Annotated in this window: 52 protein-coding genes (1 of these 52 running past the window's edge); 24 read left to right on the top strand and 28 right to left on the bottom strand. The window is 59.6% G+C overall.

Annotation, left to right across the window (positions count from 1 at the left end; translation table 11 throughout):
- Nucleotides 1-601 carry the 5' portion of a class I fructose-bisphosphate aldolase gene (locus tag OP496_RS11225; protein ID WP_280563721.1) on the bottom strand. The gene continues 452 nt to the left of window position 1, outside the view, so the window shows 601 of its 1,053 coding nt (coding positions 1-601); the start codon lies at nt 599-601; the stop codon falls past the left edge of the window.
- Nucleotides 602-797: 196 nt separating this feature from the next.
- Here OP496_RS11225 and OP496_RS11220 point away from each other — a divergent pair, with 196 nt between their 5' ends.
- The 5 genes from OP496_RS11220 to fba all read left to right on the top strand — a co-directional run bounded on the left by OP496_RS11220 (nt 798) and on the right by fba (nt 5,464).
- A complete protein-coding gene (locus OP496_RS11220; RefSeq protein ID WP_280563720.1) occupies nt 798-1,163 on the top strand; it encodes a CidA/LrgA family protein in 366 nt (121 codons plus the stop codon).
- Nucleotides 1,156-1,884: an LrgB family protein gene (locus OP496_RS11215; protein WP_280563719.1), complete on the top strand. Its 729-nt coding sequence runs from the start codon at nt 1,156-1,158 to the stop codon at nt 1,882-1,884. Before OP496_RS11220 ends, OP496_RS11215 begins: the two co-directional genes overlap by 8 nt.
- Before the next feature lie 138 nt (nt 1,885-2,022).
- Nucleotides 2,023-3,114, top strand: a complete 1,092-nt coding sequence (locus OP496_RS11210) for a glyceraldehyde 3-phosphate dehydrogenase NAD-binding domain-containing protein (RefSeq protein WP_280563718.1) — start codon at nt 2,023-2,025, stop codon at nt 3,112-3,114.
- 11 nt (nt 3,115-3,125) lie between these two features.
- On the top strand, nt 3,126-4,289 hold the full coding sequence (locus OP496_RS11205) for a phosphoglycerate kinase (protein WP_280563717.1): 1,164 nt from the start codon (nt 3,126-3,128) through the stop codon (nt 4,287-4,289).
- Nucleotides 4,290-4,399: 110 nt separating this feature from the next.
- Nucleotides 4,400-5,464 (top strand): class II fructose-bisphosphate aldolase, encoded by a 1,065-nt coding sequence (gene fba / locus OP496_RS11200; RefSeq protein ID WP_280563716.1) that lies wholly within the window; start codon nt 4,400-4,402, stop codon nt 5,462-5,464.
- Between the two features lie 64 nt (nt 5,465-5,528).
- Here fba and OP496_RS11195 read toward each other — a convergent pair whose 3' ends face one another.
- From OP496_RS11195 to OP496_RS11165, 7 genes are all read right to left on the bottom strand, one after another.
- Nucleotides 5,529-6,479 carry a D-ribose ABC transporter substrate-binding protein gene (locus OP496_RS11195; protein ID WP_280563715.1) on the bottom strand — a complete coding sequence of 317 codons (951 nt, stop codon included), beginning with the start codon at nt 6,477-6,479 and terminating at the stop codon, nt 5,529-5,531.
- Between the two features lie 24 nt (nt 6,480-6,503).
- Nucleotides 6,504-7,655 (bottom strand): ABC transporter permease, encoded by a 1,152-nt coding sequence (locus tag OP496_RS11190; protein WP_280563714.1) that lies wholly within the window; start codon nt 7,653-7,655, stop codon nt 6,504-6,506.
- A 25-nt stretch (nt 7,656-7,680) separates the two neighbouring features.
- Nucleotides 7,681-9,228, bottom strand: a complete 1,548-nt coding sequence (locus tag OP496_RS11185; protein ID WP_280563713.1) for a sugar ABC transporter ATP-binding protein — start codon at nt 9,226-9,228, stop codon at nt 7,681-7,683.
- A 17-nt stretch (nt 9,229-9,245) separates the two neighbouring features.
- Nucleotides 9,246-9,896, bottom strand: a complete 651-nt coding sequence (locus OP496_RS11180; protein ID WP_280563712.1) for a DUF2291 domain-containing protein — start codon at nt 9,894-9,896, stop codon at nt 9,246-9,248.
- Between the two features lie 88 nt (nt 9,897-9,984).
- The gene (locus OP496_RS11175) at nt 9,985-11,085 is read right to left on the bottom strand and encodes an alcohol dehydrogenase catalytic domain-containing protein (RefSeq protein WP_280563711.1); all 1,101 of its coding nucleotides are present in this window, start codon (nt 11,083-11,085) and stop codon (nt 9,985-9,987) included.
- A 285-nt stretch (nt 11,086-11,370) separates the two neighbouring features.
- The gene (locus OP496_RS11170; RefSeq protein ID WP_280563710.1) at nt 11,371-12,351 is read right to left on the bottom strand and encodes a sugar-binding transcriptional regulator; all 981 of its coding nucleotides are present in this window, start codon (nt 12,349-12,351) and stop codon (nt 11,371-11,373) included.
- A gap of 84 nt (nt 12,352-12,435) precedes the next feature.
- Nucleotides 12,436-12,930, bottom strand: a complete 495-nt coding sequence (locus OP496_RS11165) for an RpiB/LacA/LacB family sugar-phosphate isomerase (protein ID WP_280563709.1) — start codon at nt 12,928-12,930, stop codon at nt 12,436-12,438.
- Nucleotides 12,931-13,323: 393 nt separating this feature from the next.
- Between OP496_RS11165 and OP496_RS11160 the strand changes: the two genes are divergently transcribed.
- From OP496_RS11160 to tkt, 4 genes are all read left to right on the top strand, one after another.
- The gene (locus OP496_RS11160; protein WP_280563708.1) at nt 13,324-14,316 is read left to right on the top strand and encodes a dihydroxyacetone kinase subunit DhaK; all 993 of its coding nucleotides are present in this window, start codon (nt 13,324-13,326) and stop codon (nt 14,314-14,316) included.
- A gap of 27 nt (nt 14,317-14,343) precedes the next feature.
- On the top strand, nt 14,344-14,997 hold the full coding sequence (dhaL, locus tag OP496_RS11155) for a dihydroxyacetone kinase subunit DhaL (RefSeq protein ID WP_280563707.1): 654 nt from the start codon (nt 14,344-14,346) through the stop codon (nt 14,995-14,997).
- A 101-nt stretch (nt 14,998-15,098) separates the two neighbouring features.
- Nucleotides 15,099-16,055, top strand: a complete 957-nt coding sequence (gene tal / locus OP496_RS11150) for a transaldolase (RefSeq protein ID WP_280563706.1) — start codon at nt 15,099-15,101, stop codon at nt 16,053-16,055.
- A 25-nt stretch (nt 16,056-16,080) separates the two neighbouring features.
- Nucleotides 16,081-18,072, top strand: coding sequence for a transketolase (gene tkt, locus OP496_RS11145; protein WP_280563705.1), 1,992 nt, complete (start codon nt 16,081-16,083; stop codon nt 18,070-18,072).
- A 211-nt stretch (nt 18,073-18,283) separates the two neighbouring features.
- On the opposite strand, the gene OP496_RS11140 is transcribed toward tkt, so the two are convergent.
- Nucleotides 18,284-19,543 carry an OprD family porin gene (locus tag OP496_RS11140; protein ID WP_280563704.1) on the bottom strand — a complete coding sequence of 420 codons (1,260 nt, stop codon included), beginning with the start codon at nt 19,541-19,543 and terminating at the stop codon, nt 18,284-18,286.
- A gap of 734 nt (nt 19,544-20,277) precedes the next feature.
- On the opposite strand from OP496_RS11140, the gene OP496_RS11135 reads away from it, so the two are divergent.
- Nucleotides 20,278-21,657: an NAD-dependent succinate-semialdehyde dehydrogenase gene (locus OP496_RS11135; RefSeq protein WP_280563703.1), complete on the top strand. Its 1,380-nt coding sequence runs from the start codon at nt 20,278-20,280 to the stop codon at nt 21,655-21,657.
- Between the two features lie 86 nt (nt 21,658-21,743).
- On the opposite strand, the gene OP496_RS11130 is transcribed toward OP496_RS11135, so the two are convergent.
- On the bottom strand, nt 21,744-22,514 hold the full coding sequence (locus OP496_RS11130) for a MipA/OmpV family protein (protein WP_280563702.1): 771 nt from the start codon (nt 22,512-22,514) through the stop codon (nt 21,744-21,746).
- Nucleotides 22,515-22,697: 183 nt separating this feature from the next.
- Here OP496_RS11130 and OP496_RS11125 point away from each other — a divergent pair, with 183 nt between their 5' ends.
- Complete coding sequence (locus tag OP496_RS11125) at nt 22,698-23,798, top strand: NADH:flavin oxidoreductase/NADH oxidase (RefSeq protein ID WP_280563701.1); 1,101 nt, start codon at nt 22,698-22,700, stop codon at nt 23,796-23,798.
- Nucleotides 23,799-23,912: 114 nt separating this feature from the next.
- Here OP496_RS11125 and pobA read toward each other — a convergent pair whose 3' ends face one another.
- Nucleotides 23,913-25,100 carry a 4-hydroxybenzoate 3-monooxygenase gene (gene pobA / locus OP496_RS11120; protein WP_280563700.1) on the bottom strand — a complete coding sequence of 396 codons (1,188 nt, stop codon included), beginning with the start codon at nt 25,098-25,100 and terminating at the stop codon, nt 23,913-23,915.
- 167 nt (nt 25,101-25,267) lie between these two features.
- On the opposite strand from pobA, the gene OP496_RS11115 reads away from it, so the two are divergent.
- The 3 genes from OP496_RS11115 (at nt 25,268) to OP496_RS11105 (ending at nt 28,140) form a co-directional block, all read left to right on the top strand.
- Nucleotides 25,268-26,152 (top strand): helix-turn-helix domain-containing protein, encoded by an 885-nt coding sequence (locus tag OP496_RS11115; protein ID WP_280563699.1) that lies wholly within the window; start codon nt 25,268-25,270, stop codon nt 26,150-26,152.
- A gap of 155 nt (nt 26,153-26,307) precedes the next feature.
- Entirely contained in the window at nt 26,308-27,474 is a 1,167-nt protein-coding gene (locus tag OP496_RS11110) for an MFS transporter (protein WP_280563698.1), read from the top strand.
- Between the two features lie 117 nt (nt 27,475-27,591).
- The gene (locus OP496_RS11105; protein ID WP_280563697.1) at nt 27,592-28,140 is read left to right on the top strand and encodes a thioredoxin family protein; all 549 of its coding nucleotides are present in this window, start codon (nt 27,592-27,594) and stop codon (nt 28,138-28,140) included.
- A gap of 118 nt (nt 28,141-28,258) precedes the next feature.
- On the opposite strand, the gene pcaG is transcribed toward OP496_RS11105, so the two are convergent.
- The 11 genes from pcaG to OP496_RS11050 form a co-directional block, all read right to left on the bottom strand.
- Nucleotides 28,259-28,891 (bottom strand): protocatechuate 3,4-dioxygenase subunit alpha, encoded by a 633-nt coding sequence (pcaG, locus tag OP496_RS11100; RefSeq protein ID WP_280563696.1) that lies wholly within the window; start codon nt 28,889-28,891, stop codon nt 28,259-28,261.
- A gap of 3 nt (nt 28,892-28,894) precedes the next feature.
- Entirely contained in the window at nt 28,895-29,641 is a 747-nt protein-coding gene (pcaH, locus tag OP496_RS11095; protein WP_280563695.1) for a protocatechuate 3,4-dioxygenase subunit beta, read from the bottom strand.
- Nucleotides 29,642-29,811: 170 nt separating this feature from the next.
- The gene (gene pcaQ / locus OP496_RS11090) at nt 29,812-30,738 is read right to left on the bottom strand and encodes a pca operon transcription factor PcaQ (RefSeq protein WP_280563694.1); all 927 of its coding nucleotides are present in this window, start codon (nt 30,736-30,738) and stop codon (nt 29,812-29,814) included.
- Nucleotides 30,739-30,916: 178 nt separating this feature from the next.
- Nucleotides 30,917-32,203, bottom strand: a complete 1,287-nt coding sequence (locus OP496_RS11085; RefSeq protein ID WP_280563693.1) for a TRAP transporter large permease — start codon at nt 32,201-32,203, stop codon at nt 30,917-30,919.
- Nucleotides 32,196-32,720, bottom strand: coding sequence for a TRAP transporter small permease subunit (locus OP496_RS11080; protein ID WP_280563692.1), 525 nt, complete (start codon nt 32,718-32,720; stop codon nt 32,196-32,198). Before OP496_RS11080 ends, OP496_RS11085 begins: the two co-directional genes overlap by 8 nt.
- 17 nt (nt 32,721-32,737) lie before the next feature.
- Nucleotides 32,738-33,763, bottom strand: a complete 1,026-nt coding sequence (locus OP496_RS11075; protein WP_280563691.1) for a TRAP transporter substrate-binding protein — start codon at nt 33,761-33,763, stop codon at nt 32,738-32,740.
- A 95-nt stretch (nt 33,764-33,858) separates the two neighbouring features.
- On the bottom strand, nt 33,859-35,028 hold the full coding sequence (locus tag OP496_RS11070) for an alpha/beta fold hydrolase (protein ID WP_280563690.1): 1,170 nt from the start codon (nt 35,026-35,028) through the stop codon (nt 33,859-33,861).
- A gap of 10 nt (nt 35,029-35,038) precedes the next feature.
- Nucleotides 35,039-36,256, bottom strand: coding sequence for a 3-oxoadipyl-CoA thiolase (gene pcaF, locus OP496_RS11065; protein WP_280563689.1), 1,218 nt, complete (start codon nt 36,254-36,256; stop codon nt 35,039-35,041).
- Nucleotides 36,253-37,032, bottom strand: a complete 780-nt coding sequence (locus tag OP496_RS11060) for a CoA-transferase subunit beta (RefSeq protein ID WP_280563688.1) — start codon at nt 37,030-37,032, stop codon at nt 36,253-36,255. The genes pcaF and OP496_RS11060 overlap by 4 nt, the downstream gene beginning before the upstream one ends.
- Entirely contained in the window at nt 37,029-37,850 is an 822-nt protein-coding gene (locus OP496_RS11055) for a CoA-transferase (protein ID WP_280563687.1), read from the bottom strand. The genes OP496_RS11060 and OP496_RS11055 overlap by 4 nt, the downstream gene beginning before the upstream one ends.
- A gap of 152 nt (nt 37,851-38,002) precedes the next feature.
- Nucleotides 38,003-39,343, bottom strand: a complete 1,341-nt coding sequence (locus OP496_RS11050) for an adenylosuccinate lyase family protein (protein ID WP_280563686.1) — start codon at nt 39,341-39,343, stop codon at nt 38,003-38,005.
- A gap of 134 nt (nt 39,344-39,477) precedes the next feature.
- Between OP496_RS11050 and OP496_RS11045 the strand changes: the two genes are divergently transcribed.
- The 4 genes from OP496_RS11045 to OP496_RS11030 all read left to right on the top strand — a co-directional run bounded on the left by OP496_RS11045 (nt 39,478) and on the right by OP496_RS11030 (nt 44,433).
- The gene (locus OP496_RS11045; protein ID WP_280563685.1) at nt 39,478-40,269 is read left to right on the top strand and encodes an IclR family transcriptional regulator C-terminal domain-containing protein; all 792 of its coding nucleotides are present in this window, start codon (nt 39,478-39,480) and stop codon (nt 40,267-40,269) included.
- Between the two features lie 41 nt (nt 40,270-40,310).
- On the top strand, nt 40,311-40,763 hold the full coding sequence (locus tag OP496_RS11040; protein ID WP_280563684.1) for a helix-turn-helix domain-containing protein: 453 nt from the start codon (nt 40,311-40,313) through the stop codon (nt 40,761-40,763).
- A 25-nt stretch (nt 40,764-40,788) separates the two neighbouring features.
- Nucleotides 40,789-41,739: an AEC family transporter gene (locus OP496_RS11035; RefSeq protein ID WP_280563683.1), complete on the top strand. Its 951-nt coding sequence runs from the start codon at nt 40,789-40,791 to the stop codon at nt 41,737-41,739.
- Between the two features lie 264 nt (nt 41,740-42,003).
- Nucleotides 42,004-44,433 carry a membrane-bound PQQ-dependent dehydrogenase, glucose/quinate/shikimate family gene (locus tag OP496_RS11030; protein WP_280563682.1) on the top strand — a complete coding sequence of 810 codons (2,430 nt, stop codon included), beginning with the start codon at nt 42,004-42,006 and terminating at the stop codon, nt 44,431-44,433.
- Nucleotides 44,434-44,664: 231 nt separating this feature from the next.
- Here OP496_RS11030 and OP496_RS11025 read toward each other — a convergent pair whose 3' ends face one another.
- The 6 genes from OP496_RS11025 to OP496_RS11000 all read right to left on the bottom strand — a co-directional run bounded on the left by OP496_RS11025 (nt 44,665) and on the right by OP496_RS11000 (nt 51,188).
- On the bottom strand, nt 44,665-45,939 hold the full coding sequence (locus OP496_RS11025) for a TRAP transporter large permease (RefSeq protein ID WP_280563681.1): 1,275 nt from the start codon (nt 45,937-45,939) through the stop codon (nt 44,665-44,667).
- Between the two features lies 1 nt (nt 45,940).
- On the bottom strand, nt 45,941-46,495 hold the full coding sequence (locus OP496_RS11020) for a TRAP transporter small permease (protein WP_280563680.1): 555 nt from the start codon (nt 46,493-46,495) through the stop codon (nt 45,941-45,943).
- Nucleotides 46,496-46,558: 63 nt separating this feature from the next.
- Complete coding sequence (locus OP496_RS11015; RefSeq protein WP_280563679.1) at nt 46,559-47,587, bottom strand: DctP family TRAP transporter solute-binding subunit; 1,029 nt, start codon at nt 47,585-47,587, stop codon at nt 46,559-46,561.
- A 390-nt stretch (nt 47,588-47,977) separates the two neighbouring features.
- On the bottom strand, nt 47,978-48,418 hold the full coding sequence (aroQ, locus tag OP496_RS11010; protein WP_280563678.1) for a type II 3-dehydroquinate dehydratase: 441 nt from the start codon (nt 48,416-48,418) through the stop codon (nt 47,978-47,980).
- Entirely contained in the window at nt 48,415-49,281 is an 867-nt protein-coding gene (locus OP496_RS11005; protein ID WP_280563677.1) for a shikimate dehydrogenase, read from the bottom strand. The genes aroQ and OP496_RS11005 overlap by 4 nt, the downstream gene beginning before the upstream one ends.
- Nucleotides 49,282-49,343: 62 nt before the next feature.
- Complete coding sequence (locus OP496_RS11000; protein ID WP_280563676.1) at nt 49,344-51,188, bottom strand: sugar phosphate isomerase/epimerase and 4-hydroxyphenylpyruvate domain-containing protein; 1,845 nt, start codon at nt 51,186-51,188, stop codon at nt 49,344-49,346.
- A 385-nt stretch (nt 51,189-51,573) separates the two neighbouring features.
- Between OP496_RS11000 and OP496_RS10995 the strand changes: the two genes are divergently transcribed.
- The 6 genes from OP496_RS10995 to OP496_RS10970 all read left to right on the top strand — a co-directional run bounded on the left by OP496_RS10995 (nt 51,574) and on the right by OP496_RS10970 (nt 57,513).
- Nucleotides 51,574-52,575 carry a tripartite tricarboxylate transporter substrate binding protein gene (locus OP496_RS10995; RefSeq protein WP_280563675.1) on the top strand — a complete coding sequence of 334 codons (1,002 nt, stop codon included), beginning with the start codon at nt 51,574-51,576 and terminating at the stop codon, nt 52,573-52,575.
- 60 nt (nt 52,576-52,635) lie between these two features.
- Nucleotides 52,636-53,106 (top strand): tripartite tricarboxylate transporter TctB family protein, encoded by a 471-nt coding sequence (locus tag OP496_RS10990; protein ID WP_280563674.1) that lies wholly within the window; start codon nt 52,636-52,638, stop codon nt 53,104-53,106.
- An 18-nt stretch (nt 53,107-53,124) separates the two neighbouring features.
- Complete coding sequence (locus OP496_RS10985) at nt 53,125-54,624, top strand: tripartite tricarboxylate transporter permease (protein ID WP_280563673.1); 1,500 nt, start codon at nt 53,125-53,127, stop codon at nt 54,622-54,624.
- A gap of 58 nt (nt 54,625-54,682) precedes the next feature.
- The gene (locus tag OP496_RS10980) at nt 54,683-55,390 is read left to right on the top strand and encodes an HAD-IA family hydrolase (protein ID WP_280563672.1); all 708 of its coding nucleotides are present in this window, start codon (nt 54,683-54,685) and stop codon (nt 55,388-55,390) included.
- Nucleotides 55,391-55,521: 131 nt separating this feature from the next.
- Nucleotides 55,522-56,487, top strand: coding sequence for a sugar kinase (locus tag OP496_RS10975; protein ID WP_280563671.1), 966 nt, complete (start codon nt 55,522-55,524; stop codon nt 56,485-56,487).
- A 48-nt stretch (nt 56,488-56,535) separates the two neighbouring features.
- Nucleotides 56,536-57,513, top strand: coding sequence for a D-glycerate dehydrogenase (locus OP496_RS10970; RefSeq protein WP_280563670.1), 978 nt, complete (start codon nt 56,536-56,538; stop codon nt 57,511-57,513).
- Nucleotides 57,514-57,671 lie beyond the last annotated feature (158 nt).

Raw genomic sequence — 57,671 nt, 5'->3', positions numbered from 1 at the left:
AGGACCACAGCACGGTCACCATGCCCAGTTCATGGGCGCGCTCGAAGGCCTCGCTGATTTCCTGAATCTGTCGACGACTCTCGGGCGAGCCGAAGTAGATGGTTGCGCCCACCGCCACGCAGCCCATGTCATGCGCCTGCTCGACCTGCGCGAACAGCGTCTGGTCATAGATCGCCGGATAGGTCAGCGTCTCGTTGTGGTTGAGCTTGAGCATGAAAGGGATCTTGTGCGCATAACGGCGCGCCACCGAGGACAGCACACCCAACGACGAAGCCACGCCGTTGCAGCCACCTTCGATGGCCAACTCGACGATGTTCTTGGGATCGAAGTAAAGCGGGTTAGGCGCGAACGACGCTCCGGCAGAGTGTTCGATCCCCTGATCCACCGGCAGGAAACTCAGATAGCCGGTTCCCGCCAAGCGGCCATGATTGAAAAGCGTCTGCATGTTGCGCAGCACGTGCGGGCTGCGGTCGTTTTCCGACATCACCCGATCGATGAAATCCGGCCCCGGCAGGTATAAATCTTCCTTGCGAAACGTCTGGCATTGGTGCTCCAGCAGTGTTTCCGCCTCAGCCCCCAAGAGCCTTGCGATATCGGTCATGTTGCTTCCTCCCTGTCATCCAAGCCTGGCTATACGCACGACGTGGCAGCCGACGTCGATCGTCAGGCTGGCACATGCTCGTGGAGCATAGCAATTCACGCTCGCCACGTAAGCGTCAATGTCGCCCCCGGCATCCGCCGCGTGCTCTGGTATGATGCGCATCAATCTCCGGCACGTTCATGCAAGGGCCATCCGCATGCTGTCCATCCTACGCGGTTTTCTGATCCTGACGGCGTTTTTGATGCTCGGCGACATCATCGTCGAGCTGTTCGCACTCCCGCTCTCAAGCGGGGTGGCCGGTATGTTATTGCTCACCCTCTGGCTGCTCCTGCGCCACCGCTTGAGCCACGACCTCGGTGCCGCCAGCCAACCATTGATCGGTATGCTGGCGCTGCTCATCATGCCCGGCGTCGTCGGCATCTTCTTCCAGGCCGACGAATTCAGCGGCCAATGGGTGACCATCTTCATCGCTTTGATTCTGGGCACGCTGCTCAGCTCGTTAACCACGCTTTGGCTGATGCAACGCCTGGTTTCCACGCCCCGGGAGCGACCGCATGAGTGAGCTTTTACTGCGCCTGGAAAGCCTGGCCCACACGCTCCCGCACCGCCCCGAAACCGCCATCGTGCTCACCCTGGCGGCCTATTTCGCCGGCCTGCGACTTTTTGGCTGGCTGCGCTCGCCCGCCTGGTGCCCACCCATTCTGCTCGCCGCCTGCCTGCTGGCCGGCTTGCTGGCACTTTTACCGCTCGACTATGCCGAGTACCGCCGTGGTGTCGGCTGGCTGACTTGGCTACTTGGCCCCGCCACCGTGGCGCTGGGCGTGCCGCTCTACCAGCAGGTGCATCACATTCGGACACTGTGGAAGCCCATCGTGCTGACTCTGCCGCCCGCCGCCATGCTCGCGGCCGGTTACGCGGTGGGAATCGCCTGGTTGTTGGATGCCCCGCCGACGGTGCTGGCCTCGCTAGCGCCAAAGTCGGTGACCGCCCCCATCGCCATGGGCATCGTCGAGGAGCTACAGGGCTCGGTCTCGCTGTTGATGGGTGCCCTGCTGATTACCGGCGTGATGGCCACGCTCAGCATTACGCTGCTGGCGCGCTTGGGAAACATCCACGACCAGCGCGTCATCGGTTTTGCGCTGGGCGTCAACGGCCACGCCATCGGCACCGTGCGTGCCTTCGACATCGGCCCCACCGCCGGCGCCTTCGCCTCGCTTGGCATGAGTTTGACCGGCGTATTCACGGCGCTATGGCTGCCGTTGATGTGGCATATCATGGGTTAGCGCTAGCCTGCGGTGACATGAATGCCCAAGCTGAATCGTGTCATGTCATGCCAACGTCACGCAGCCTTGGGCAAGCGAGGCGTAACTGCGCTAACATCGGCACTTCACTGTCGAAGCGGGGCTCACGAGCGTCTGTCCATGTCCTATCGCATCGCCATCAATGGTTACGGCCGTATCGGCCAATGTGTCCTGCGAGCCCTCACCGAGCGCCATGCGACTGACCTGGTCGTCGTCGCCATCAACGAGATGTCCGATCTCGATACCATCGCCTACCTGACGCGCTACGATACCACCCATGGGCGCTTTCCCGGCCAGGTGGAAGCCCGCGACGGTGCGCTGGTCATCGACGACCATGCCATCCGCGTGCTGTCCGAGTCCGACCCGTCGCATCTCCCCTGGGCCGAGCTTGACATCGACCTGGTGCTCGAATGCTCGGGCAGCTTCAAGGACCGCACCACCGCCGAACGGCATATCGCCGCCGGCGCCCAGCGGCTACTGTTCTCGCAGCCCGCCGAGGCCGATGTCGACGCCACCATCGTGCATGGCATCAACGACGCCGAGCTACGCCCTGAGATGACCATCGTCTCCGCCGCGTCCTGCACCACCAACTGCCTGGTACCGCTGTTGACCGTGCTCGACGAGGCGCTGGGGCTGGAGCACGGCGTGACCACTACCATTCATTCGGCGATGAACGACCAACCGGTGATCGATGCCTACCACAAGACCGACCTGCGCCTGACGCGCTCGGCCATGCATTCGATCATCCCCGTGGACACGGGCCTGGCACGCGGCATCGAGCGCCTCATGCCGCATCTTGCTGGGCGCTTCGAGTGCCTGCACGTGCGTGTGCCGACCATCAACGTCTCGGCCATGGACATGGCGCTGTCAGTGCGCGAGACCACCACCGCCGAGCAGGTCAATGCGCTGTTACAGACCGCCAGCCACGCGCGCCTCCACGGCTTGCTCGGCTATACCCAGGAACCGGTGACCTCGGTCGACTTCAACCACGATCCGCGCTCGGGTATCGTGGACGCCACCCAGACCCGCGTGGCCGGCAGCCATCTGATCAAAATGCTGTGCTGGTTCGACAACGAGTGGGGCTTCGCCAACCGCATGCTCGACGTGGCGACACATTGGCTGGCGCTCGCCTCTCAGGCAACGCCCGCCACATCGACACACGCCACACCCTCGACAGCGTCGTTTTCGTCTGACATCCCTTCACCCAAGTGAGGAACACGCCCATGAATGTGCGCAAGATGACCGATCTGGATCTCGCCGGAAAACGTGTACTGATTCGTGAAGATCTCAACGTGCCCATCAAGGGCGACCAGGTCACCAGCGATGCGCGCCTGCGCGCCTGCCTGCCGACCATTCAGGCCGCACTCGACGCCGGCGCTCGGGTGATGCTGATGAGCCATCTGGGCCGCCCCACCGAAGGCGAGCTCGACGATGAGTTCTCGCTCGCCCCGGTGGCGACGCATCTCGGCAAGCTGCTAGGCCGCGAGGTACGCCTGGAAAAGGACTATCTCGACGGCAGCGTCGATATCGCCGATGGCGAGGTCGTGCTGCTCGAGAACGTGCGTTACAACACCGGCGAGAAGAAGGACGACGAGGCACTGGCCAAGACCTACGCCGCGCTCTGTGACGTCTACGTGATGGACGCTTTCGGCACCGCCCATCGTGCCCAGGCCTCGACCCACGGCGTGGCGCGATACGCATCCACCGCCTGTGCGGGTCCCTTGCTGGCGGGCGAGCTCGACGCACTGGAAAAGGCACTGGCCACGCCGGCACGCCCGATGCTGGCCATCGTCGGCGGCTCCAAGGTATCCACCAAGCTCGAGGTACTCACCGCGTTGTCCGAGAAGTGCGATCAACTGATCGTCGGCGGCGGTATTGCCAACACCTTCATCGCCGCGGCGGGCTACAACGTCGCCAAGTCGCTGCATGAGGCCGACCTGGTCGATCAAGCCAAGGCGCTGATGGCCAAGGTCAACATTCCACTGCCGTCCGACGTGGTGGTCGCCACCGAGTTCTCCGAGCAGGCCGAAGCCACCATCAAGCCGGTCGACCAGCTCAACGACGACGACATGATTCTCGACATCGGCCCGGATACCGCCAAGCGCTTCGCCGCGCTGCTCGAAAACGCCGGCACTATCCTGTGGAACGGCCCCGTCGGCGTGTTCGAGATCGACCAGTTCGGCAAGGGCACCGAGACGCTCTCGCGCGCCATCGCGGCCAGTACGGCGTTTTCCATCGCCGGTGGCGGCGACACCCTGGCAGCCATCGACAAGTACGGCGTCGCCGATGATGTCTCCTACATTTCCACCGGCGGCGGCGCCTTCCTCGAATATGTGGAAGGCAAGCAACTGCCCGCCGTGGCGGCGCTCGAAGCCGCCTCCCGATAACCTGGCTTAAGCCACCACTCAAACCACTACTTAAAACGACTACTCAAGCCACTACGTCACGATCGGCGGCCTGCGGGTCGCCTTGTACTTCTAGAGGAATCACACTCCCCATGGCTCTGATCAGCCTGCGTCAACTGCTCGACCACGCCGCCGAACACGCCTATGGCGTTCCCGCGTTCAACGTCAACAACCTGGAACAGATGCGCGCCATCATGGAGGCCGCCGACCGCACCGACTCACCGGTTATCGTGCAAGCCTCCGCAGGCGCGCGCAAATACGCCGGTGCGTCCTTCCTGCGCCACCTGATCCTGGCCGCGGTGGAAGAGTTCCCGCATATTCCAGTGGTCATGCACCAGGATCACGGCACCAGCCCCGATGTCTGTCAACGCTCCATCCAGCTCGGCTTCTCGTCGGTAATGATGGACGGCTCACTCAAGGAAGACGGCAAGACGCCCGCCGACTACGCCTATAACGTCGACGTCACCCGTCGCGCGGTGGCCATGGCGCACGCCTGTGGCGTCTCGGTGGAAGGCGAGCTGGGCTGCCTGGGCTCGCTGGAAACCGGCCAGGCCGGTGAGGAAGACGGCGTCGGCGCCGAGGGCACGCTGGATCACAGTCAACTGCTGACCGACCCGGAAGAGGCCGCACAGTTCGTCGCCGCCACCCAGGCCGACGCCCTGGCCATCGCCATTGGCACCAGCCACGGCGCCTACAAGTTCACGCGGCCGCCGACCGGCGACATCCTCTCCATTCAGCGCATCAAGGAAATTCACGCACGCATCCCCGACACCCACCTGGTGATGCACGGCTCCAGTTCAGTGCCGCAGGAATGGTTGGAGACCATCAACGCTAGCGGGGGCGAGATTCCCGAGACTTATGGCGTGCCGGTCGAGGAAATCGTCGAAGGCATCAAGCACGGCGTGCGCAAGGTCAACATCGACACCGACCTGCGCTTGGCGTCTACCGGTGCGGTGCGTCGCTTTTTGGCTGAAAACCCCAGCGAGTTCGATCCGCGCAAGTTCCTCAAGGCAAGCGTCACCGCCATGCGCGATGTGTGCATCCAGCGCTTCGAAGCCTTCGGCACCGCCGGCCAGGCCAGCAAGATCGCCCCGCTCAACCTCGAACGCATGTTCGAGCGTTACGCGAGTGGCGAGTTGAAGCCGCAGATCTCGTAAGCCCTATCGAGACCGGGGGAGACTTGAGAGCGCCGTAGGCGCTCTCAAGCGCTTCAGGGAAGGATTACTGCTTAAGCACGAACGGGTCGGTGTATTGATCGACATTGTCCGAGGTGATGAGAAGGCAGTCGAAGAGCCTCTTCTCGCTATCCATGCCGGTTTCACCGTTCTTGATGTATTTATCCGCCATGCGCACCGCCGTTTCCGAGAAGATGGCCACCGGTTGCAGCACGGTATATTCCATCTCTCCAGCTTTGACCGCCTCGACCGCGTCGGGCGAGCCATCAAAGCCTCCCACGACCACGTCATCGAGCTTGCCGGCTTCCTTCAGGGCCGAGATAGCGCCCAGCGCCATCTCGTCGTTACCGCTGATCACGCCATCGATGTCGGGGTTGGCCTGTAACATGCTCTGCGTCTTGTTGAACCCTTCAGTTCTATCCCAGTTGGCGACATCGACGCCGACCTGCTCGAGGCCGGGGTATTGGCTGAGGACGGTTTCGTAACCGTTGGAACGGGTTGCGGCGTTATTATCCGAAGGCGCGCCCTTGAGCTCCACGTAGCGTGCCGAATCGCCCACTGTTTTGATCCACTGCTGTGCACCCAGCGCCGCACCCTGGGCGTTGTTCGAGACGAGCTGTGCCTGAGCCAGCCCCTGCTCGTTGATTTCGGCATTGATGATAAACACCGGGATATCCGCTTCGACGGCCTTGCGCACCGCCCCAATGGAGCCGTCAGCATTGGCTGGGTCGAGAATGATGGCATCGACCTGATTAGTGATGGCCGTATCGATCTGGTTGCTTTCCTTGTTGGTGTCCCCCTTGTGAGAACTCACCTCGGCGCGATAGCCAAGCTCTTCCGCGGTTTCCTCGGCGATCTTGCCTTCCGTGAACCAGTAGGGGTTGGAGGTGTCGTTGACGATAATGGAGATACGTCCTTCGTCCTGGGCCGCGACCCCACCCGCGAAGAGCGGCGTGCTCACGGCCAGTGCAGCTATCAGCAGGCGTTTTCCTTTCATGAACATAATCGACCACCTTTACTCTTATGATTGTGTACCGGCGTTACCGGCAGTACTTCCCGAGACCGGCGAACGCTCAGTGGCGCTCTCCGATTGCGGTGAAGTCGTCTTGCCATCGGAAGAGGCTTGCTGCGTCTTCCGACCGCTGTATTGAATGCTGTTGAGCAAGACCGCAAGAATGATGACGGCCCCTGTGAATACGGTCTGCCAGTAGGAAGAAACCCCTATGATGACCAGACCATCGGAGAGAAACCCGATCACGAAGGCCCCCAGCAAAGTACCGCGCACATTGCCGCGGCCACCGGAGAGTGCCGCACCGCCGATGACGACACCGGCGATCGCGGTCAATTCATAGGTCGTCCCAGCGGTCGGCCCTGCCGAGGTCAATTGCGAGGACAGCACCAGTCCAGCAATGGCCGCGCAGATGCCCGATAGCACATACACCAACACCTGCACGCGTTTGACCGGTACTCCCGATAGTTCTGCGGCACGGGCGTTACCGCCTGTGGAATACACCCACCGTCCGAAGGGTGTACGGCTCAACGCCAGGACGCATAGAATCGCGACGGCCGCGAGCACCCACACCCCGACCGGCACGCCGAGAAGACGGTTGAAGCCCAGCCAATCGAAACCGGTATTGCCCAGTTCTGGACTACCGCCCAGATTGTTATAGGTCAGGCCGTCGGTCATCAGCAGGGCAACGCCCCTTGCCACGTACAATAGACCCAAGGTCGCCACGAAGGCAGGCACCTTGAAATACGCAATCAGCACGCCATTGATGGCACCGACCAGTGCGCCCAGCCCACATGTCAGAATGACCACGACCCACACGGGGGGATAGAACACGACACCCAGTATTTCGAAAGACACACCCTGCATCAGAAAGCCTGCAAAGACGCCTGCCAGACCCAGTGTCGAGCCCACGGAAAGATCGATGCCACCCGTCAGAATGACCAACAACATACCCAGCGATAACAGCCCGAAGATGGCGACATGAGACGACATGGTCAGGAAATTGCTGGTCGAGAAATAGACCGGGGAAAGAATCGAGAAAATGACGATGATCGCGATCAAGGCGAAGAACGCACGTCCCTCCAGAAGAGCACGCTTTATATCGAAATCGCCGCCGAATAGTTTGCCTCGTCCATTGCCATTATCTTGGCTGACATCAGACATTGTAATTATCTCCGCTATAAGTGGATCAAGCGACCACGGCCTCGCCCGAGGCAGCCATAATCTCTTCTTTGGTGGCATCGACACCGAATTCGGCCGCCATTCGGCCACGACTCATGACGACGATACGATGGGCAATACTCAGGCATTCGCCGACTTCCGACGTCGAAAACACCACGGCCAAACCCTGTTGCGCCGCGCCCTCACTGAGCAGCCTGAAGACCTCGGCCTTGGCACCGATGTCGATTCCCCGACTGGGTTCGTCAAGCAGCACGACTCTGGGGTGAGTGGCCATCATCTTGCCGATCACGACCTTCTGCTGATTGCCGCCGGATAACGAGCCGATGGAGGCGGCAGCACCGTCGGTCTTGATATGAACATTGCTGATAGAGTCCCGCACCACGTGATGCTCACGCCCACGCGATGTCAGCAGCCCCTTGGTAAAGGCACCGATACTGGCAAGCGAGAGGTTTTCGCCCACCGACATCGTCTGCACCAGACCATCACGCTGACGATCTTCCGGCACCAGCACCAGGCCTTGTTCGATACGCTCCGCGATACTCAGCCGCGAGATATTCTCGCCATGCAGCAAGACCCGGCCCGCGGCCATGTCGCCGCGCCCCGCCACGCTTTCGAGCAACTCGGTGCGGCCCGCCCCCATCAACCCATAGATGCAGACGATCTCGCCGGCGCGCACGCTCAATGACACGTCATCGACCACGGCGCGCCCGGGTACCGACGCATCCGGGACGGTGACACCCTCGATCGACAGCACGGCATCTCCCATCGCGTACCCATCCGGCGGGGAACCGAGATCGAAGTTTTCCCCCACCATGTTGCGTACGATCCATTCGAGATCGATCTCCGCACGAGCGGCATAGGCCGTCATTCGACCGTCGCGCAATACCACAGCATGGTCGGTAATGGTCAGGGCTTCCTCGAGATGGTGGGAGATATAAACGAGCGAGACGCCGCGGCTTTTCAGGTCACGAATCACGCGAAACAGCACTTCGACTTCCGAAGCGCTCAATGCCGAGGTCGGCTCATCCATGATCAGGATGCGTGAATTGACGGATAACGCACGGGCGATCTCGACGATCTGCTGCTGCCCGAGGCGCAGATCTTCCACAGGCGTGAGTGGATCGATGGGTTCATTCAACTCTTCCATGAGTTGACGCGTCTGGCGCGATTCCTCCGTGTAATCGACGCCGCCATTGCCGACGATTTCACGGCCCATGAAGACGTTATCGCGAACGTTCAAATTGGGCGCAAGGCTGAGCTCCTGGTGGATAATCGATATCCCCTGGCGCTGTGCCTCCGTGGTCGAGGAGAAACGAACCGGCTCGCCTTCGAGGACGATTTCTCCCGAGGAAGGCTGCATGACGCCCGAGAGAATCTTCATCAGCGTCGATTTTCCCGCGCCATTCTCGCCGAAAAGCGTCGTCACTTGCCCATAGTGGACATCGAAATTGACGGCCTTCAGGGCATGAACATTACCGAAAGACTTGGCGATATTGCGCGCCGACAGGATTACTTTGCCCAGCGCCTCTTCCTGATTGGTTGCATATTCGTTCATCGCATCAAGCCTCCGGCTCATTGCACGCTAAAGTCGACCGGTGTCACGAGCCAGTTATTCGGATTGATCAACTGGAATACGCCCGTCACTGTCACGGTCTTGCCTTCCAGGTCTTGTGTATCGATATCCGATAGCACCTGAGCCTTCATGGCATCGTTCAAAGCGGCGCCCGCATTCTGATATTCGATCTGATTCTTGAATTGACCGAATTCGATCTCCCCCGTGGCATCCCGCAGGTCGGTACCATTGATGGCCGGCCCGGTCTGAACCCTCACCACCAGATCATCGGGCGCCCCGTCGGCCTTGACTTCATATGTCCCGGATGTGCTTTCACCCACCACGCCGGTAAAGGTAACGGGCATGATAGGACCGACCCCGCCTGATACACCGTATTTTTCACCCGCCGCACTTTGATCTTCGGCAATCGCACTAGACAGCTTACCGATACCGACGGCTCTGCTATCGACATCCTCGCGAATCTTGGGAAATTCTTCTTCGGCGAAGCGTGCCATTTTTGCGCCTTCCTGCCCCTCTTCCGCTCCGATCGGCATCACCGTCGTATCCCAGGCCATGGCGGCAAGCAGGACGACCGCAACACCGATCATTACCGCCTTACCGCGCCTTTTTTTCCATTGTCTCTGAGGCATGGCAGCCGTATGTGAAGTCATGATGAAGCGCCCCCTGGCGTCGCTGATGAGTGGTAATCAAGTCCCGCGCCGGATGACGGTTGTGACCGTTACGCAGGACATCGCGACATCACTCACCGGGCATGAGAATGATCTTGAGTGCGCTACTGTCGTGCCTCATCAGCTCGATACCCTTGTGGAAATCCGCCAGTGGCAGCTTATGAGTCACCACACCCTCGGTGGGGAAATCACCGCTCTCGATCCCTTCGATCACGTGTGGATAGCAGTAAGGTCCTAGATGCGAGCCCAGTACGTCGAGCTCTTTGCGGTCACTGATGATGCTCCAATCGACCGTCACCGGATCCTTGAAAACGCTGAACTCGACGAAGCGACCCAGCTTACGCAACATCGCCAGCCCCTGCTCCACCGACTTGGGCGCGCCGGTCGCTTCGATGTAGATGTCACAGCCATAGCCGTCGGTCATATCCTTGACGATCTGGACGACATCTTCGTCACCCGGATTAAGCACCACATCGGCACCAAATTTCTTGGCCAGTTCCAGGCGCTCGCCGTGCAGATCAAGCACCACCAGCTTGGCGGGGCCGGATTTCTTGGCCGGGCCAATCATCCCCAGCCCCAGGGTGCCGGCACCTGAGAGCACCACGATGTCACCCAACTGGATTTGCGCTCGTTCCACCGCGTGCATGGAGCAGGAAAACGGCTCGGTCAGCACGATGTTTTCCACCGGCACATCATCCGGCAGTTTGTGGTTGATGGCTTCCTTGGGAAACTTCATGTACTCGGCCATTCCGCCATTGACGTTGTTCTGGAAGCCATACACGTCGTGCTTCTCGCACATCCAGTACTGGCCGCGATGACAGAAGCGGCAGTCCCAGCAGGGCACGATCTGCTCGGAAATAACTCGGTCGCCGACCTCAAAACCTGTCGCGCCGGGGCCCATCTTGACGACGTTCCCGATGAACTCGTGCCCTGGGATCATCGGCGCTTTGATATAGGCAGGCTGATCCTCGTCACCCCAGAAACTCGGCGCACCTTCATACGCCTTGAGATCACCAGCACAGATGCCACAGGCCTCGACCTTGACCAGGATTTCCTTGTCACCGATATCGGGGACCGCGACGTTTTCCAGTCGATAATCTTCTGGCGCGTAGGCAACGATGGCACGCATCGTGTCGGGGATGTCGGGGGATGAGGTGAGCGTATCGTTCATGATGGCCTCCATTGAGCTGGCGCTCATTTATCATTTGATCTTTTGTTGCTCAAATGAATTAACGCTTTTCAGTATAGCCAGGTCAATGAAGTCGGCGACCTTTTCGTCTTATACTTTAGGATTGCTTTTTAATTTACTGAAAATAAACAACTTTTAGAAAGATATCTGAAAGTTAACGTCCGCAAAGTGCAAGAAGGAAAAGACAGTTCGCACAAAAAGGCCGTTCAAATAAACACATCAGTGTTCATATGAACGGCCTTGCACGACACTCGGTCGCATATTGCCTCAGCTTGGCGCCGAAGTGGTCGCTTCATCCAGACGCAGGATGGTATGGGCGTTAGTCACGCTGGTAGCCAAGGTATCGATGACGCCGGTACGCAGGGCTCCCAGGATTCCCGCCGCCTTAGTGTTTTCGCTGGCGATCGCCACCACGTCGGGAATCCGCGCCAAGTCGGTGATGGTCAAGCCAATGACCCGACCCTGCATGGGTGTTTCCGACGGCCGGCCATGCATATCGATGAAATCGTACCCCATCATGTCACCCACCGTTCCCGAAAGCCGCGCCTCGGCAATTTCCTGGGGCGTGAACCAGCCCATGCGTACCATGTTGCTGTCCTCACTGAGATCGCCGACACCGATCATCGCGGTATCCGCGCGCCGTGCCCTGTCCAACGTCTGACGCACGGTGGGGTTTTCATACATCGAATCGCGCAGCGACGGGTTCTGCACCAGCGCCGGCGCATACAGCGTCTCGCTATCACCACCATACTTCACCGCCAGGCGGCGACAGATATGATCAGGATTCATGTACTCTCCGGCACGCAACGAGCCGCCAATGGCACACACGAACGAACATTTGCGCTCGCCTTGTTCGAAGACGTTATCGGCCACTGAGCCCACGTTACGCCCCATGCCCACTGCCACGATCGAACCATCGTGCAGCTCGCGCGACAAATGATCGGCCACCAGACTGGCCACACCGGAACGCTGAACGTCGGGGTCGGTATGGTCGAGCGCAATCAAGGCGCGCTTGATACCGAAGCGGTTTATCAGTGCCTGCTCGACCTCGGCGCTTACCGCAGGATGCTGACGAACCCGCACATCGACGATGCCCTCGGCATGCGCGCGCTTTAAAAGACGCCCCGCCTTGACCCGGGAAATCCCCAGACGGTTGGCGATCGCCTCCTGGGTTTCGCCCTCCACATAATAGAGAGAGGCGATCTCAGTCATCAGCGCGACCTCGGCGCTCTCGACACGTTCACTCATGGCACTGCCTCATACGATCCGCTTCCTGGCCACTTCGGGCGATGTGCACCAAGATACCACAGCGAACAAGCGCACTCTCATCGATCAGACGCTCGAGGAATCACGAAAGGCCTCTTTTTCGTATTCCAGGATACGCTCGATTTTGGCGCGCGAACCGCCACCGCCGAACTCGGTTTCCAGGAAGGTCGTCACCACGGCCTTGGCCAACTCCGGACCAACCACACGGGCGCCGAGCGTCACTATTTGCGCATCATTGCTCGAGCGCGCCTTGGCGGCCGAATAAGTGTCATGCGCCTGCGCGGCACGAATACCACGCACCTTGTTGGCCGAAATCGCCACACCGATGCCAGTCCCACAGACCAGCACTCCCTGCGTCACCTCTCCCGATTCGATGGCACGCGCCACCCGGACCGCTACATCGGGGTACAGCACCGGCTCAGCGTTATAGGTGCCGTAATCGATGGGCGCGTACCCCAGAGCGCGAATGTGCTCGATCAGCAAGGCCTTGAGCTCGAATGCGGCCTCATCGCCGCCCAGTGCGATGCGCATTGCTGGTGCATAGCCGTTTGAGTCTGACATGTGTTGTCTCCCGTGATGATTCCTCCCGCTTGCGATCGGTATGCTGTTACCGCTCGCGCTATGTTCAAAATATCAGTAACCGAACATTTGTAAAATTCTCGATCACGAAAAGTCAGCGGCTAATTTGCGCCACCCTATTATTCGAGTTCCTGATTAATAAATAAAAACCTTTTAATTCAAGTACTTAATATTAAACATCGCTTTCAGAGCTCTTGTTCACGACCAAAGTCTCAGACGTCGACACCGGCCATGCCTTGACAGTCTTGGGCCCCAAGCCTAAACATCTGATCAGCTAAAGATCATTATATAATTCGTCAACTCAAGTGGCGGATCGCCACGCCCCATCGTCGGTCACAACGAACAATCGGCCACAACGAACAAGAGGAATACGCCATGCAACGCATCATCAATGACCCCGACAACGTCGTGGACGATGCCATCAAAGGTTACTTGCACGCCTCGCCGAGCTTGTTTGCCGCCACCGATCACTCGCGTGTTCTCAAGTATCCGGACAGCCCAAGCGACAAGGTCGGTATCGTCACCGGTGGCGGTTCAGGCCACGAACCCGCCTTCCTGGGCTATATCGGCGCGGGGATGTGCGATGCGGTGGCCATTGGCGAGATATTCTCGTCCCCTACCGCCGATGCATTCCTCGAAGCCTTTCGCTCCGTGCCCCATGAGCAGGGGGTCGCTTGCCTGTACGGCAACTACGCGGGCGACAACATGAACGTGAAGATGGCCAAGCAGATGGCCGAGATGGACGACATCGAGGTCAAGACGGTGATTGCACGCGACGACGTGGCCTCGGCACCGGCATCAGAGCGCGACAAGCGACGCGGCGTCGCCGGCGAGGTGATGATGTGGAAAATCGGCGGCGCAGCGGCGGCCCGGGGCGACAGTCTCGACGAAGTCATTCGCCTGGCGCAGAAGGCCGTCGATGCGTGCTCGAGCATCGGCGTCGGACTGAGTAGCTGCACCATCCCTGCCAACGGCAAACCCAACTTTTCGATCGAGCCCGGGCACATGGAACTCGGCATCGGCCACCATGGCGAGCCGGGGATCGAGGTCGCGCCGTTGACCAGTGCCGAGGCCATCGCCACGGCCATGTGCGATCCTGTGCTCTCCGACCAGGATTTCGCCGGCAGCGAGGTGGCGGTGTTGATCTCGGGGCTTGGCGCCACGCCGGTGATGGAGCTCAATATCCTTTACGCACACATCGCCGAACGGCTCGAAGACGCCGGCATCCGCGTGCATCGTACGGACATCGGCAATTACTTCACCTCGCTGGAGATGATGGGCGCCACGCTCACGCTGATGAAGCTCGACGACGAGCTCAAACCGCTGCTGGACGCCCCGGCACGCTCGCTGGCCATCACGCAGTGCTGATCGGAACCGCTACTACGGAGACTCACCATGCAAGTTCTGGACGCGACTCACGGCAGGGACATTCTCGAGGAGTTGGTCGAGGTCATCGTCGACAACCGCCAATACCTGAGTGATGTCGACGGTGCGATCGGCGACGGCGATCACGGCATCAACATGGCCAAGGGATTTCGACTTTGCGGGGAGTCGGTCGCCGGCCAATCGCTGTCGCTTTCCAAGGCGCTGGGCACGCTCGCCACGACCTTGATGGGCTCGATCGGCGGTTCGATGGGGCCACTTTACGGCAGCCTCTTCATGGGCATGGCCAAGTCGACCAAGGACAAGAACGTCCTCGATGCCAAGGATTTCGGCGAAATGCTGGCCAGCGGGCGCGAAGCGCTCGAGCAGATCAGCGACGCCAAGGTCGGCGATAAGTGCCTGCTCGATACTCTGGTGCCGACCATCGAACGCTACCGCGACGCCGTCGAGAGCGGAGACGACTTTTCCCAAGCATTGCAAGCATTACGCAATGGCGCCCAGGACGGTCGTGATTCGACGCTCGACCTGGAGGCCAAGATTGGGCGCGCGGCACGCCTTGGCGAACGCTCGCGCGGTCATCTGGACGCCGGCGCGGTGTCGTGCTGCCTGCTACTGATTCGGCTAGCCGACAGCACCGAAAACCGCCTGGAAAAAGCCGCCGCCTGAGCACTAGCGGCGGCTCACTGAGTTACTCTCCATTTCCTCGCCCCCGGCGCTGCCTGACACGTCGTGGGCTTTCACGCCCGCATACAGCGGCGGAGCACACCATGGTTTCACAGCTCGACTCACTCAAGGCACTATCGCAAGTGGTCGCCGACACCGGGGACCCAGCCGCCATCGAACGCTATCGGCCCGTCGATGCCACCACCAACCCATCCTTGATCCTAAAGGCATTCGAACTGCCCGGCTATCAGCCACTGATCGAGCGGATTCTGGCTGAGGAGCGTACCGAGAAGCCGCATGATGCCGACCATTTGGAGCGCATCGTCGACCGACTCTCGGTGGGCATCGGCAGCGAGGTCGCCCAGCTCATTCCGGGGCGCGTCTCCACCGAAGTCGCCGCTAAACTCTCGTTCGATACCCAGGCCAGTATCCGCAAGGCCCATGAGTTGGTGGAGCGTTACGAAGCGCTGGGTATCGGTCGCGAGCGTATCTTGATCAAGCTCGCCTCGACCTGGGAGGGCATTCGCGCCGCCGAGGTGCTCGAGCGCGAGGGTATCCAGTGCAACCTGACGCTCTTGTTCAGCGACACCCAGGCCCAGGCTTGCTTCGATGCCGGGGTGTTTCTGATTTCACCTTTCGTGGGGCGTGTGACCGACTGGTATCAGAAAGAAACCGAGCAGACGTTCGGCCCCGACGATGACCCCGGCGTGCGGTTCGTGCGCCAGGTATGCGAGCGTGCCGACCAGGGCGGTTACGAGACCGTCGTCATGGGGGCGAGCTTTCGTACGCCGGAGCAAGTCCTGGCTCTCGCCGGCTGTCATCGACTGACGATCTCCCCCGCCTTGCTGGAAACGCTCGAGGCGCGCGAAGGCAATGTCGACGCCAAGGTGCGCTTCACGCATCCCGAGGCACGACCCGCCAAGCCCCTCGGAGAAAGCGCCTTCCGCTGGCAGCATAATCAAGACCCCATGGCCATCGACAAGCTGGCCGAGGGCATCCGGCGCTTCGCCGACGATCAGACCTGCCTCGAGGACTTGATCGCCGACCGGCTCGCTAACTGATTCACCGCTCATGGAGGAGACACCGATGCCCTCTCGATTCACACTGGCCAATGCCATTCGCGCCCTGTCGATGGATGCCGTGCAGGCCGCGAACTCTGGCCACCCCGGCGCGCCGATGGGCATGGCCGATATCGCTGAAGTGCTGTGGAACGATCATCTCAAGCACAACCCCAGCAACCCTACCTGGCCCGACCGCGACCGTTTCGTACTCTCCAACGGGCATGGCTCGATGCTCTTGTATTCGCTGTTGCATCTCAGCGGTTACGATCTGGCCATCGACGACATCAAACAGTTTCGCCAGCTCCATTCGCGCACGCCCGGGCATCCCGAACTCGGCTATACGCCTGGGGTCGAAACCACCACCGGCCCGCTGGGTCAGGGGCTCGCCAACGCCGTCGGCCTGGCGCTGGCCGAACGCACCCTGGCCGCGCAGTACAATCGTCCAGGACATGACATCGTCGACCATCGCACCTGGTGCTTCGTCGGCGATGGTTGCCTGATGGAGGGCATCAGCCACGAAGCCTGCTCGCTGGCGGGTACTCAGGGCCTCGGTAAACTGACCGTCATCTATGATGACAACGGCATCTCTATCGACGGCGAGGTTGCAGGATGGTTCACCGACGAAACCGCCAAGCGCTTCGAGGCTTACGGCTGGCAGGTCATCGCCGACGTCGACGGACATGACCCCGCCGCCATCGAAGACGCCATCACCGCCGCCAAACAGCACGACCAGCGCCCGACCTTGATCATCTGCAAGACGGTCATCGGCTTCGGCGCACCCAACAAACAGGGTACCGGCGCCTGTCACGGCGCCGCCCTGGGCGAGGATGAAGTCGCCGCCGCACGCCAGCGCCTCGATTGGTCGCATCCGCCGTTTCACGTGCCCGACGAGATATACACAGGCTGGAACGCCGCCACGACCGGCCAGCAAGCCGAAGACGCGTGGCGCCAGCGCTTCGCGCGCTACGCCGAGGCTTATCCTGAGCTCGCCGAAGAGCTCGAGCGCCGCTGGCATGGCGAGCTACCCGGCGACCTGGGCGGCAGCGCCTTGATCGAAGAGGCTCAGCAAACCTGCGACTCGCTGGCCTCACGCAAGGCCTCACTGGGCGTGCTCAATCGTCTGGGACCCAAGCTGCCGGAACTACTCGGTGGCAGCGCCGATCTCGCGCCGTCGAACCTGACGTTCTGGGACGGAGCAAGCGTACTCTCCGCGCAGTCCCCCGAGGGCAACTACCTGCATTACGGTGTCCGTGAGTTCGCCATGGGCGCCATCATGAACGGCATCAGCATGCACGGCGGCTTCATTCCCTACGGGGCGACGTTCCTCACCTTCATGGAGTACATGCACAACGCCGTGCGCATGGCCGCCATCGCGCGGCGCCAGGTAATCTTCGTCTACACCCACGACTCCATCGGCTTGGGCGAAGATGGCCCTACGCACCAGCCCATCGAACAGCTCAATGCGCTACGCATCACATCCAACTTGGCAACGTGGCGCCCCTGCGACGCCACCGAAACCAGCGTGGCCTGGCTGGCGGCGCTCAAGCGCCAGGACGGCCCCACGGCCCTGGTCTTCTCGCGCCAAGGGCTACCTGGGCAAGCACGCGATGTCGCGCAGCTCGCCGCTATCGAACGTGGCGGCTATGTGCTCAAGGATTGCGACGCCACGCCCGAGTTGATTCTCATCGCCACCGGTTCGGAAGTGGGCCTGGCCATGGACGCCGCCACCCAACTCAACGATCAGGGGCGGCAGGTCCGCGTCGTCTCGATGCCCTGCGCCAGCGCCTTCGATGCCCAAGACGCCGATTATCAGGAGACGGTGTTACCGCCTGCGGTGACACGCCGCCTCGCCATCGAAGCCTCGCATCCCGACTATTGGCGCAAGTACGTCGGTCCTCGAGGCAGCGTGATCGGCATGACCGGCTACGGGGAATCGGGCAAGGCCGAAGACCTTTTCCGCCACTTCGGATTCACCATCGAGAACGTGATCGACACGGCCCGCGCCTTGCTCGACTGAGGCGTCTGGCGACATGGCCGCCGGGGTCATGTCGCCGCACACCTGCCAAGTTGCGGTAGGGGAAGCAGCGATGTCTGGCGGCGAGGCTATCCTTGCAATGAGCACATATAAAAATAGCCGTGAACGAATGAGTTCACGGCTATCCTGCCAGCTTAGATGGAACATTCAGCTTTCTCGAGCCGACCTCTTCGTGAGTATCTAGCCTGGCATGCTAACTGCCAATCGAAAGCGGATAGTTGAGGATGATGCGATTCTCATTCAGGTCGCGGGTATTGACCTCGGAGCGGAAGCTAGAGTTACGCCACTTGATGTTGAGGTTCTTCAGCGAACCGTTTTGGACCGTGTAGGCAAGCTCGGTTTCTCGGCCCCACTCGCTACCGTCGCTGCCGTTCTCGTAATCGATGTTGTCGCCGCTGATGTAGCGATTCATTATCGTCAGCCCAGGCAGACCCAGCGCTTCGAAGTCGAAATCATGGCGTAGCTGCCAGGAACGCTCACCGGAATTGTCATAGCTGTTGTTGAAACTATCGTTGGCCAGCGAGCCACCACTGGCTCCGTTGACACGCATCCACGTATCGCCACTGACTTTCTGTAGACCGAGATAGACGGTATTGCTGCCGAAGTCTAGACCAAACAGTCCGGAGTAGGTGTCATTGTCCAGATCACCAGCACGGGCTCTCCCATCATCACCGCCATGGAAGTAGCCGATATTGGCAGTCAGCGCCACGTCCTCGGCCAACGGTTGAGTATGTACCACCTGCGCGTATTGCTGCTCGTAGACATCTTTCAGCTCTGCGCCCCATAGGCCAAAGGTGGTCCGTTGTTTGTTGAACGTATACTCGCCACCGATGAAGTTGAAGCGATCAGACTGGCCGCCGCCATAGGTCATGTCATCCATGCTCTTGCTGTCTCGGGGGCTGTTCTGGCGGAACTGGCCGGCCGTGAGCATCAACCCGTCGATATCGTGGGAGGTGATCATACCGCCCTCGAAGGTCTGCGGTAGCGAACGCCCGTCGTCCGAGCGCAAAATGGGCAGCACCGGCATCATTTCGCCAACCTTCAATACGCTTTCACCGACTTTGGCTTTGGCGGCGATACCAAAGCGACCGTAGTTATCGGCCGGATGCGGATCGGTACCGGCATCCTCTACGGGCAACAGACCGGTGCCGTAAGTATCGCTACCGCCATCCAGCTTGACTGCAGCGCCGGCAATTACATCGACGCCGAAACCGACCGGGCCGGGTGTGTAACCGGACTCAATATTAAGGATCAAGCTTTGAGTCCACTCTTGGGCCTTATCGCGCTCAACGCTCGAGTCCTCGAAATCGCGACCGATAAAGTAGTTACGGAAGGTCAAGTCGACCTTGGTGTCATCGACGAAGCCTTGAGCGTGGGCGTTCATGGATGCGCCGAGGCAAATCCCGAGGCTAGCCAGAGAGATCGCGCTGGTGAGTGGTTTGCGTGTCATCATTGGTTTTATTCCCTCTTGTTTTGTTGCCGCCAGCCGTCGCGGTCTTAGCCGCGATGGTGCTTGGCAATTGATCCGGCTGCAGGTGCAGCTAGAGATTATTATTAGCAGTGCGTATGGCGCAGGGTGAGTATACCGACATAATGGAGGAAGTCTGGACACCAACCTCCATACATCACGTCGTCATGTGGCATGGCATAGCATTAATATTCGCACAACGAACTTTTTTTCACATGACAAACAAAGCTTGGCAATATTCTTACTCGTCTGTCAAACGGGGAGAAATTCGCATAGCGAATTTAATAAAAATACACAAATTTTCAGGATGTTATGAAACATTTCCCGCCAAAAATTCAGACTAAAGAAGTAGTTACAAAGACATCGCAAAAGGCATGCAACAAGAGAAATTCTGCCATCTACTATTCGACTAAAGAATAATATTTAATATATTTTTATATATAAACGTAAATAACATGAGCCGCATCCAAATAACTTCTTCCTAGAGGAAATCCGGGATAAGCAGTACGTTATTCCTGCCGAAAGGTCGATAGATCGATTCAACAATTTTCATCGGGCTCAAAGAGGAACCCTGTCATTTACATTGGCAATGGTTGAGCTGGGGGCGAATACACGCCCCCTTGATTCTCTCCTTCAGCATCGCCAAAACGAGTAGTGAGGCAATCAGGAAGACTGCCTCGGGAAAATTCGTCACCGACGATCCCGTTAAGGAGGATGATATGAGCCGCAAGACCCTCACCGCCGTCAATCCCGCCAACGATCAGGTGCTTGGCGAGCACGAGATGCTCGACGATGACCAGTTGGCCGAAAAGCTCAACCAAGCCCGCGAGGGCTATGCCGAATTCCGTCACTTGCCGTTGGCCGATCGTCGCCAACGGCTCACCGCACTGGCCGACTTGATCGACCAGCATCAGCGCGAAATCGCCGAAATCATCGCCCATGAGATGGGCAAGCCCTTCCACCAGGGCATCGCCGAGACGCAGATTTCCTCGGCCATCGTGCGCTTCTACGCCGACAACCTGGACTCCCTGCTCAAGCCTCAACCGCGCCAGGTAGAAGGCGCACAGAAGGCGGAAATCGTCCACGATCCGATGGGCGCCGTGCTTGGCGTGATGCCGTGGAACTATCCGCTTTATCAGGTAGTGCGTTTCGCCGCGCCCAATCTGGCGGGCGGTAACGTCTGCCTGCTCAAGCACGCCTCCAACGTGCCGGGTTGTGCCAAGTACATCACCAAGCTGTTTCATGATGCTGGCTTCAAGGAAGGCACCTTCACCTGGCTGCCGATCGGTTCCGACAAGGTCGAAGGCATCGTTCACGACCCGCTCGTCTGCGGCGTCACGCTGACCGGTAGCGAGGAAGCCGGCCGCGCCGTGGCCAAGATCGCCGGCGACGCCATCAAGCCCAGCGTGCTCGAGCTCGGCGGTATCGATCCGCTGATCGTGCTCGACGACGCCGATGTCGACAAGGCGGTGGAACTGGCCGTGAATGGCCGCTTCGACAATACCGGGCAAAGCTGCGCCGCGTCCAAGCGCCTGATCGTCGAACGCCCGATGCTGGAACGCTTTACCGAGCGGCTCATCGACCGCGTTCAGAAGATGAGCACCGGCGACCCCATGGACGGCGACACCGAGATCGCTCCCATGTCGCGCAAGGACCTGCGTGACGACCTGCACGACCAAGTGCAGCGCGCCATCAAACACGGAGCGCAACTCGAAACCGGCGGCGAGATCCTCGACCGTCCCGGCGCCTGGTATGCCCCGACCGTGCTGACCAACGTCGCGCCCGGCAACCCGGCCTTCGACGAGGAACTGTTCGGCCCGGTGGCCTCGGTCATCGTCGCCGACGATGCCGAACATGCCATCGAGCTGGCTAATAATTGCCGCTATGGGCTGGGCGGTACCGTGGTCGGCCAGGACGTCAAACGTGCCGAACAGGTCGCACGCCGCCTCGAAGTTGGTATGAGCTTCGTCAACCGGCCCACCACGCCCATCGCCGAGCTGCCCTTCGGTGGTGTCAAGGAAAGTGGCTACGGTCGCGAACAGAGCGAATACGGCTTTGGCGCCTTCCTCAACGTGCGCACGGTCTATATCGCCGAGTGATGGAACGGTGACATGACCCCAAGAAATGGCCCCGCCAATATTGGCGAGGCCATTGCGTAGAACGCCACGTCAAGACCGGTGGATATCTAGAAGTTGTAATTGATGAAGCCGCCTGCGTAAGCCTGGGTCGCATCACCGATATCGTCGACGATGGGGCTATCCTTGGCGTCACCGGTCAGGCGTGACACACCCACCAACCCCGTGATGGACCATGTCCGCGTGAGGTAATAACTCAGACTGGCATCGGCGCCGACCTTGAAATAGCCCTCGTTCGGCGCGTAGGCATCTAACCCCGAACGTTGGCTTTCCCGCGCGGAGATGCCGAACATGTCCTCGGCCCAGGACTCGCTCCCATAGGCAATGCTCGGTCCCAGCGAGACAGACAGCTGCTGGGTCAAACGTGAACGCCAATGCGCCTTGGCCTTGACGTGATAGCCATCCACGTCCCCGGTCACTGGCGTTTCAACCGCCGCATTGTATAGCCAATTGCCCTCGGTGTACTCGGCTCGCAGCCCGGCCGTGACACCGCCATCGACCTTGTCTAGGCGATGCAGATCGTCCTCGTCGTCGCGCCCAAGGGTATAACCGAGAAACGGCGACACCTTCCAGCCATCCCGGTTGATAACGTTCCACCCCACACCATCGCGTGCGTTGATATACACGCTATCGCCATAGGTCAGGTCGACCGACGGCCACGCGGAGGTCTCGTAATCGTCGCTCCCCAGGTAGTCGGGAGAGTAAATCGCTCCCGCGCCGAGACTCCCCTGCCAGCCGCCTTCCTGTGCCTGGCTGGGAATTGCCGCCGTCATCAGCGGCAGTCCAACGGCCAGCGCCACGTATCGATACTTTGCCTGCATAGTTCCGACTCCCTGAATGCCATTGCATAGCCATCGAGTATCACAGCGTACCTCATCATGGATGCGTACTCGTCAAAGCCTTTACATACAATATAGAAGGTATTTGTGCTGTGCTAGCCCACCATTGCCAAAAAATTATTAGCACGCTATATTCTCGCCATCATTCGCTTCAGGAACGTTTTCATGGCATCTCCTAAGCTGTTCTCACCGCTCATGCTCGGCGAGCTCGAATTGGCCAATCGCATCGTCATTTCACCAATGTGCCAATACTCCGCCGACGCTAACGGCAGCATGACCGACTGGCACAAGATTCATCTGGGGCATCTCGCCTTCTCAGGAGCAGGGCTGTTGATCGTCGAAGCCTCCGCCGTCGCGCCGGAAGGACGCATCACCTCCGGCGACGTGGGGCTTTACTCAGACGATAACGAACAGGCGATGGCGCGTGTACTCGAATCCGTTCGTGCCCACTCGCCGATGCCGCTCGGCATCCAGTTGGGCCATGCCGGACGCAAGGCCTCCTGCCAGGCACCCTGGGACGGCGGCGCCCAGCTAAGCCTGGACGAAGGCGGCTGGCAAACCGTGGCGCCTTCCGCCGTCGCGTATCAGGACGGGCAGCGTCCACCACAGGCAATGAGTCTGACTGATATCGAGCAGCTCAAGGCGAACTTCGTCGCCTCGGCCCAGCGCGCCGAGCGTCTCGGTTTCGAGCTGATCGAACTGCACGCGGCGCATGGCTATCTATTGCATGAGTTCTTGTCGCCGCTTTCCAACCAGCGCGATGACGAATACGGCGGCAGTCTGGAAAATCGCATGCGAATCGTGCTGGAGATATTCGATGCCGTACGTGCGGTGTTCCCGGATGACAAGCCAGTCGGCATCCGCATCTCTGGTAGCGACTGGGTCGAAGGCGGCTGGGATCTGGAGCAGAGCGTCGAATTGGCCAAGGCGCTCGACGCCCATGGCTGCAGCTTCATCGACTGCTCCGGTGGCGGACTGGACCCGCGCCAGACGCTGAACGTCGGCCCCAACTATCAAGTGCCATTCGCTCGCCGCATGAAGCAGGAAGTCGCCATGCCGGTCATTGCTGTCGGCCTGATCACCGAACCGGAACAGGCCGAAGGCATCGTGTTCAGCGGCGAGGCGGACGCCGTCGCCCTGGCCCGCGGCATGCTCTATGACCCGCGCTGGCCGTGGCACGCCGCCGCCAAACTCGGCGCTACCGTAAATGCCCCGAAGCAGTATCTGCGCAGCCAGCCGCATACGTTGAAAGGGCTGTTTGGTTAACGCAACATTCACGCGCCTTAGGTGCTTTTCAAGCGGCCCGCCTCGCTGCAACGAGGCGGGCCGCTTGTTGTCACGCGCTAGCTCATAGCGTCACGACTGCGCCACCATACCCGCCTAGGACTCCAACGGTTCGTAGGGCAAGCCCACATAGTTCTCGGCGATGGTCGTCAGGCCTGCCTCGGAACCAGTGACATAGTCCAGTTCGGCTTGCTGCATGCGAGCGCCGAAGTCCTCGTTCTCGGAGAATTTGTGGAGAATCGAGGTCATCCACCAGGAAAACCGCTCGGCCTTCCAGACACGCTTGAGACAGGTCTGCGAATAACGCGGCACCAGGTCGGTGCGACCCTCGCGGTAGACCTTGAGCATCAGGCGATACAGGGTGTTGACGTCGCTGGCCGCCAGGTTGAGCCCTTTGGCACCCGTCGGCGGCACGATGTGCGCGGCATCGCCGACCAGAAACAGGCGACCGTATTGCATAGGCTCGGCCACGAAGCTGCGCAATGGCGCGATGCTTTTCTCGAGCGAGGGCCCCGTCATCAGGTTGGCCGCAACATCCTCGGGCAAGCGGCTCTTGAGCTCGTCCCAGAAGCGCTCATCCGACCAATCCTCGACATTCTCTTCCAGCGGCACCTGTACATAATAGCGGCTACGGGTCTGGGAGCGCATGCTACACAACGCGAAACCCCGCTCGTGGCGGGCATAGATCAACTCGTCGGAAACCGGTGGCGTGTCGGAGAGCAGCCCCAGCCAGCCGAAGGGATAAACCCGCTCGAACATCTTCAGCCGGTCTTCGGGAATCGACTGACGCGAGACGCCATGACACCCATCGCAGCCGGCAACATAGTCGCAGTCGAGCCGTTGCATTTCGCCATTGTGCTCGAAGGTGAGGTACGGAGCGTCGGTTTCCAAGTCGTGGGGTTGCACGTTATCCACTTCATAGAGCGTCTTCCCACCCTCGGCCTCGCGCGCTTCCATCAGGTCACGCGTCACTTCGGTCTGGCCATAGACCATGACCTGCTTGCCGCCGGTATGCCCCGCCAGGTCGATGCGCACCCGGCGATTGTCGAAGGCCAGCTCGACGCCGTCATGTGGCAAACCTTCTTCATCCATGCGGCGGTCGACACCGGCTTCGCGCAGCAGATCGACCATGCCCTGCTCGAGCACGCCGGCACGAATGCGACTCAAGACGTATTCTCCGCTGCGCCGCTCGAGAATGACGTTGTCGATCCCCGCGCGTTGCAACAGCTGCCCCAGCAGCAGCCCCGAAGGGCCGGCACCGATGATCGCGACTTGGGTTTTCATGGTGGTTTCCTCTTATTCGTCTCTGAGCGTTGCCCAGTTATCGGGTTGCATTTTTCACCGATAAAAATCCACGAATAAGACAAAATCCCCGGATCAATTTATACTTTTCCAAGATCAGTACGTAACTTTGGTCGAAGAATCGACCTTCGTCGAATAGGGAGAAGGGCATGATGACACGTCAGCACGGCGCCATCCCGGTCTTTCAACTCTATGGCGAGACGCATCAATGGCCGACGCCGGACCTGCTGCACTGTGAGTCCATCGCCGAACGTAGCCGTCTGCATGACTGGCATATCCGCCCGCACCGCCATGCCGACCTGGTGCATGTCCTGCATATCGCTCATGGTGAAGTGCAGTTGACCTTCGATGACGACGTACAGCGAGTCCAGGGACCACTGCTGATCGTCGTCCCCGCGATGACGGTGCATGCGTTTCGCTTTTCGCACGATGTCGATGGCCACATCATCACCCTGGCGATGCCGCTGGCGACCCATATCGCCGATACGTTGCATCCTCAGGGGCAGATCCTGGCACGCGCGGCTTTTTATCCACTGGCCGACCAACCCGAACGCACGCCTATCGCCACGCTCGTGGCCCAGCTCGATGCCGAGTACCGCCAGCCAGCCGAGGGGCGCGACGCCTTGCTGGAGGCCTTGCTCAACAGCCTTCTGGTCCTCGCCTCACGACGTGCCACGCGTCGCCAGACCCGCCGCTCACGCCATCATGAACGCGGCGAAGCGCACCTCGCCCGCTTTCAACAACTCATCGAAGCCCACTACCATCAACAGCCCAGCATGCCCGAACTCGCCGAGCGTCTGGGCATCAGCAGTGCGCACCTCAGTGCGATCTGCCAACGGCTCGCAGGGCGCAGCGCGCAGCAACTACTGCACGAGCGTGTGCTTCTCGAGGCCAAGCGCCACCTGACCTATACCAACATGACCATCGGCCAGGTCGCCGAAAGGCTGGGCTTCAAGGAGCCGGCCTATTTCACGCGCTTCTTCAAACGCCACGTCGCCTGCTCGCCGAAGGAATTTCGCCAGCGTCAGACATAGCGTCGCTGGCGTTGGCGCAATTTCTCGACCTCCAGGTCAATGACCCGCAATCAACAGGTCACCTACTCCGTGGCCCGCCGCCCGGATACTGACGAGACTCCGTCGCCAGATACTTGATAAGATAACGTTTTATTTCACCACCCCGGGAACGCTCGATGGTTCATAAAAAGGCAATCGCACATTCAGTGTCATTCGCCGCTTTTCTGGGCCCTTTTACTCAAACCGTCTACGTTCCCATCCTCCCCGAGCTGCAAGACACGCTGTCCACCAGCCAACTGCTCATCAACGCCAGTATCTCGGTGTTTACCTTCATCATCGCCTTCATGCAGATCCTTTACGGTCCGCTGACCGACAGCCTGGGACGCAAGAAGGTCTTGCTCCCCGGGATCGCGCTGTACGTCGCGGCGTCGATCGGTTGCTTCTATGCCGACCACATCACCTCACTGCTCTTCTTTCGCGTATTTCAAGCGGTAGGGATCGCCACGGGGTCGGTGGTCGCCGTCACCGTCATCGGCGACCTTTTCCAGGGTGAGAAGCGTCTCAAGGCGATGGGGACTTTTCAGATGATGGTCGCCCTCGGCCCTGTCATCGGACCGGTGGCGGGTGGTTTCATCGCGGGACGCTTCGACTATCATTTCGTCTTTCTGGCGCTGGCCATCGCCGGGGCGCTGGTCGGCATCATCAACTGGACATTGCTCAGAGAAACTAAGCCCGCCGGTCCCGCACGTAAGATCGACATAGCCGAATACGCATGCATCGCGCGCGACCGCCAGGGGCTGACCATCGGTATTCTGGGCTTTGTCCAGTTCTACATTTACTACAATTTTCTGGTCTATCTGCCGGTGATTCTCGATCAGAGCTACACGCTCTCCGTGGCCCAGAAGGGGCTGATGTTCCTGCCGCTTTCCGTGGCCTTGGTGCTGGGAAGTTTCCTGAGCAGCCGTGTGCAGAAACGCCTCTCCACGGAAAGCCTGCTGGTAATCACCGCCTTGCTATGCGCCATCGATGTCATGGCTTTCATGGTCACGGCAGCACATTCGCTGACACTGCTCATCACGACGACACTCCTGTTCGGGTTGCTACTGGGCCTGTCGCTTCCCGCACAGACCGCGCTGCTGACGCGCGTCTTCGTCTCCCATCGCGCTACCGCCGTGGGGCTCTACAATTTCTTTCGCTTCATGGGTATGGCCAGTGGACCGTTTCTCGGTGCCCTTTTGTTCAGCCTCGGCGGTCTCACGCTACTGTTCAGCATCGCCGCCCTGCTGTTCCTGCTTATCGCCCTACTCGCTTGGCGTAATCTCATTCCCGCCCGACGCGCCTAGACAATGGCTATCTCAGAGGTACCCTTTCCCTGGAGAGGCCAATCGCGCCTAGAATGAATGTATGCATCTCGCCTGTTGCCAGGCGTGGGTCGTATTCATCGCGCACAGGAGATCCCCATGTCATTGACGCCTTCCACCATGATCGAGCTGGGCTCCCCACTGCCAGCGTTTCGGCTTCCCGATGCCGAGGGCAAGGAGGTCGACAGTGCAGACGTCGCCGGGCGCCCGGTCCTGGTGGCGTTCATCTGCAATCACTGCCCCTTCGTCAAGCATATCGCGGATGCTTTCGCCGACTTCGCCCGCGAGTATCAGGCCAAGGGCTTGTCGGTGATCGCCATCAACAGCAACGACTTTCACGCCCACCCGGATGACAATCCCGAACACATGCGTGCAGAAACCGAGGCACGCGGCTACACCTTCGATTATCTGGTGGACGAAAGCCAGGACGTGGCGCGCGCCTTCGACGCGGCCTGCACACCGGATTTCTTTCTCTTCGACCACGAGCACCGCCTGGCCTACCGAGGGCAGTTCGACGCCAGCCGGCCCAGCAAGGAAACGCCGGTCACCGGGGAGGATCTACGCGCCGCCGCCGATGCCGTACTAGCAGACCGCGCACCGGCGGCCCAGCAAATACCCTCCATGGGCTGCAACATCAAATGGAAATAAATGCTGTTCGGTACACGAGCGCAAAACGGCAGCGCCAATCAGTCAAAGGATACTGGTTGGCGTTGCCGATCAAGGTGTGAATGAAGGTATTGGCGGGCTCAGACGTCGAAGCCGCTTACTAGAAATCGAAGAATACCGTCTCGCCCTCGCCCTGGAGGCGAATGTCAAAGCGGTAACGAGGCTTGCCTTCGCCCTCTTCGCGCGTGGCGATCAGCGTCTGACGACGCGTGGGCGACTCGACTGCGTTGAGCACCGGGCAGGCCGCGTTGGCCTCGGCCTCGTCCTCGAAGTACAGGCGCGTATGCAGTTGGATATTGATGCCACGGGCAAATACGGCGAGCGTGACATGCGGCGCCATCAGGCGACCATCGCGACGTGCGACCTGACCCGGCTTGACGGTGTGGAAGCACCACTCGCCGTCGTTTTCCACCGTGGTCGCGGTGCGTCCGAAGCTGTTGAAGGGCGCGCGCAGATCGAATTCGCATTGGTAGTTGCCCTGAGCGTCCGCCTGCCAGGCTTCCAGCAAGGCATCGCGCACCAGGTCGCCGTTGCCGTCGATGACGCGGCCCACGAGTTCGATGGCCTCGCCGTCGGCCTCCGGCGAAGCAAGCCGATTCCAGATTTCTTCCTCGCGCGGCGGCAAGCCGGCGATATCCAGGGCCAAGCCGATATGCACGTAGGGGCCGGCCGTCTGTGACGCGGTTTCACGCAGCATGGTTGCAGCGCAGGGCTGTGAGTTCGGCTGTTGCATGGTTTACCCCTGATTCTCGAAATAGGTTTGCACTTCACCGCGGATCACCAGGTCAAAACGGTAGGCAAGACAATCCATCGAGCGGCTACGCGCCATGTCGAGACGACCGGTCATGGTTTCCACGGCCTCAGGATCGCGCAGGGTATGCACGATGGGACACAGCGGAATCAGCGGGTCACCCTCGAAATACATCTGCGTGATCAGCCGTGTGGAAATCGACGGGCCCATCACCGAGACGTGGATATGCGCCGGGCGCCAGCTATTGATGTCATTAGGCCAGGGGTAAGGGCCAGGCTTGACGGTACGGAAGCGATACCAGCCTTCGTCGTCGCTTAGACAGCGCCCCACACCGCCGAAATTGGGGTCGAGCGGCGCCAGGTAGCCGTCCTTCTTGTGGCGGTAACGCCCGCCGGCGTTGGCCTGCCACATTTCCACCAGCGTATTGGGCACCGGTTTGCCAAATTGGTCGACGACGCGACCGAACATGATGATGCGCTCGCCGATGGGCAGCCCGGCCTGCCCGACGAGCGCGGGATCTTCACGATAGTTGAGTAGCAAGTCGTTATCGTGAGGCCCCATGCGCAGGCGCGAGAAGTCCGGGCCGCCGAGTTCCGAGACGCTGGGCGCCTGCATGCTGACATAGGCTTGACTGGGGGAGCGCGCCACTGTCGTCTTGTAGCCCGGCGCATAGGCCGGAGGATGCCAGTTACGGTCGCGCTCGACGAAGCGCTTGTTATCGTTGAGAGGCATGCGGATCTCCTGATCGAAAGGACCGCGGCACGAGCGGCTACCGCGTTTTCATGCCTCATTGTCCGGGCCTGACGCGGCTTGCCAATTGAAATGGCTGACCGTCGCTATAACTCATTGGATATATCGGCCAAAGGTCTATACGACCAAGGCATAAGCGCCCATCGACCCCGTCACAGCGAAGGCGCTGCCATCTCGGCGACGATATCACGCAGGCATGCGCTCAAGACGTCGACACCGGAGTTGCGCGGCAGGGCGATATTGGTGCATACCCCGACGGAGCCGCCCCGCGACTCCAGACGCACAGGCAAGCGCGCCAGGCGGCCATCGTGGAGGTCTTCGCGTACCGCGTCGAGAGGCGCGACCCACAGCGCGTCGCTGGCCAGGGCATACCGCCGGCTCAACGAGAGCGACAGGGTTTCCAGCGCGATACGCGGCGGCTCGGCGCCTTGCTCGACCCAGAAGCGCTCGACCTGATCGCGCAGGGTGGTCGACGTCGGGGGAACAATCCACGCATTGGCGGTCAACGCTTCGCCTTCCAGTGTGTCGTGCGCCAACAGCGGGTGCTCGGCGCGCGCCACCAGCACCAGCGGCTCGTAATACAGGTGCTCGAACTGCAGGCCGCGAATTTCGCGTGCCTCGCTCATGCGTCCGGCCACCGCATCCAACTCCCCCATCCGCAGGCGAGAGAGCAGATACGCACTAGGCCCCGTCACCACATGCACGCGCCAGTGTGGTGCCTGGGCATGCAGGCGATGCAGCGCCCGAGGGAGAAGGCCTTCCTCGACGGTCGACAGCGCGCCCAGACGCACCACCGCTTCCTGCTGGGCGGCGTCCTGCACTGCCTGGAAGCCCTCGCCCAGACTACGCAACGCCGGGCCGGCGTGGCGCAGCAGGGTCAAGCCGGCGGTGGTCAAGGTAGCGCCTTGCGGACTGCGCTCGAAAAGCGTCGTCTCGAGAATCTCTTCCAGCTCACGAATCGTCTTGGACATCGCCGGCTGGGTAATGGAAAGCGCCTGCGCGGCCTTGACCAGGCTCTGCAACCGCGCGACTTCTTGAAACGCCATGAGATGGCGTAGCTTGACGCGAGCGCTCAGCATCGCGATTTCCTCACGAATCACGGACAGGAGTGCAACCCATGTACGAGTCACGATCGCTCGCTCTCGCCAAGGTCAACATCAGTGGGAGAAATATACTCGGACACGCTTTCCGAGTTACCGGACATTTTAGCCAACATATCCTTGCCCTGCACACCGCTAGCGTTTTCCACTCCTGAAGTCAGATGAGGAATAGGCTGAGCACGGGGAACGCAATCAATAGCGCCAAGCGTATGAAGTCGGCGGCGATGAAGGGCGCCACCCCCTTGAAGATTTCACCCAATCCCACATGGGGGGCCATGGCTTTAATCACGAAGACGTTCATCCCTACCGGGGGCGTTATCAAGCCTAATTCGACGGTCAATACGGTCACGATACCGAACCATACCGGATCGATGCCCACCGTCTGAATGATCGGGAACACTACCGGTACGGTGATCACCAACATCGCGATCGAGTCCATGAACATCCCGAGGACGAAATACAGCAGCAGGATGCAGAGCAGCACCACGAGCGGCGTAAGGTCCATGCTTAACAGGAACTCACTGATGGTGAAGGAAATCCGCGAGACCGAAATGAAATAGCCTAGCGTCTCGGCCCCCACCAGCATGAAAAACACCACCGAGGAAAGTGCCAGCGTTTCCTGAACGGACTGCCACAACCCCCTTGCCCGCATACCTTTGGCCAAGGCATACAACAAGGTGGCGAATGCCCCCACACTTGCCCCTTCCGTGGGCGTAAAGGCACCGAAGTAGATGCCTAGGATGAGCAGCAGGAAGACACCGAAAAAAGGTGATAACCCCGCCAGAGACTTAAACTTGTCGCCCCAGGAAGTGGACTCTCCCGCGACGGCCAGCGACGGTTTTATCCGCATCACCACGGTGATCGCCAGCGAATAAAATAGTAGGCCCATCAGCCCCGGGATCAACCCTGCCATGAACATATCGCCTACCGACTGCTCGGTAAGGATGGCGTAGATCAACAAGGCGATGCTCGGCGGAATCATTATGCCCAGCGTACCGCCTGCTGCTAGTGCGCCGGTGGCCAGGCCACGGTTGTAGCCATAGCGCTCCATCTCGGGCAGCGCGACACGCGTCATGGTGCTTGCCGTCGCAAGAGAAGAACCGGAAATCGCCGAAAAAATCCCGCAGGAACCAATCGCCGAGATCGCCAGCCCTCCTTTCCAGCCCCCGCAGATTACACGGGTGGAATTGAACAACTTACCCGCCATGCCAGAGTGCGCCGCCAGCACCCCCATAAAAATGAACATGGGGACCGCACTGAAGCTATAGTTCGAGAGTACTTCCACGGGTACGGATTTAACCATCGACAGGGCGGCGCCCAAGTTGATGATCTGCGAGAAGCCCACAACACCGACGATCAACATCGATAGCGCCACCGGCACACGCAGCATCATCAACACTAGCAACGAGGCCAGGCCGATACCGCCAATCATTTCACTACCCATTGGCGCTTTCCTCCTGTTGGCCGAAGACGCCACTCAGCAAGACATGCATCAAGCTTCGCAAACTGAGCAGTGCACTCAGAAAGGCGGAAAATAAATAAATAGGCCCCATGGAAATTCTCAAGTCTTGCGTGACTTCACCATGAGATATGGCACCGAGACCCGAATTGATCAGACCCACGCACAAGATGATTCCAAGCACCATGAAGCCCAGTAAATAAAAACCTTGCAGACGCGCCTTGAGGACATCATTCATACGATGCGTCAGCGCCTCGACGACCACCTGGCTTTTCTCGACGCTCGCAGCCATGGCTGCGAGCAGAGAGAACAGCAGCAGGTAGCTGACCAGTTCCACGCTACCGGACACGCTCAACGACAACACGCCCCCCGTCAGCCGGCTCAGATAGCGCAGTCCCACGTCGAGAATGGTGACCGACAACAGCGCCAGAAGCGCTATACCAGCAATGATTCTGCACAGGGAGCCCAGCCAATGGCTGAGCCGAGTGAGCCCTTGCTGCATACCGTTCTCTCCTAGCCTTATTCGGCTGAGCAGGATTTGCGCGCTTCGAGCGCGGCATAATAGACATCTCGCGCCTGATCGAGACCGCGCGATTCGAGATCACCGAGGTATTTATCGATCCCCGCCTTGAGCGGCTTTTCCCATGCCGAATCTTCGAGCGGATTGTCGATGACGCGAATGGTGTGCCCGGCTTCTTCGGCTTGACGCTTTCCGGCCTTATCATCGGCGGCGAAGACCTTGCCGGCTTTTTTCGCCCATTTCATGCCAGAGTTCTCGTCGATGGCCTTTTGTTGCTCAGGGGACAGGCTGTCATATTTGTCCTGGCTCATCGTGGCGACGAAGATCAGCGTGTAGAACGGTACCTGCGTGTGGTACTCGGTCAGCTCGTTGAGACGGAAGGTTTTCATGCCTTCCCAAGGGAGACTCACCCCATCCAGGACACCACGTTGCATGGAGGTATAGATTTCCGGTGCTGGCATGCCAGTCGGTTCGGCGCCCATATTCTTGAGGATGTTGCCCGCCACGGCCGTGGGACGGCGTATGCGCAGTCCTTCTAGGTCTGAGGGTTTCTGCACATCGGTATCGCGGGTGTGGATATACCCTGGCCCCGTAGTGAACATGAACAACACATGGGTGTCATCGTATTCGTCGGCGATCTGGCCATCATCATAGAGCATTTGCAACACGCAAGCGCCTTGCTCCGCCGACTCATTAGCCACACCCGGCAGTTCCACGATCTGGCTCAGCGGAAAGCGGCCATTGGTGTAGCCCTGCGCGGTAATTCCAATATCGGCGATACCATTGACCACCGCATCATAGGTTTCGTCGGCTTGGCTCAAGGTCTGTGAGGGATAGTTCTCGATCGTCAGTGAGCCATTGGAATCTTCTTCCACTGCCTCGGCCCAGGCTTCGAAGGCGTTTTTGTTGATCGACGAGGCACCCGGCCAGAAATGCGACATACGCAGCGTGGTTTCCGCATGGGCTGTCGACACGGCCGCCGCCGTCAGGGAGAGGGTGAGCATGCAAGTGAGCGTACGTTTCATGGTATGAATTCCTTTTATTATCTCGAGAGAGACCCGGTAAGAGCCTCTTGCTTCAATCGCCTTCCGAAGAAGGCCGGTTCCAGGCGGGGCTCTCGTTATAGGGTGTTGCCCCAGCCCAGTTTCTTGGCCATCGAGAAGGCATGGTTGGCAGCCGGCACGCCGGCGTAGATCGCCACATGCATCAGCGCCTGGCGCAGTTGCGCTTCGCTGAGGCCGATGCGTTGGGCGGTTTTCAGGTGGAGTTCCAGTTCTCCATCGCGGCCCAGCGCCGCCAACACCGCCAGGGTGATCATACTGCGCTCGGTGCGGCTCAAATCCTCGTTGCCCCACAGCTCGCCCCAGGCCATGCGCGTGATCATGTTCTGGAACGGCGCATCGAGCGTGGTGGCATGTTCGCTGGAACGCGCCACGTGCTCGTCACCCAGCACCTGCTTGCGCGTTTCCAACCCGGCGACATAGCTGACGCCGTTCTCGCCGATGTGCTCATCACCCAACCAGGCACGCAGACGCTTGGCGATGGCCTCGGGCACTTCCACGCTCGGCACGTGCGCGATGTCTTCGAGCACTTCGAGACGCGCGTCACCGAACTGGGAAGCCAACGCCTTCAGGGTGTCAGGCGGTGTTGAAAGATCCTCGCGTCCGCCGAGCAGGCGCACCGGGCCCGTGACGCCGCGCAGTTGCCCGCTGAAGTCGGACTCGGCCAGCATCTCGCAAAGTCGCGCATAGGACTCGCCATCGGTACGCGTGAGCTGGACCTTCCACCCCGTATAGGCAGCCGCATTACCTTGCACAAACGCCTCGGTAAACCAGCGCGGCACGATCTCGTCGGCCATGGCGACCAGACCTTCCTGGCGTACGCGCGCCGCGCGCGCATGCCAGTTATCCGGGGTGCCGATGACCGCGCCGGTATTGGTCAGCACCACATCGCGCAGGCGCTCGGGGGCCTGGCGCAACAGCTGCTGGCCGACCACGCCACCGACCGACGTGCCCACGAAGTGGAAACGCGCAAGTCCCAAGGCATCGGCCAGGGCCAAGGCGTCCGCAGTCAGATGTTCCGGCGTTACCGCTGCTGTCAGCCCGGTGCTCGCGCCATGACCGGGAAGATCCCAAGTCACGCAGCGAAACCGCCCGCGCAGGGCCGCGACCACGCCTTCCCACACGTCCTGATTCATGCCCAGCGGATGTGCCAACAGCACCGCCGGCAGCGCGGTTTCACCGCTATCGTGATAGGCGATCGTACGATCCACCACCGTCAAGAAAGCCATTGTGTTCTCCTCAGACGCGTTCGATTACCGTGGCGATCCCCTGCCCAACGCCCACGCACATGGTGCACAGCGCGAAGCGCTTCTCGCTGAGCGCAAGCTCGTGGGCCGCCGCGGTAATGATGCGTGCCCCGGACATGCCCAGCGGATGGCCCAGTGCGATCGCGCCGCCATTGGGATTGACGCGCGGATCGTCATCGGCAATGCCCAGCTCGCGTAGGCAGGCCAGCGATTGCGAGGCAAAGGCCTCGTTGAGCTCGATGTGATCGAACTGATCGAGACGCATATCGAGCCGCGCAAGCAGCTTGCGCGTCGCCGGCACCGGCCCCATGCCCATGACTCGCGGCTCCACACCGGCTGTGGCCATGCCGTGGATACGCGCGACCGGCACCAGGTTATGACGCTTCATCGCCGCCTCGCTGGCAACGAACATCGCCGCCGCGCCATCGTTGACCCCCGAGGCGTTGCCCGCAGTGACCGAACCCATCACGCTGGAGCCGACAGCCCGGAACGGCGTGGGTAGCGTGGCGAGCTTCTCCAGCGTGGTCTCGCGTGGATGCTCATCACGATCGAAGACCAGCGGTTCCTGCTTGCGCCGGGGAATTTCAATGGGCACGATCTCGCGCGCAAGCCGGCCGCTGTCTTGGGCCTGCTTGGTCTTGAGCTGCGAGGAATAGGCGAACCGATCCTGATCCTCGCGAGAGATATTGAACTGCTCAGCGACGTTCTCCGCCGTTTCGGGCATCGAGTCGACCCCGTACTGCTCTTTCAACAGCGGGTTGATGAAGCGCCAGCCGATGGTGGTGTCCTCCATCACCTGGCCACGCGAGAACGCAGTCGGCGCCTTGCCGACCACGTACGGCGCCCGCGACATCGACTCGATGCCGCCCGCAATCATCAGCTCGGCCTCGCCAGCGCGAATGGCGCGCGCTGCGGTACCGACGGCGTCCATGCTCGAGCCGCACAGCCGGTTGATGGTGGTGCCGGGCACGCTGGTCGGTAGGCCCGCGAGCAGCAGCGACATGCGTGCCACACTGCGGTTATCTTCGCCGGCCTGGTTGGCACAGCCCATGATCACGTCGTCGATGGCCGCCGGATCGAGCTCCGGCGACCGTTTAAGCAACGCACGGAAGATGTCCGCAGCGAGATCGTCGGGGCGCACGCTAGCCAAGGCACCACCGAACTTGCCGACCGCGGAGCGCACTGGATGACACAGGTAGACATCAGTCATGCCTCTTCCCCCGCATGATGGCGATCAGTCCTCGCCTTCAATTCACGCAACACGTTCAACTCCTTGTCGCTGGGCGCGTCGGTTGTCTCGAGCGTCTCGGCGAAACGAATCTCCCAACCGGTAGCTTCCTGCACCTGCTCGGCCGTCACGCCGGGGTGCAACGAGACGACCACCAGCTCCTTGGTCTGAGGATCGGGCTTCATCACGCACAGGTCGGAGATTACTCGGGTCGGGCCACGGCCGATATTCGGCACGCCATCACGCGCCTTGCCATCACGGCCAAAGCCCAGCGTAGTGACGAAATCCACCTCATCGACGAAGGTCCGCTTGGAGTGCTTGAGCGTGATGAACACCTCGCCGGCGCTGGTAGCGATCTCCGGTGCCCCGCCGCCACCCGGCAGGCGTACCTTGGGCGACTTATAGTCACCGATCAGCGTGGTGTTGAGGTTGCAGTAGCGATCGATCTGCGCGGTGCCCAGGAAGCCCACGTCGACCTTGCCGCCCTGCAACCAGTAGCGGAACATTTCCGGCACCGAGACGGTGGTCAACGCGGTCTCGCACAGTTCGCCGTCGCCGATGGACAGCGGCAGCACGTCGGGCTTGGTCTGCAGCGTGCCGGACTCGTAGATCAGCACCACGTCCGGTGCGTGTATCAGGCGCGCCAGATTGGCGGCCTCACTGGGCAAGCCGATGCCCACGAAGCAGGTCATGCCGTTTTCCAGCGCTTTCGCCGCCGTCACGGTCATCATTTCAGAGGAGGTATATTCGTTACTCATCGGGCCTGACCTCCTGCGTTGTAAACATTGTCATCGAGCCATGTCTGGAAGGTGTCGCGATCGCGAGCGATGGCATCCCACTCCTTGTAGAAGCGGTTGTCGCGCGGGTAATAGCCGTGAGCGTAGGAGGGATAAGCACCCTTCTCGGCCACTGCAATGGCATCGATCGCCCATCCCGGAATCACGCAAGCGTTGGTGCTGGCTTCAAGGTCGTCGACCACTTCCTCGACGGTAACGATGCTCTTGTCGGCCGCCAGGATCGCTTCCTTCTGCACGCCGATGATGCCTTCCACCAGGACGTTGCCCTTGCGATCCGCCTTCTGCGCATGCACCAGGGAGACGTCGGGACGCACCGACGGGACCGCGGCAAGCTTCTCGCCGGTGAACGGGCACTCGATGAACTTGATCTGATCGTTGACCTTGGGCAGGTCGCTACCCACATAGCCGCGCAGCACCGCCAGCGGTAGCCCCGCCGCGCCGGCCTCGAACGAACACGCCATGGCCGCGTGGCTGTGCTCGAAGATATCCACCTTGTGCGGCCAGCCTTTCTCCACCGCGTCGCGCAGACGATGCAAAGACCCCACACCCGGGTTGCCGCCCCACGAGAAGATCAACTTCTTGGCGCAGCCGGCACCGATCAATTGGTCGTAGACCAGATCCGGCGTCATGCGGATCAGCGTCAGGTCGCGCTTGCGCTGGCGAATGACTTCATGCCCGGCGGCGAAAGGAATCAGGTGGGTGAAGCCTTCCATGGCCACGGTGGCGCCATCTTCGACATAGCGCGACACGGCGTCATGCAGGCTAAGAAATTCGGCCATGCGGATTGCCTCGCAAATTGTTCGCTTGGTGAACACTGGTTTGTGATACGAACAAAATAATCGCGGAAGCATGCCTCGTCAAACATCAGGATGACTCAACGATTAGCCACCACGTTGGATAAAAAGCCCCAAATAGCTTTTGAAACAATGAATTATGAAAAATATAGGCGTTCGTTCACGCGCTCGACCAGACAACGGCTACTACCAATGTATAATTCGGGACGCACCGCCTGACGCAGTGCTTCGGCATCGATTCCGCTCCCCGTCACCTTCTCGTGGTCCAGCAGGGCCTCGGCATAGGTCACCCCGTGACGACGCGCGTTTTCCGACGCCTCGCGGGCAACGCGTCGGGCATCATCGCTGTCCAGCACACTCTGCAGAACACGCGCGGCGGGCTCGGCCATGATCGCGCCGCCGGTAATCGCCAGGTTGCGCGCCATCGCCTGATCGTGGACCTCGAGTCCGCCCAGCAGATGCCGCAGAGTTTCGAGAGCGCCTTCGAGCAGCATCACCGCATCGAGCAACGGCGCCCACTCGGCATGCCATTCGCCCAGCCCACGTTCGAACGGCTGCGCCCCGGCATTGGAAAATACACTCAATGCAGCATGTATCTGGCGCGCCGCTGCACGAATGCGCGCACAGCCTACCGGGTTACGCTTGTGTGGCATCGACGACGATTCACCGACCCCAGCTTCGGCCGGTTCCGCCAGTTCACCGATCTCGGTCTGAGTCTGCAAGGCGATATCCAGGGCGATTTTCTCGGCGGCCACAGCCACGGCATCCATCGCGCTTCCTAACGCATGAACCGGCTGACGATCGGTATGCCAAGGCAGCCACGGCTCGGCGAGGCCCAAACGGTTCGCCATGCCGGTCATGATCGTCACGCCCGCATCATCAAGGCCTGAGTGCACCCCAACGGCCCCGCCGAATTGGACGTAGAGCCCATCATTAAGCACATCGTTCAGACGTTCGCCGGCCTGGTGCAGCCCCCACAGCCATTGTCCGACCTTGGCGCCGAAGGTAATGGGTAGCGCCTGTTGCATTAATGTGCGCCCGACCATCGCGGTGTCGCGGTGGTTGATCATCAATGACCGACCACCCTCGATGGACTCCATCAGCAAGTGCTGACAACGCGTCAGCCTCGGCTTGAGCAGTAGCATCAAGGCGCTGTCGACAACATCTTGGCTGGTTGCCCCGCGATGGAAATGTGGCTTCAATGCATCGGGAAGCGCCGCCTTGGCCTGCTTTACGAAAGGAATCGCTGTGTTGCCACCCTTGACGGTGTCGTCCGCCAGCGCCTCAATATCGAAAACATCAAGTGTCAGATGCCGACCCAGCGCCTCGGCAGTACCCTTGGGCAGCATATCCAAGTTCTCTTGCTCGGTAGCCAGTGCCAGTTCCACATCGCGCATCGCCGCGACCAAGTCCTGAGCCCGGCACTGTTCACGGCCAGTAGAACTCGTGAAAGGATGGCGTAAAAGTTGCTCGTACAATGGAGTTCTCCCTCGTCGCCTTCCACCAATAGCACATTGGCGGACATGTGTTCGCAATTCGAACTCTATGCTAGAGTCAGCCAGATGACCGAGCAACACAATGCTAATGATCCGAACACGACGGCGCACAATCGATGACTACACAGACCAACGATGAACCTCTTAAACCGGACGATCGCGATTTCGTGACTGCGCTGGCCAGCGGTCTGGACGTCATACTCGCCTTCGATCATGACAACCCACGCATGACGCTCAGCGAAGTTGCCACCAAGACAGGCATGAATCGCGCCCGCGCCCGGCGCTTTCTGCTAACGCTCAACGCACTGGGTTACGTGCGCAAGGAACATCGCCATTTCGCGCTGGCGCCCAAAACGCTGCAGCTTGGCTATGCGTTTCTTTCGGCCAACAGTTACCGCAAGGTGATTCAGCAGCACCTCGAGGACATCACTCAACAAACCGGTGAGTCGTCGTCACTGGGTGTACTCGACGGCAGCGACGTGACATACGTGTGCCGTTCGGCGGCACCGCATCGGCTGATGGTGATTACACTAGCAATCGGTACCCGCCTACCGGCTGTAGCAACTTCGATGGGACGTGTGCTACTCGCGCAATTACCCGACGACGAACTCGACACGTTGCTTGAGACGGCCACCCTCGAGCAGCATACCGAGCGGACGATCACTGACGAGACCGAGTTCCGCGACTGCCTGCGCCAAGTTCGCGAGCAAGGGTATTGTATCGTCGACCAAGAACTCGACTCCGGTCTGCGCTCTCTTGCCGTGCCCACCTTCGACGCCCACGGCAAGCTGCTCGGTGCCATCAACGTGAGCACCAACGCAGCGCGCATCGATATGACGATGCTGAACGAGCGTTTCTTGCCGCTACTTCGTGAGAAAGCGCAACAGATCGCTAGTCAAGTCAACTAACACCCCTTCGCATTACAACCTTCGACGTTAAGGAAGGAGAGATGGCAGGCAGCCTGATCGAACGCACGCTGCGCGTACTCGAGGCGCTCTTGAGCGAGCCTGATGGCATTCCCCTGCAACGGTTGACCGAGCGGCTGGAAATCCCCAAGAGCGCCGCTCATAGAATTGGCAACGAGTTGGGCCGACCAGGGTACGTCCGTCAGGAAACACGCACCGGCCATTACCGGCTGTCGACCCGGCTTATTGCATTAGGGTTTCGTTACTTGGGCAGCACCGGCGCCAGCGATGTGCTGCAACCGGTCCTCGACTGGCTGACGACCAAGACCGGAGAGTTGGTGCCTCTGGGCCTGATCGAAGGCGACCGCCAGACTTGGATTGCCAAGGCGCAGGCGGACCGGGCTACCCTACGATCCGGACATGGGGCGCGAAGCACCCTTGCGCTATACCGCCTCGGGCCAAGCGTCACAACTGTTCTAGGAGTGAACCACCCATGACCGCTACCCCGATTCGCTAGCCGCCATGCTCGATATCCTCGCCATCACCACACCTATCTTCCTGCTTATCGGCATCGGCTACCTTGCCGTGATGCTCCGACTGTTCAGTAAAGATCAGGTCCAGGGGCTAGGGGGATTCGTGATCAATTTCGCGCTGCCAGCCCTGATATTTCGAGCACTAGTCCAACAGCCACTGGATGAGGTCTTCAATCCTGTCTACCTCATCGCCTATGGCGGTGGCTCAGCCGTGCTGTTTCTGGGTGCCTGGTGGCTAGCCCGTCATCGCGGCAAGCCACTCGGCGAGAGCGGTATCTTGGCGCTGGGTATGTCGGCCTCCAACAGCGGTTTCATCGGCTACCCCATCGCCGCCATGGTCGTCGGCTCGAGTGCAGTCCTCGCCTTGGCCCTGAGTATGGTGGTCGAAAACCTGCTGATGATTCCCACCGCCTTGGCAATCGCCGAGGCAAGCTGTCAGCGCGGCGCCTCATTTTTAACCATACTGCGCAAGACCATGGCGCGCCTGACGCGCAATCCGATTCTGATCGGCATCCTCGCCGGCATTCTCGCCGCGATCAGCGGTATCACGCTTCCCGCACCATTGTTCAAGGCTGTCGACATGCTGGCCTCAGCCGCTGCACCGACCGCTCTATTCGTGGTCGGCGGCACGCTGTACGGGCTACGTATTGGCGGCATGCTGAACGACGTCTCTCAGGTCGTGATCGGCAAGTTGATCTTGCACCCATTGCTGATACTTTTGATGCTCTGGTGGCTTCCTCCCATCGATCCGACACTAGCCACTGCCGCAGTCATCCTCGCCAGCGCCCCGATGCTTAGCGTCTACCCCATTCTCGGCCAGCGCTATGGTCACAGCGAGTTGTGCACGGCCTCGCTGATGCTCGCGACCCTACTGTCATTTATCACCATCAGCAGCTTACTGTGGCTCATTCTCCATAGCAGCTTCTTCGTCACGCCCTGAGCCTGACCCTGAAACTCCAGAGCCACTTCTGAAGTGACGGCCGGGGGATATAATATTGACTAGAAGCTTGGAACTGTATGGTGCCAAGCTTTTCCATGTTCGCCGGGTTAACTGAGTCGATCGACGACCCGATGACAGTGCCTACCTGATAGCAACCTAACTTTCCAGAAAGAGCTTCGCCATTTATAATCAAGACTAAATAGAATTAACCAAATTGATAATTCCTTTTCTACCGAACTCGTTTTTCCATAAATGGGGAACAATATGAATGACACCGACCGCAACGCGGTATCGGCACCTGTGAAGGTGCTGCTTATCGTTGTTGGACTGATCGTCGCCGTTATAGGGCTGGGCCTGGCGATCGGCGGCGCGATGTTGATCTCGCGCGGAGGTAGCTGGTACTACCTGCTGATGGGCTTAGCACTCCTGGCCTCAGGTATTCAGATTGTACGTGGCAGTCCCATGGGAACTGCAATCTACACCCTGGCTTTGCTGGCCACGGTGATATGGGCTTTCTGGGAAGCGGGTCTCGACTTCTGGGCATTGCACGCGCGGATATTCACCTTCCTTTGCATCTTCTTCGTGCTGATGCTGTTGCATCCGCTGACCCTCAAGCGGGCTGGCCACAAGCCGGCAGCCGTGCTCAACCTTAGTGTTGCTGGTGTGGCCCTGCTCGTCATTGCCGGAATGGTCTGGGGCATGTTCCAGCCTCATGGACGCCTGGTCGCCGAGGCTCAAACGGGCCAAAAACCGGTTGCCGATGAAGCGCCATCGGACTGGGAACATTACGCTGGTGGCAAAGACGCCAAGCGTTTTGCGGCACTCGATCAGATCACTCGCGACAACGTGCAGGATCTCGAAGTCGCCTGGACTTTCCGGACTGGCGATATTCCGGAAAGCCCTGGCGGTGGCGGTGCCGAAGATCAGGGCATCCCCCTGATGGTGGATGACACGCTCTATTTCTGCACACCCCATAACACCGTCGTTGCAGTCGACAGCGCGACGGGCGAGGAAGAGTGGCGCAAGGAGTTCCCGACAGAGACAAATACCTGGGTACGTTGCCGTGGGCTAGCGTATTTCGATGCGACCCAGTCTGTCGAACAGCCGAGCGCTCCGGACAGCTCCCAGGTGCCCTCAGTCTCAGTAGCTGAAGACGCTGCCTGCCAGCGCCGCATCTACATGAACACGATCGATGCTGTGCTGGTGGCCCTCGATGCTAACACTGGCGAGCTTTGCACTGACTTCGGTGATGAGGGGAGGGTTGATCTCAAGGCTGGCCTTGGCAATGCCGAATCCCCGCTTTACTCGCTGACATCACCACCCACCATGGCGGGGACCACGGTCGTCGTGGGCGGACGCGTCGCGGACAACGTCGCACGTGATATGCCGGGTGGGGTCATTCGCGGCTTTGATGCGATTACTGGCGAGATGCGCTGGGCCTTTGATCCCGGTGACCCGCAGGACCGTCAAGCGCCTGAGGACGATCAGACCTACGTACGTTCGACGCCTAATGTCTGGGCGCCAATGACCTACGATGCGATGTCAAACACCGTCTACATGGGGGTCGGCAATGCGGCTGCTGACCTTTGGGGCGTGGAGCGCTCCGAGCTCGAAGAGACCTATAGCGGGACCCTTCTCGCCCTTGATGCTACAACGGGCGACGAGAAGTGGCGTTACCAGACGGTACGCCATGACCTCTGGGATTATGACGTGCCCATGCAGCCTACCCTGATCGACTTCCCTAAAGACGATGGTACGACCGTACCGGCATTGGCTTTTGGCACCAAAGTGGGGCAGATCTTTGTACTTGATCGCCTGACCGGGGAGCCACTGACCGACGTCGAGGAGCGTAAGGTAGAGCCTGCCAGCATACCGAATGAAAACTATGCGACGCACCAGCCGGTCTCGGTCGGCATGCCCCAGATTGGCGCCCAAAAGCTGACGGAAAAGGACATGTGGGGTGGCACTCCCTTCGACCAGTTGATGTGCCGCTACATCTTCCGTGGCTATCGCTACGATGGCCTGTTTACCGCACCAGATACCGACTACTCGCTGAGTTTCCCCGGGTCGCTGGGCGGCATGAACTGGGGTGGGGTGTCCTATGACCCAACGTCGCAGACGATGTTCGTCAACGACATGCGCCTTGGCCTCTGGGTTCATATGGAACCTCAGAAAGACGGAGCTGCCGCGTCCGATGGTTCTGAATCCGTCAATGCTGGCATGGGGGCTGTACCATTGAAGGGTACGCCCTACTCGGTATTGAAGGATCGCTTCCTGTCGCCGCTTGGCATTCCCTGCCAGGAACCTCCCTTCGGTACGTTGACCGCTGTTGATATGAAGACCCGCAGTGTTGATTGGCAGGTGCCGCTCGGCACCGTCCAGGACACGCAGCTTTTCGGCATGAAGACCCATCTACCCATGCCGATCGGCATGCCCACCATTGGTGGCTCGCTCGCCACGCAGGGTGGGTTGGTATTCTTCGCGGCGACACAGGATAACTGGTTGCGTGCCTTTGACAGTGCCACTGGCGAAGAAGTCTGGAAGGCACGTTTGCCTGTGGGGTCGCAGGGCACACCAATCTCTTACGTCTCGCCCGAGACCGGCAAGCAGTATGTGGTGATTTCAGCCGGTGGCGCTCGCCAATCGCCTGATCGCGGCGACTACCTCATTGCCTACGCACTACCCGATAGCTGATTGGGCGTGTCATAACCCACAACGGCAAAACTGCCCATCAGGTTTCCTGGTGGGCAGTTTTCGTCATGGAACGCTGCATTATCTTTCGTTGGTCGATAGTACAGGCACAGCCAAGCGTGTCCCGACACTGGCGGAGGATAGTCAAGCTGGAGTTGAACCGAAGAATCGAAAACGGCGGGCACTCCGCAGAGCGCCCGCCGTTGACTCAATAATGCCGATTACTAGCAAGGGTCAATAGCCCAGCAACCTCGGCAGCCCTGTTACCGTGATCGGCACGAAGGTGATGATCAGCAGTACGAGCAACTCGACCAGGAATAAGGGGAGGATCCGTTTCGACAGCCGACTCAGCCCCACCCCGGCCACCGAGTCGGCAACAAACAAGCATAGCCCCATGGGCGGCGTGATCATCCCAATCATTAGGTTGAAAATCACCACGATGCCGAAGTGCACCGGGTCTACCCCCAGACTCACCGCGATAGGGTGCAGGATCGGTACCAGTACCAACATCGCGGCGATACCCTCCAGAAACAGCCCCACCAGAAGAAACAGCACGATGACTGCCAGCAGGAAGGTCCACTGCACCGAGATGTACGAAAGCGTCAGTTCAGTGAGTAGATTGGGAACGCGATTGTAGGTCAGCAGCCAGTTTGCCGCTCCCACCGCAGCGATGATGATCATGATCACCGCACTATCGACCATGGTGCGAGAGAAGATACCCGGCAGGTCTCGCCAGCTCAGCTTGCGGAACAGTACAATGCCCACGAACAACGCATAGGCGACGGCGAAGGCCGCAGCCTCGGTAGGTGTGACTATGCCCAGCAGGATGGCACCGACCACGAAGACGGGCATCAGTAACGGAATAATGCCATCGATCAGGACGGTGCGCTTCTCCTCCGCCGGCATCCGAGTGTCCGGGCGCTTCTCGTACTTGCTGGCGAACAGCATCACGTAACCCGACAAGAACACCGCCAACAAGACACCAGGCACGATCCCCGCTAGGAACAGCGACGGTACTGAGACGCCGGAGACGATCAGCGCATAGATAATCACCGGGATGCTTGGCGGGATGATCGGCCCGATAACCGAGGAGGCGGCGGTCAGTGCCGCAGCGAAGTCACGCGGGTAGCCTTCCTTTTCCATCTCGGGGACGAACACCCGTCCCAGCGCCGAGGTATCGGCTACCGCAGAGCCCGAAAGCCCGGCAAAGATCACCGAGGCCCAGATATTGACATGCGCCAAGCCGCCCTTGACGCGCCCAATCAGCACCTTGGAGAAGGCAATAATGCGCACTGTGATACCGCTCTCGTTCATCAACTCACCCGCCAGAACGAAAAGCGGGATCGCCAGCAGAGCGAAAGAATTGAGGCCCGAGAACATCTCGGTGGCCACGGTGGATAACTGGTAGGGAAGGCCGGCGGTGGCCATGAAATAAAGCAGCGCAGCCACGATAGAGAACGCCACCGGCACACCGACAGCAAGGGCGACCAGCAGAATGACGTAGACCATGTCAGGACACCTCGGGAGACGTAGAGCACAGCGCCGTCAAGCGCTCGACGACCTTGATTAGCGCGGCGATTGCAAGCAGCACACCACCCAGACACAGCGCGAACTGGTAGGGAGCCAGGGTGCCAAAGATGGAGAAGAACTCGAGTCCCGTGGCATCACGCAAGCTGCGCACCGTACCGCTAAGTCCAGAGATACGCATACCGCCACGACTCGCCATGAACAGATAGCCCGACCAAGCCAACAGAGCGCCGATCACCAACACTGCCAGATCGACGACCACGAACAGTACCTCTCGCATCCGCGACGGCAGAAAGTCGACGACGATGCCGAAGCGCACATGGCGATCCTGCACGTAAGCCAGCGCCAGACCAAACATCACGCCGTAGATGCCCAAGAAGACCGGAATCTGATCGCCCCAGGCCAGGGAACTGCCGAAAACGTAGCGGATGAGGGCGTTGCCAAACACGATCAGGAAGATCAGCGCCATCGCGAGGCCGGCGCCGACAGCGAAGACTCCCGTGGCGATACGCCGACTCTGGCGAAAGAGGGTAGCCATGATCATTACTTTCCATGCGAAACGGATGTCCGCCGTACCCGTCGTCAGGCACGGCGCGAGAGCTTATTCACCGGTGTCGTTAGTGGCGTCGGCCACGGCCTCCTGAAGACGGTCGATCCAGACGGCGTCGTCTCCCAAGTCGTCGCGCAGCCATTCAATCACAGGCGGTTGGGCTTGCTCGCGGAACTTTTCAAGCTCCTCCGAGGTGGGGCGGTAGACCTGCATCCCTTCTTCCTGGACGGCCTTCAGGCCTTCGGCGGTAGTGAACTGCTGGATAGAACGCCCCATATTGCCAGCGATGACGCCAGCGCGTTCGAGTACTTTCTGATTCTGCTCAGAAAGTTGGTTGAAAAACTGATTGTTGATCAACAAGAAATCGGTGCCATAAACATGACCATCTAGGGTCATATAATCCTGAAGTTCATGCAGGTTATTGTTGTAGATGGTACCCACCGGGTTTTCCTGGCCGTCAACGACACCAGTAGAGAGTGCCGTAGGCAGCTCTGACCAGGCGATCGGCGTGGGCTCGGCACCAAGCCCCTCGATCATCTCTACGTAGAGCGGAATGTCCTGCACGCGGAACTTGAGGCCTTCCATATCCGCTGGCGTGCGAATCTCATGATCACTGTTAGTGAAATGGCGGAAACCTGTCTCGCCATACCCCAGTGTACGTAGGCCGGTCTGTTCCAGGCAGTGCTCGGCCAAGGCATCGCCGAACTTGCCATCGAGCACCTGCCAAGCAACTACCGGTGACTCGAACATATAAGGAATGTCCAACACCCCGGCAGCGGGGCAGACCTTGGACATGGCCCCGGAAACCATTACCACGGGCGTCATGCCATCGATGGCCTGCTGGATCATCTCGTCCTCGTCACCCAGCGATCCGGCAGGATAAAGATTTACCGTCAAGTCTGTCTCGGACTCGACAATATTCTTGAAGATCCGGGCGGCAGCGCCCTTTTTGGAGCTCTGCCAATTATCTGGGTCGACATGCCCGAAACGGATCGTCTGGGGCTGAGCCTCGACGACTGAGGCGGTACCGAACGCCAGTACGGTACCAACGAAGGCAAGTTTTGCGGCTCTGAAAGTCATGGGTGGTCCCCTAGATCTGGTTTGTCATCTTTATCGATCACCGACGGCAGGAATGCCGGGTTCGCTTTACGAACTAAAGTACACAAAACGAACACTAGAACCCCCGCTACTGGAGTGTCAACGCGCGGTGTGAGGATTACGACCAAGGTTGAAGGCGCGCTATCTCCACCTCTTCCAGACGTCTCGTCTCTGTCCAGTGGTCGTACTTTGCCCGACAGTGCTGATCAGGCGACGAGACAAGACCCATGGCGAGATGAATCGTGCGCATCTGCACACGGATTGCGAGATGGTCGCCCTTCTGTCCAAAAGGCAGCGGAACGCCGTAGCGCAGTGAGGCGACACAGAAAGTACACCCGGCCAAAAAGAACCGGGGCTAAGAGGTCCCGATATTCAGTCCGTAGCGATCGGTGCGTCCAGGGCAGCGTAGTAGCCCTGACTACCCAGCCCGGCGATGACACCGTCGGCGCGCCTTGAGATGTAGGAATGATGGCGAAACATCTCGCGCTTGTGGATATTGGAAAGGTGCACTTCAATGACCCGGCCTTCATAAACATTGAGGGCATCGAGAATTGCCACCGACGTGTGACTATATGCTGCCGGATTGATCACGATCAGATCAGTACCATCGAGCCGTGCCGCTTGAATGGCGTCGATCAACTCACCCTCGTGATTACTCTGTCGACAGGCGATCTCCCAGCCGTTAGCCTCAGCCTTCTCATAGAGCCGGTTATTGATGTCATCAAGCGTTTCATGGCCGTAGATTTCCGGCTGACGCATGCCCAGCAGATTAAGATTGGGGCCATGCAGCACCAGGACCTTGTGTGCACTCATGCGCTTTTCTCCTGCAGCAAAGTCTGCTTGTAGTGATCGAAAAGGGTCTCGGCTTGTTCATCGGCCAGCGCCCGCTTATCGGCGTCCTCGCAGAAGAACTTGAAGGCATCCACACCTTGAAACACAAACAGGCTGACACCGCTGACCACCTGAGCACTCGCTGCATGCGCCGCAGCAATGAACTCGGTAACCGCTGGTACGTAGACGGCATCGAAGATCCACTGATCGCGACGTATGAGCGACTTAGGCAGCGGGCAACCGGGGCTCTTCTCGTGACCGGTCGGCGTGCAGTTGACCAGGCCATCGCAACGCGCTGCAGTCGTCTCGAGCGCCTCGGGGTCGATCGTCGAGGCCGGGAAGCCAGCGTTACTGAGCTCATTGGCGAGGCGCTGCGACTTGCCGGCATCAAGGTCCATGAGAACAATTTCCTCAGCATCCAGCTTGCCCAGGCCGAATGCCACTGCCTTGCCTACACCGCCGGTGCCGATCAACAACACGCGACCGGGGTGGCGAGTGCCAACGGTGGCGCGATAGCCGCTGATAAAACCGGTGAAGTCGGTGTTCTCAGCCTGGATCTCACCATCATGGAAGACAAGGGTATTGGCAGCTCCCACCAGGCGTGCACCCTCGCCAATCCTCGTGGCCAGTCTCACTGCTTCCTCTTTGTAGGGGTACGTCACATTGACACCGCGATAGCCCTGCGTCATCACTCGTCTGACCTCGCTATCGAGCAATGCAGAGGGCTGCTCATTGGTGTCGAAGAGATCGTAGCTAGCAGAAATACCCGTCAGTTTCCCCAGCCGTACGTGCAAATCGGGTGAGCTGGAGTTCATGATGCCCTTGCCGATGAGACCGAGTTTCATGCGTTGGCTCCATTAGTGAGTTCGGCACTGTCAGGCGCCTGTTTCATGCTGCGTGATGCCACTCAGCGTTGCGTCGCTTGGGCGGCCAGGCGGATCGGCGCGTTCGCTGCACCGAACTGCGAATAACTACCACGCCGCTCGACGATCTCGAAGAAGAAACGCCCCATGAACGTTTCGGTATAGGCGTGGAAAAAGTCACCATCGTCGTTGCGGTCGAAGAGGATGTTGCGTTGACGCATCGCCTCAAGCACGTCGTCGTCGAGATCGAAGCGGGCAGCCAGGTCATCATAATAGTTGGCAGGGATACGCAGCACCGGAAGTCCCCGTGCGCGCATCGCATCGATAGTGGCGAAAATATCGCAACAAGCGAAGGCAATTTGCTGAACGCCACCCTGGTGCTCCGAAAGGAACCGACCCGGTAGCGTCTCGCGCGCCGAAGACACCGTCAGAGGAATACGAATAGAGTTATCGGGGCTGGTAACGGTCTGGCTGACCACCATGCCGTGCGGGTCGGCGATCTCATGTTCGGTACCGGCGTCGAAGCCAAACACCGTACGATGGAACAGCAACCAGCTCAGTAATTGAGTCGGGGGCAACACATAGGAAATATGATCGATGTTGATCAATCCGGCGTCATCGTCCTGACCGTCTTCGAAGAGATGAAAGTCAGTTTTCCATTGCATTTCACGAGCACGCGCATCGTCAACCAAGTAGACCAGGCTGCCCTCGATGCCACGTAACGCCGGGATTTCCATTTCCCCTTCACCAACCGGACCATTAAACAGCTGAGCCTTGTAGTGTTCTGCCCGTGTCATCGCAGCGTCGAGCTCATTGACCCGGAAGCCCACCGCGCAGACCGATGTCCCATGCAGGAGACGAAAGGTATGCGCAAAACTGTCGGTCTCGAAGTTGAGCACAAGGTGAATGTCACCTTGATGCCAAAGCTCTACATTCTTCGAGCGATGGCGACCAATGTGACGAAAACCTAGCGCCGAGAAGAACTCGCCGAGTGGCGCGGCACTTTCCTCGTCGAGCGTAAATTCGATGAAATGGACGCCATCGTATCCCACCGCAGGCGGCTCGGTTTCAGACCAGGGAGCACCCTCGGCGAGTTCTTCAGTCCAGACCAACGAACGTAGCCCATCGATCGCAGTGGCTTCGGTGGGCGCCGCACGAAAGGCGTCATTGAATATCTCCAGCGACAGCGGCCCCTCGTAGCCGGTACGCGCTAACGCCTGCATGAAAGCTGCCAGCGGTAGTCGCCCTTGCCCGGGGAAACAGCGGAAATGGCGGCTCCATTGCAGCACGTCCATGTCCAGAAGCGGCGCATCGGCAATCTGCACGAAGGCAATCTTCTCGGCGGGGATTTCGGCCATGGTCTCCAACTCATGACCCAGTGACAGAATGTGGAAGCTGTCGAGCACCACGCCGAGCGCCGGGTGGTCTGCACATCTCACCACGTCCCAGGCCACTCGATAATCACTGATGTGGCGTCCCCAAGCGAGTGCCTCAAAGCCAATCCGCAGTCCACGTCGGGCGGCTCGCTCGGCCAACTCATACAGATCCGCAGCGGCGCGATCGAGATCGTCGAAAGATTGCGGTGAGACATTACTGCAGACCAACAGGAAGTCCGTCCCCAACTCTTCCATTAGATCAAACTTACGCTCAGCACGCTCGAAATTGCGGTCGCGCTGGGGCTCGGGCATCGATTCAAAGTCGCGGAACGGTTGAAAGGCAATAATCGCCAAACCGAGCGACTCGCAAAGCGCGCGAATATCGCTTGGCGAACCATCGAACGTCAGAAGATCATTCTCGAAAATCTCCACGCCGTCATAACCTGCCCGGGCGACGGCCTCCAATTTGCTACGAAGATCACCGCTCAAGCACACGGTGGCAATGGCTCGCATGACAGCCTCCTGAATGGTCGGGCAACGTACCGTCGTTGACGTTCATACTCATTGTAGAATGACAGTCGCCAGACGGCCCACTTTGTTCGCATAGCGTCCTTTAGTTCGCATTATGGACTTTGTGCGCACAATCTTGTCAAGCGCGCTCACCCTGAAAGCCCTCGTATATCAGGGATCAGAGTACCGTAATCCCAATTACGGCACGGAGTTCCAGATGTCGCTCGACATTGGTCGTAGTCAGGCATTCGGCGATTGACAGCATAGTTGGGCGACCTTAATTTGTTCGCAAATAGGACGAAAATTCGCTTAACGAACACATGTCTCTGAAACATGCTGACTAAGTCAGCCGCCACTACAAAAATTCGATCACTTGGAGGACAACGCCATGATCAAGCAGACATTGGCAGTCTTAGCGGTATCCGCCGGGGCGTTAGCCGCTGCTTCGTCGGCCTTCGCCGACTACCCGGAGCGTAATATCCAAGGCGTCATCCAGTGGGGCGCCGGCGGTGCCACCGATAACGTGGCACGTAGCCTAACGCCCCATGTCGAAGAGGCACTAGGCACTAGCATCATCCTCAATAATCGTCCCGGCGGTACCGGCGTCATCGGTATGAACAAGGCCATGCAGCAACCCGCCAACGGCTACACCGTGCTCTACGGTGCCGAGAATCCACAGCTCTATCCCATCATGGACCTTGCCAATTTTGATTATAGTGACATGACGCCGATCAACGTGATCGGCCAAAACATAGTAGTGATCGCCGCGCCTGCTGATAGCCAGTTCGACAACTTCTCGGAACTACTTGACTACGCGCACGAGCATCCGAGCGAGCTGCGCATGGGGGGTACCGGAGCCGGCGGCCTACCGAGTACCGTGCTGGCGATGATCAACTCCGTCGATAGCCTCGATGTCCGCAGCGTCACCTTTGGCGGTGAAGGTCCCGGAAGCACCGCATTGCTCGGCAATCACATCGACTTTATGCCGATGAGTCTGGCTGCCGCCCAGGATCAGATCAAAGCTGGCCGCCTCAAAGGCCTGGCAGTCGTCGCCAAGGACAAAATCAAGGAACTGCCGGATACACCGCCCATAACCCAGGCGTTACCCAAGATCGACTCTTATTTACCATGGGGGCCATTCTGGGCTGTGGCGGTACACAAGGACACGCCGGATGACATCGTCACCAAGCTCAGCGACGCCTATCAGAAGGGTGTTGCCAATAAGGACTTCCAGAAGTTCCTCGCTGAGAATGGTGGCAAGTCGCTCAACCTCCAGGGCGAAGAAGCCAAGCAGTTTCTCGAGCGCTGGCAGTCGGTAACCACCTGGGCCCTACAGAAGGCTGGTAGCGCCAAGGTATCCCCGGAAGAAGTCGGCATACCTAAGCCGTAATCCCCACCCGGCGAAAAGACGGCGGGGTACTGCGCCGCCGTCGCTTGCATGGAGTTTCCCATGTCCGACGAAAAGCAACTCAAGGCAGGCGAACGCGCCTTCAACGTGCTGTTGCTCCTGCTCAGCTTGGGCGTGCTCTACGAGGCTTACCAGATCGCCGGCTTCGATTTGCCTAACTCGCCTGGTGCCTTTCCCATACTGCTGGGCTTGATCATGATCGCCTCTATGATTGCCATTTTATGGGGACAGCGCCAGCATCCCAAACTAGGCACGCAAGGCATTCTCGACGAGACTCGTCAATTCCTCCACGCTTATTTACCACTAGCCATCGTCGTCTTCTCAGCTATGGCTATCGCTTATCTGTTTCTACTGGAATTCTTGGGTTTCATCCCCGCCACGGCGATATTTCTATTTGTCTCACAGGTTTATCTCCGACACGGTCGTTTACTCGCATCGCTGATCATCACCGCAGTGGCTACCGGCGTCATCTATGCGCTTTTCAAACTGCTTTTCCAGGTCTATCTGCCCTGATCGATCGAGGTTATTTAAATGGCTGACTCCATTTCTTATTTCTTAATGGCGTGGCTCGATCCATCGCTATTAATGCTGACCGCCATCGGGACCTTAGCCGGCATCTATGTCGGTGCGATTCCAGGCCTGTCAGTGACCATGGCCACCTCGATTCTCATCTCATTCACCTTTTCATGGGAGGTGAACGAGGCGCTCGCTCTAATTGTGGGCATCTATACCGGTGGGGTTTATGGTGGTTCACGCACCGCTATTCTTCTCAATATTCCAGGTGCACCATCGTCGGTGGCAACATCATTCGATGGGTACCCGCTCGCCCAGAAGGGCGAAGCGGGGCAGGCCATCGGCTTCAGTACCGTCATGTCAGTGATCGGCGGACTAGTCGGTGTCGCGGTACTCGCCAGCGTTGCGCCCTTTCTATCCGACATGGCCCTGAAATTCGCGCCACGCGACTATTTCCTGATTGCTGCTCTCGGTCTTCTGCTGGTCGGTAGCCTGGCCGCCGAGTCGTTATCCCGCGGCATCTTCGCCGCCGCGATGGGTGCCGTTATCGGCCTGGTAGGACTCGATCAAGTTACCGCCGCCCCGCGTTTTACGATGGGCAGCATGCAGTTAATGGGCGGCATTCACTACGTTGTGGTGATGATTGGCATGTTCGGGGTGGCAGAAGCCTTTGTCCAGCTACACCAGCTCAATGCCAAACCGGTACGCCAGAAAGTCGACAAGATCATTCCTTCGCTACACCTAGTGCTCAAGTTTCTGCCACTGTCGATTCGCACCTCGGTCATCGGCGTGATAGTTGGCGCCCTCCCGGGTACCGGTGGCGATATCGCTTCGCTATTCGCCTACGATCATGCCAAGCGTTCAGTCAAGAACCCAAGCAGGCCATTCGGCAAAGGTGCCTACGAGGGGCTGGTAGCTCCAGAGACCGCCAATAACGCAGCCGTCGGTGGCGCCTACGTCCCCATGCTGACACTCGGGATGCCCGGCGACGCGGTCACGGCGATCATCATCGGCGCTCTCGTCATCCACGGCCTTAACCCTGGTCCAATGCTGATGGTTGAATCGCCGCATATCTTCTGGTTTACGGTAGGTAACCTTGTTCTCGCCAACATCTTTTTGCTGATCTTCGGCCTCACCGGCATCAAGGTGTTCGCCAAGGTCGTGGAACTACCCAAGGCAGTTCTGATTCCCTTGATTCTGGTGTTGTGCGTGGTCGGCAGCTACTCGCTCAACAGTAGCATGACCGAGGTCTACTGGATGCTCGGTTTCGGTCTGCTGGGCTATTTCATGAAGATCTTCCGCTTTCAGATGGGCCCAGTGATTCTAGGGGTAATTCTCGGCCCGCTGATGGACGAGACCTATCGTCAAGCGATGTCTTCGGTGGGCAACGACACAGGTAGCTTCTTGTTATCACTGGTTTCCCATCCACTCTCCTTGGTACTGACATTGGCCGTTGTGTTGCTTTTGCTGAGCAATACGCCATTGAAACGCATCATTCAGCGCCGCCGTCAGACATAAGTGGCGAGGCCCGGGGCAGCCCCGGGCCTCCTTCCATAGACCTGTCCGTGAGTTACCCATGCCAGATGCTCTCGAAACCCACTTCGACGCCTTGGTCTTCGACTGTGACGGCGTGATTCTCGACTCGGCCAGTCTCAAACGCGCCGCCTTCGCCGACTTCTATCGTGATCAGCCACCGGCCTTATACCAAGCAATCCTCGCCTACCTGTCACGCGGTGGCGGTCAACCGCGTGACGTCAAATTCCATCATATCGAGGCGCACATTCTGGGTCGCCCAATCAATAACCATCACATCCGAGAGCTCTCCTCCGCCTTTTCCCGGTATATAGAGGCCCAGGTGGTAAATGCCCCCGTCCTACCGGGCGCCATTGAATTTCTCGAACGCTGGCGCGGGAGCGTCCCCCTGTACTTGCTTTCTGCCGCCCCTCAGGAAGAGCTTCGCCGTGTGATCGAAAAACGCCAGGTAGCAGGTTATTTCAATGATGTGTTGGGCGCTCCGCCCGATAAAACCAATGGCCTCACCAGCCTAATTGCCACACGACATCACAACGCATCACGCACGGTGATGATCGGAGACTCCTACAACGACTATCGCGCTGCGCGCTCGAACGACACCCATTTCATCGGCATCATCTCGAACAATGACAAAAGTTCCCCTTTCCCGGTAGACGTGATCACCCAACCCGACCTCATCGACTTGGAAAGTGCGTTAAGGCTGCTGACATTGGACTATAAAAATAATAGCTCCCTTCCGACCAAAGTCTAGGTACGTCCGATTGTCGTGATGTCCCGGTGTTTCTATGATGGGCCTTTCCCATCGGCGACCGCTCGACCCGTCACGACGCCGATGCCGTGCCCTCGGCAACCGCTTTTGCAGCTTCTTTTCAGGATCTTGTCATGACCGATTCCACTACACCGGATATCCTGACCTTCGGTGAAGCGATGACGCTGTTCATCGCCGAAACTCCCGGCGATCTGGCCGAGGTCGAGCGCTTCCAGCGGCGCATCGCCGGCGCCGATACCAATGTCGCCATCGGCCTGGCACGGCTGGCCTTTCACGTCGCCTGGATCAGCCGCGTCGGTGACGATGGCTTCGGCACCTTCATTCGCCGCACCCTCAAAGGCGAAGGTCTCGACTGCCGCTATCTGAGTACCGATACCGAGCACCCCACCGGCCTGGTCTTCAAGGAACGCGCCGAACACGGCGAGGATCCCAAGGTGGCCTATTACCGGCGCGGCAGTGCCGCCAGTCACCTGGGCGCGGCCGACGTGAGCGATCTCGACTTCCAGGGTGTGCGACACCTGCACGCCACCGGCTTGCCCCCCGTGCTTTCGCCGAGCACGCGCGAACTCGCCTTCCACATGCTGGAACGCGCTCGCGAGGCCGGCCTCACGGTCAGCTTCGACCCTAACCTGCGTCCCTCGCTGTGGAACAGCGAAGCCGAGATGCGCGAGACCCTCAATGCGCTGGCCGCACACGCTGACTGGGTACTGCCAGGGCTCGCCGAGGGTCAGCGTCTGACTGGCCTCGATAGTGCGCACGACATCGCCGGCTATTATCTCGATCAAGGCGCCAGCGGCGTCATCGTCAAGCTCGGTCCGGAAGGCAGCTACGTGCGCACGGCGGACGATGCTGGCATGGTAAAGGGCGTGGCCACGGCCCACGTCGTCGATACCGTGGGCGCCGGCGACGGCTTCGCGGTGGGCGTGATCAGCGCCTTGCTCGACGGACTCTCGCCACGCCAGGCCGCGCATCGCGGCAATCTCATCGGTGCCGAACAGGTGCAGGTCGTCGGCGACATGGAGGGCCTGCCACACCGGAACCGACTGCGCGACCTGGAAGCTGCACACCCATTGGCGTGACAGTACGTTCCCATGCTTCATCCATTACCAGGAGACCAGGAGTCCCAAATGACCAAGCGCATCCTCGCCTACGGGCGACTCAAGCCCCATCACCTCGAACAATTGCGCCAGCATTTCCATGTCGATTACTTCGACACGCTGGAAAGCGCCGACGACTCCGCGTTTCGTGAAGCGCTGAGGCAGGCCCATGGCTTGCTGGGCGCTAGCCTGCCGATCACCTCCGAGCTGCTCGACGATGCGCCCCACCTGGAGGCTATCTCGAGCATCTCGGTGGGGGTCGACAACTACCCGGTTGAGGAACTGACCCGACGCAACATTCTGCTCTGCCACACGCCGGACGTGCTTACTGAAACCACGGCGGATACCGGCTTCCTGTTGATCATGGCCAGTGCCCGCCGGGCGGTGGAACTCGCCACCATGGTCAAGCAAGGTCAATGGACGAGCAGCATCGGCGAGACTCACTTCGGCACCGATGTCCACGGCAAGACGTTGGGCATGGTCGGCTTCGGACGCATCGGTCAGGCCATCGCGCGGCGCGGCGCACTGGGCTTCGGCATGCAGGTGCTCTACACCCATGCCTCGCCCAAGCCGGCGTTAGAGGAAGAGCTGGGCGCCACGCACTGCGAATTCAACGCCTTGCTCGAGCAGGCCGACTTCGTCTGCGTCAACGTGCCGCTGACCGCAGAGACCACCGGTTTGATCGACGCGGACGTGCTCAAGCACATGAAATCCTCGGCGATTCTGATCAACATCGCACGCGGCAAGGTGGCCGACGAGGAGGCGCTGATCGAGGCACTCTCAAACGGCGACATCCACGCCGCGGGGCTGGACGTCTTCGCCCGCGAGCCACTGCCCGCCGATTCCCCGCTCACGCGCATGGATAACGTCGTCACCCTGCCGCATATCGGCTCGGCGACGCATGAAACCCGCGAAGCCATGGCCCAGCGCGCCGTCGACAACGTCATCGCCGGCCTAGAGGGCCAACAACCGCCGAGCCCCTATAACGACGTCACACCACACGGCTGATCTCTCTCCCACACCCCGCACGCGCCACGTTTCTTCTCGCCTGCTCCTCTGAACTGACCCCTGAAAATTGGACACCACTCCAATCGTAAGGGGTCTTTCCATGACCAGGTATTCGACGGCGTTCAAACTTCGGGTCGTTCGCTACCATGAGCAGCAAG

It is taken from the genome of Chromohalobacter sp. 48-RD10 (genome assembly GCF_029889785.1).
Classification (GTDB): domain Bacteria; phylum Pseudomonadota; class Gammaproteobacteria; order Pseudomonadales; family Halomonadaceae; genus Chromohalobacter.
The sequence above is the reverse complement of the archived record's forward strand: the minus strand, read 5'-3'. Positions and strand labels throughout refer to the sequence as shown.

Excerpts from the sequence above, each read along its gene's own strand:
- OP496_RS11220 (WP_280563720.1), top strand. The coding sequence starts at position 798 with ATGCTGTCCATCCTACGCGGTTTTCTGATCCTGACGGCGTTTTTGATG.
- OP496_RS11215 (WP_280563719.1), top strand. The coding sequence starts at position 1,156 with ATGAGTGAGCTTTTACTGCGCCTGGAAAGCCTGGCCCACACGCTCCCG.
- OP496_RS11210 (WP_280563718.1), top strand. The coding sequence starts at position 2,023 with ATGTCCTATCGCATCGCCATCAATGGTTACGGCCGTATCGGCCAATGT.
- OP496_RS11205 (WP_280563717.1), top strand. The coding sequence starts at position 3,126 with ATGAATGTGCGCAAGATGACCGATCTGGATCTCGCCGGAAAACGTGTA.
- fba (WP_280563716.1), top strand. The coding sequence starts at position 4,400 with ATGGCTCTGATCAGCCTGCGTCAACTGCTCGACCACGCCGCCGAACAC.
- OP496_RS11195 (WP_280563715.1), bottom strand. The coding sequence starts at position 6,479 with ATGAAAGGAAAACGCCTGCTGATAGCTGCACTGGCCGTGAGCACGCCG.
- OP496_RS11190 (WP_280563714.1), bottom strand. The coding sequence starts at position 7,655 with ATGTCTGATGTCAGCCAAGATAATGGCAATGGACGAGGCAAACTATTC.
- OP496_RS11185 (WP_280563713.1), bottom strand. The coding sequence starts at position 9,228 with ATGAACGAATATGCAACCAATCAGGAAGAGGCGCTGGGCAAAGTAATC.
- OP496_RS11180 (WP_280563712.1), bottom strand. The coding sequence starts at position 9,896 with ATGACTTCACATACGGCTGCCATGCCTCAGAGACAATGGAAAAAAAGG.
- OP496_RS11175 (WP_280563711.1), bottom strand. The coding sequence starts at position 11,085 with ATGAACGATACGCTCACCTCATCCCCCGACATCCCCGACACGATGCGT.
- OP496_RS11170 (WP_280563710.1), bottom strand. The coding sequence starts at position 12,351 with ATGAGTGAACGTGTCGAGAGCGCCGAGGTCGCGCTGATGACTGAGATC.
- OP496_RS11165 (WP_280563709.1), bottom strand. The coding sequence starts at position 12,930 with ATGTCAGACTCAAACGGCTATGCACCAGCAATGCGCATCGCACTGGGC.
- OP496_RS11160 (WP_280563708.1), top strand. The coding sequence starts at position 13,324 with ATGCAACGCATCATCAATGACCCCGACAACGTCGTGGACGATGCCATC.
- dhaL (WP_280563707.1), top strand. The coding sequence starts at position 14,344 with ATGCAAGTTCTGGACGCGACTCACGGCAGGGACATTCTCGAGGAGTTG.
- tal (WP_280563706.1), top strand. The coding sequence starts at position 15,099 with ATGGTTTCACAGCTCGACTCACTCAAGGCACTATCGCAAGTGGTCGCC.
- tkt (WP_280563705.1), top strand. The coding sequence starts at position 16,081 with ATGCCCTCTCGATTCACACTGGCCAATGCCATTCGCGCCCTGTCGATG.
- OP496_RS11140 (WP_280563704.1), bottom strand. The coding sequence starts at position 19,543 with ATGATGACACGCAAACCACTCACCAGCGCGATCTCTCTGGCTAGCCTC.
- OP496_RS11135 (WP_280563703.1), top strand. The coding sequence starts at position 20,278 with ATGAGCCGCAAGACCCTCACCGCCGTCAATCCCGCCAACGATCAGGTG.
- OP496_RS11130 (WP_280563702.1), bottom strand. The coding sequence starts at position 22,514 with ATGCAGGCAAAGTATCGATACGTGGCGCTGGCCGTTGGACTGCCGCTG.
- OP496_RS11125 (WP_280563701.1), top strand. The coding sequence starts at position 22,698 with ATGGCATCTCCTAAGCTGTTCTCACCGCTCATGCTCGGCGAGCTCGAA.
- pobA (WP_280563700.1), bottom strand. The coding sequence starts at position 25,100 with ATGAAAACCCAAGTCGCGATCATCGGTGCCGGCCCTTCGGGGCTGCTG.
- OP496_RS11115 (WP_280563699.1), top strand. The coding sequence starts at position 25,268 with ATGATGACACGTCAGCACGGCGCCATCCCGGTCTTTCAACTCTATGGC.
- OP496_RS11110 (WP_280563698.1), top strand. The coding sequence starts at position 26,308 with ATGGTTCATAAAAAGGCAATCGCACATTCAGTGTCATTCGCCGCTTTT.
- OP496_RS11105 (WP_280563697.1), top strand. The coding sequence starts at position 27,592 with ATGTCATTGACGCCTTCCACCATGATCGAGCTGGGCTCCCCACTGCCA.
- pcaG (WP_280563696.1), bottom strand. The coding sequence starts at position 28,891 with ATGCAACAGCCGAACTCACAGCCCTGCGCTGCAACCATGCTGCGTGAA.
- pcaH (WP_280563695.1), bottom strand. The coding sequence starts at position 29,641 with ATGCCTCTCAACGATAACAAGCGCTTCGTCGAGCGCGACCGTAACTGG.
- pcaQ (WP_280563694.1), bottom strand. The coding sequence starts at position 30,738 with ATGCTGAGCGCTCGCGTCAAGCTACGCCATCTCATGGCGTTTCAAGAA.
- OP496_RS11085 (WP_280563693.1), bottom strand. The coding sequence starts at position 32,203 with ATGGGTAGTGAAATGATTGGCGGTATCGGCCTGGCCTCGTTGCTAGTG.
- OP496_RS11080 (WP_280563692.1), bottom strand. The coding sequence starts at position 32,720 with ATGCAGCAAGGGCTCACTCGGCTCAGCCATTGGCTGGGCTCCCTGTGC.
- OP496_RS11075 (WP_280563691.1), bottom strand. The coding sequence starts at position 33,763 with ATGAAACGTACGCTCACTTGCATGCTCACCCTCTCCCTGACGGCGGCG.
- OP496_RS11070 (WP_280563690.1), bottom strand. The coding sequence starts at position 35,028 with ATGGCTTTCTTGACGGTGGTGGATCGTACGATCGCCTATCACGATAGC.
- pcaF (WP_280563689.1), bottom strand. The coding sequence starts at position 36,256 with ATGACTGATGTCTACCTGTGTCATCCAGTGCGCTCCGCGGTCGGCAAG.
- OP496_RS11060 (WP_280563688.1), bottom strand. The coding sequence starts at position 37,032 with ATGAGTAACGAATATACCTCCTCTGAAATGATGACCGTGACGGCGGCG.
- OP496_RS11055 (WP_280563687.1), bottom strand. The coding sequence starts at position 37,850 with ATGGCCGAATTTCTTAGCCTGCATGACGCCGTGTCGCGCTATGTCGAA.
- OP496_RS11045 (WP_280563685.1), top strand. The coding sequence starts at position 39,478 with ATGACTACACAGACCAACGATGAACCTCTTAAACCGGACGATCGCGAT.
- OP496_RS11040 (WP_280563684.1), top strand. The coding sequence starts at position 40,311 with ATGGCAGGCAGCCTGATCGAACGCACGCTGCGCGTACTCGAGGCGCTC.
- OP496_RS11035 (WP_280563683.1), top strand. The coding sequence starts at position 40,789 with ATGCTCGATATCCTCGCCATCACCACACCTATCTTCCTGCTTATCGGC.
- OP496_RS11030 (WP_280563682.1), top strand. The coding sequence starts at position 42,004 with ATGAATGACACCGACCGCAACGCGGTATCGGCACCTGTGAAGGTGCTG.
- OP496_RS11025 (WP_280563681.1), bottom strand. The coding sequence starts at position 45,939 with ATGGTCTACGTCATTCTGCTGGTCGCCCTTGCTGTCGGTGTGCCGGTG.
- OP496_RS11020 (WP_280563680.1), bottom strand. The coding sequence starts at position 46,495 with ATGGCTACCCTCTTTCGCCAGAGTCGGCGTATCGCCACGGGAGTCTTC.
- OP496_RS11015 (WP_280563679.1), bottom strand. The coding sequence starts at position 47,587 with ATGACTTTCAGAGCCGCAAAACTTGCCTTCGTTGGTACCGTACTGGCG.
- aroQ (WP_280563678.1), bottom strand. The coding sequence starts at position 48,418 with ATGAGTGCACACAAGGTCCTGGTGCTGCATGGCCCCAATCTTAATCTG.
- OP496_RS11005 (WP_280563677.1), bottom strand. The coding sequence starts at position 49,281 with ATGAAACTCGGTCTCATCGGCAAGGGCATCATGAACTCCAGCTCACCC.
- OP496_RS11000 (WP_280563676.1), bottom strand. The coding sequence starts at position 51,188 with ATGCGAGCCATTGCCACCGTGTGCTTGAGCGGTGATCTTCGTAGCAAA.
- OP496_RS10995 (WP_280563675.1), top strand. The coding sequence starts at position 51,574 with ATGATCAAGCAGACATTGGCAGTCTTAGCGGTATCCGCCGGGGCGTTA.
- OP496_RS10990 (WP_280563674.1), top strand. The coding sequence starts at position 52,636 with ATGTCCGACGAAAAGCAACTCAAGGCAGGCGAACGCGCCTTCAACGTG.
- OP496_RS10985 (WP_280563673.1), top strand. The coding sequence starts at position 53,125 with ATGGCTGACTCCATTTCTTATTTCTTAATGGCGTGGCTCGATCCATCG.
- OP496_RS10980 (WP_280563672.1), top strand. The coding sequence starts at position 54,683 with ATGCCAGATGCTCTCGAAACCCACTTCGACGCCTTGGTCTTCGACTGT.
- OP496_RS10975 (WP_280563671.1), top strand. The coding sequence starts at position 55,522 with ATGACCGATTCCACTACACCGGATATCCTGACCTTCGGTGAAGCGATG.
- OP496_RS10970 (WP_280563670.1), top strand. The coding sequence starts at position 56,536 with ATGACCAAGCGCATCCTCGCCTACGGGCGACTCAAGCCCCATCACCTC.